Below are 55814 nucleotides of genomic sequence, written 5' to 3' on the forward strand. Positions count from 1 at the left end.
AGAGCAGGACGTTGGCCATGCGGTTCACCTTGTCGTAGAGCTCGGCATAGGTGATGTGCTGGGCGGGATCCTCGGGGCTATCCGGCTCGAAGATGATCGCGGTCTGCTCGGCGCGGGCGGGCAAGTGGCGGTCGATGCAGTTGTAGGCGACGTTCAGCACGCCGTCCTCGAACCACTTGATCGAGACGTTGCCGAAGTCGAAGCTGCTGTCCTTGATCTTCGTCGGACGGGCCATCCAGTCGAGTCGCTGCGCCTGCTCGCCCCAGAAGCCTTCCGGGTCCGAGATCGAGCGCGCGTACATCTCGTCATAGCGCGCGGCATCAATATGGGCCTTGGCCACGAAATCCGCGGACGGGGCGTGAAGGACGGGCGGGTGCGTCATGGTGTCTCCTCCTGTTTTGCCCCGCAGGATGCGGTCCGGGGCGGCGAATGCAAGGGGGCATCGTCGCAAAATCGCTTAAGGGCGCGCGCAGGGTTCCCAGCTGCGCGCTTGCCGGGGAGGGGTGCATACTTGCGCGCGGGCCGTTCCCCACGACGTCCCGCGCGCGCCCTCGGTTGGGGGTCCCCACCCCACCGAGGTGTTCGGTCGGCGCTCAGATCGCCAGGTATTCCGCGCGCAGCTCTTCGTTCCCGAGCACTTCGGCGGCGGTGCCGTCAAAGACGATGGAGCCGGTGTCGAGGATGATCGCCCGGTCCGCCAGCTGCAGCGCGCGCACCGCGTTCTGCTCGACGAGGATGGTGGTCATCCCCTGTTCCTTGATGTGCCGCAGGGTCTTCTCGATCTCGTCGACGATCACCGGTGCGAGCCCCTCGTAGGGCTCGTCGAGCAGCAGCACCTTGATGTCGCGCGCCAGCGCCCGGGCGATGGCCAGCATCTGCTGCTCGCCGCCCGACAGGGTCACCCCCTCCTGCTTGCGGCGCTCGCCGAGGCGCGGGAAGAGCTCGTAGAGACGCTCCAGCGACCAGCCGATGGGCGGGGCGATCTGCGCCAGCTGCAGGTTCTCCTCGACCGTCAGGCCCGGGATGATGCGCCGGTCTTCGGGCACGAGGCCGAGACCCGCCGTCGCTGCCTCGTAGGAGCTCATCCTGTGCAGCGGCTTGTGGTCGAGCCAGATCTCGCCGCGCTGGACCTGCGGCGCGTTCAGCCGGGCGATGGAGCGCAAAGTGGTGGTCTTGCCCGCGCCATTGCGGCCGAGCAGGGCGACGATCTCGCCCTCGTGCACGTTGAAGTTGATGCCCTGCACGATGTAGCTCTCGCCGTAGTAGGAATGCATGTCCCACACCGACAGGAAGGCCGGGGCCGTTTCGGCCATGTTGGCGTTCTTGGAAAAATCCGGTCTGACGTTCATCTGGTTCTCTCCTTACGCCGCTTCGCCGAGGTAGGCTTCGCGCACCTTGGGGTGGCCCTTGATGTTCTCGGGGCTGTCTTCGACCAGTGGCGTGCCCTGCGCGAGCACGGTGATCCGGTCAGCAAGGCTGAAGACCACGTGCATGTCGTGCTCGATGATCGCCATGGTGATGTCGCGCTTCTCCTTGATCTCCTTGAGCAGGTCGATCGTGTTGTTGGTATCGGCGCGGGCCATGCCGGCGGTGGGCTCGTCGAGCAGCAAGAGGCGCGGCTCCTGCACCAGACACATGGCCATCTCGAGCCGCCGCTTGTCGCCGCGCGACATGGAGGCTGAATGCATGTGCCGCTTGTCGAGCATCTTCACGTCTTCCAGCATCGCCTCGGCGCGGCTGCGCAGCTCGGCTTCGCTGTCGACCGAACGGAAGGCATGCAGGCGGTAGGCCCCGTCGCGGCGGGCGAAAAGCGGGATCATCATGTTCTCCATCACCGTCAGGTCGCCGAAGATCTCGGGGGTCTGGAAGACCCGCGAAATGCCCATCTGGTTGATCTCGAAGGGCTTGCGACCAAGCACCGACTGCCCGTCGAACATCACCGAGCCGGTGTCGGGGATCAGCTTGCCAACGAGGCAGTTGAGCAGGGTCGACTTGCCCGCCCCGTTGGGGCCGATGATCGCGTGCACGGTGTTTTCCGCGACGCTGAGGTTGACCTCGGACAGCGCCTTGAGGCCGCCGAAGCGCTTGTTGACGTCTTTCACTTCAAGAATGCCCATCTGCGCCTCCTCATTCCGCGGGTTCATGGCTGGCCTTGCTGGCCGCGCCGTTGTCTTCGGACTTGCCGCGCCGCAGCGCCTTCGCGATGCGCTGACCGCCTTCCACCAGCCCGCCGGGCAGGAAGATCACCACCAGCATGAACATCAGCCCCAGCGTCAGGTGCCAGCCCTTGCCGACGAAGGGGTGGATGACCGTCACGACGAAATTCTCCAGCCCGTCGGGCAGGAAGGCGAACCAGCCGTGCAGCACCCCGTCGTTGATCTTCGAGAAGATGTTCTCGAAGTACTTGATGAAGCCCGCGCCGAGCACCGGACCGATCAGCGTGCCCGCGCCGCCGAGGATGGTCATCAGCACCACCTCGCCCGAGGCCGTCCACTGCATCCGCTCGGGGCCAGCCAGCGGGTCCATCGACGCCAGCAGCCCGCCGGCGAGACCCGCGTACATGCCCGAGATCACGAAGACGGCGAGCGTGTAGGGGCGGGCGTTGAGGCCGGTGTAATAAAGCCGCTGCTGGTTCGACTTGATCGCCCGCAACATCATGCCGAAGGGCGAGCGGAAGATGCGCACCGACACGTAGAAGGCCAGGATCATGATCGCGGCGCAGAGGTAGTAGCCGACCGAGAAGTTGAAGCTCCAGGCGCCGATGTCGACGGTGGTGAAATGGCGCATCTCCAGCCCGAAGAGGTTGGTCACCGGGATGCCGCCATCGGCGGTCGCCGAGGCCCCGAGGATGCGCGGATCGTCGAGGGTGATCTGCAGCCCGGTCTCGCCGTTGGTGATCGGGGTGAGCACCGAATAGGCGAGGTTGTAGCTCATCTGCGCGAAGGCCAGCGTCAGGATCGAGAAGTAGATGCCCGAGCGGCGCAGGCTGACGTAGCCGATCACCACGGCAAAGAGCCCGGCCACGATCATCGACAGCAGGATCGCCGGTATGACGTTCATGCTCAGCAGCTTGAACATCCACACCGCGGCGTAGCTGCCGGCCCCCAGAAAGGCCGCGTGGCCGAAGCTCAGGTAGCCTGTAAGGCCGAACAGCAGGTTGAAGCCAATGGCGAAGATGCCAAAGATCACGAAGCGCTGCATCAGGTCGGGATAGCCCGCGTTGAACTGCGCCAACGAGCTGCCGGTGGGAAAGGGGTTGAGGATGAACGGCGCGCAGAGCGCCAGGATGATCACGACCACGAAGACGGCGGTGTCTTTTTTTCCAAGTCCGAACATGGTCTTAGTCCTCCATCACGCCCTTGCGGCCCATGAGGCCGCGCGGACGGGTCAGCAGAATGATGATGGCGACGAGGTAGATGATGATCTGGTCGATGCCGGGAAGGATCGACTTGATCTCGTTCATCGACGCGAAGCTCTCGAGCACGCCGAGCACGAAGCCCGCCAGCACCGCGCCGGGCAGCGAGCCCATGCCGCCGACGACCACCACCACGAAGCTCAGCACGAGGAAATCCATCCCCATGTGGTAGTTGGGTGAGTTGATCGGCGCGTACATCACACCGGCAAGCCCTGCCACTGCGGCGGCGAGACCGAACATGATGGTGAAGCGGCGGTCAATGTTGATGCCGAGCAGCCCCACGGTCTCGCGGTCGGCCATGCCGGCGCGGACCACCATGCCGAAGGTGGTGAACTGCAAGAAGGCGAAGACCCCGCCGATGATCAGCGCGGCGAAGGCGAAGTAGACGAGGCGCCAGTAGGGGTAGATGATCGCGTTGGGATCGAAGCCCAGCAGCACGCCGAAATCGAAGGAGCCGCGGAACACGTCGGGCGCGGGCGTCGGGATCGGGTTGGCGCCGTAGAAATACTTGATGATCTCCTGCAGCACGATGGCAAGGCCGAAGGTCACAAGGATCTGGTCGGCGTGGGGGCGGCGGTAGAAATGCTTGATCAGCCCGCGCTCCATGATCACGCCAATGGCGATCATCACGGGGATCGAGAAGAGGATGGCCAGCGGCACCGCCCAGTCGATGATCGTGGCGCCCGCGGCCTCGCCGAACCAGTCGTTGACATAGGGCACGTCGACCTTCAGCGGGTTGCCGAGAAAGTCGGTGCGGCTCTCGTCGACCACCTGGTGCGACAGGGTCAGGATGCGGTTGAGGGTGACGGCGCAGAAGGCGCCGATCATGAACAGCGCGCCATGGGCGAAGTTGACCACCCCGAGCGTGCCGAAGATGAGCGTGAGCCCCAGCGCGATAAGCGCATAGGCCGAGCCCTTGTCGAGCCCGTTCAGGATTTGAAGAATAATTGCGTCCATGTCCCGGCCTTCAGGTCAAAGGAAGTGCAGACGTTCCCGGCGCGGGGCCGGGAACGCTTGGATGCGGCCAGGCAAACGCGACCTGGCCGGCGTTGATGAAGGGCTCACGCGCCCGGGTTGCAGGACCCGAGGTTGCCGCCGGCGAACATCGGGTGATCCGGGGCATATTCCACCTGCGCCCGCGGCGTGACCTCGACCACTTCCAGAAGGTCGAACTCGGATTCCGGGTTCTCCTTGCCGCGGACCACCAGCACGTCCTTGAAGCACTGGTGATCGTCGGCGCGGTAGAGCGTCGGGCCATTGCCCAGGCCGTCGAACTCGAAGCCCTCGAGCGCGGCGCCGACCTCGCAGGGGTTGAACGAGCCCGCACGCTGCACGGCGTCGGCATAGAGCAGGGTCTGCACGTAGCAGGTGTGCGCGGCCTGGCTCGGCGGGAAGCCGTACTTGGTGCCGAAGCTCTTCACGAAGGCTTTCGAACCCTCGTCCTGCAGCGACCAGTGCCAGTTGGTCGAGCCGAAGATGCCCTTGACGTTCTCGCCGGCACCGCGCGCCATCAGGCGCGAGTAGAGCGGCACGACGATCTCGAAGTTCTTGCCGTTGACCTGCTTGTCGCGCAGGCCGAACTGCACGGCGTTGGTGAGCGAGTTCACCATGTTCCCACCGTAGTGGTTGAGCACCAGCACGTCGGCGCCCGAGTTCAGCACCGGCGCGATATAGGACGAGAAATCGGTCTGGGCGAGCGGCGTCAGCACGTTGTTGACGGTCTCCCAGCCCATCGCCTCGGTGGCGGCCTGGATCGACTCCTGCTGGGTCCAGCCCCAGGTGTAGTCGGCGGTCAGGTGATAGGCCTTGCGGTCCGTGCCGTACATCTTCTCGAGCACCGGCGCGAGCGCGGCGGCGGACATGTAGGCGTTGAAGAAGTGGCGGAAGCCGTTCGCCTTCTTGTCCTTGCCGGTGGTGTCGTTGGAGTGGGTGAGGCCTGCCATGAAGATCACGCCGGCCTCCTGGCAGAGGCCCTGCACGGCGACGGCCACGCCCGAGGACGAGCCGCCCGAGATCATCACCGCGCCGTCCTTCTCGATCATCGACTTCGCGCTGGCGCGGGCGGCGTCGGACTTGGTCTGGGTGTCGCCGGTGACATATTCGACCTTCTTGCCGAGGATGCCGGCCCCATCCAGCGTCTTCGAGCTGAAGGTGTTCATCATACCGCCGTCGCCGCCACCGTTGAGGTGCTCGACCGCCAGTTCGAAGGCCCGCAGCTCGTCGGCGCCCTCATCGGCGTAAGGGCCGGTCTGCGGCACGTTGAAGCCGAGGGTCACGGTGCCGCCGGTGGGCTCGTTGGTGAAGGCGGATGCGGACGAGCTTGTGAAGATCGTCGGCAGAGCGACGCCGGCTCCCGCAACGGCACCCGTTCTCAGCACGCCGCGGCGTGTCAGAGTCGATTTGGACATTGATTTCCTCCCGTTTCGATATTTGCGCCGCCGGGCTCCTCTTCCCGAGGGCGCAAAGCACGTCTCCGTGCAAAATCAGTATCGGACCACGAAAGAAAATCACGCAACAACTGCTTTTAGGTTAACAATTTTTTTGTCAACAAATGCACAAAGAAATAGGGTAGGGTGTAAATTAATTTATCTTGCGCCGCAGAAAGGCCTTGAAAGGGTTCGAAAACCGCATGCCCCGCGACACGCTCACAGGAAGCCGAATCCGCGAAAGACGCACGATATTGGGCCTCAAGCAGGCCGATCTTGCACGTCAGGCGGGAATATCGGCTTCTTATCTCAACCTAATTGAGCACAACCGCCGCAGAATCGGTGGCAAATTGCTGCTCGATTTGGCGGAAATCCTCAAGGTCGAACCTTCCATGCTCACCGAGGGGGCCGAGGCGGCGCTGATTGCCTCGCTGCGCGAGGCGGCGAGCACAACCCGGGGCAGCACGGCGGAATTGGATCGGGTCGATGAATTCGCAGGCCGATTTCCCGGATGGGCCCGGCTTTTGGCCGAGGCCCGGGTGCGTATCGAAACGCTCGAGCGCAGCGTCGAGACGCTGAGCGACCGGCTGGCGCACGACCCGCAACTCGCCGAGGCGCTGCACGAGATGCTCTCGACCGTGACAGCGATCCGATCGGCGGCCTCGATCCTCAACGAGCCCGAGGCGATCGACCCCGAATGGCAGCGCCGTTTCCACCGCAATATCCACGAGGACAGCGCCCGGCTTGCCGAGAGCAGCCGCAGCCTCGTCAGCTACCTCGACGCTGAGGTCAAGGCGGCCAGCGAAAGCGGCACCCCGCAAGAAGAGGTGACCGCGCTCTTCGAGGCGCAGGGCTATCATTTCCCCGGGCTCGAGGGGGGGCAGGCGCCCGAGGCGGCGGCGGCGGAGCTGGAGGAGGATCTGTCGGACAGCGCCCGGGTGCTGCTGCGCCGCGCGCTGCGCACCTACGCCGAGGACGCGGCGGCGCTGCCGCTGCCGCAGGTGCTCGAGGCAGTCTCGGCCGAGGGCGCAGACCCTCTGGCGCTGCTGCGGCGCTTCGGCTGCGATGCCGCCCGCGCCATGCGACGGCTCGCCGCGCTTCCGGCAGATGCGGCCTGCGGACCGGTCGGGCTGGCGATTTGCGACGCCTCGGGGGCGCTGACCTTCCGCAAGCCCCTGCCGGAATTCCCGATCCCGCGCTTCGGCGCCGATTGCCCGCTCTGGCCGCTCTTTCCCGCGCTCAGCCGACCGATGACGGTGCTCTCGCGCCGGGTGCAGTTTGCCGGGCGGCAGGGCGGCGCGGTGCGCGCCTTTGCCGTGGCGCAGCCCGCCAGCGCGCCTCAGGCCAACCGTGACCCGATCTTCGAGGCGCACATGATGTTCACCCCCGAAGGGGCGGCGCGCGGCGGCGAAGAAACAGAGCTCGTCGGCGTCACCTGCCGCATCTGCGCCCGCGCGGCCTGCCCGGCCCGGCGCGAACCCTCGCTGCTGGGTGACGCAGCGGAGCGCAGTGCCTGAGGGTGGTCTTATTTTGACAGGGCGTGAAACATTGGTGATAAAAAGACATCACGGGGGAGCAAGCCTCGGTGCCGGAAGGGGGAGTGTCCGGCGCCTTGGGGAAAGGGGTGCATGTCCAAACACGTGCTGCTGATCGAGGATGAGCCGAATATCATCGAGGCAATCAGCTTCATCCTGTCGCGCGACGGGCTGGCCGTGGAAACCCATTCCGACGGCACCACCGCCAATGAAAAGCTGCGCGGCGCGCGTCCCGATCTGCTGATCCTCGATGTGATGCTGCCGGGCAAGAGCGGCTACGACATCCTGCGCGAGCTGCGCGCCGACCCCGCCACCGCGGCGCTGCCGGTGCTCATGCTCACCGCGCGCGGCCAGAGCCGCGACCGCGAGATGGCCGAGCGCGAAGGGGTCAGCGCCTTCATGTCGAAACCCTTTGCCAATTCCGAGATGCTCGACACCGTGCGGGCGCTGCTGAACGGCGTGCCGGAAGAGGCCCCCGGACCCCCATGAGCGAGGGCTCGCCCCGTCGCGGCACGCCGCCGGTCTTTCTCGAACGGCAGTCCTACCGCCGCCGCCGGGTGATGGACGGCGCGCGGGTGCTGCCCTTTCTCGGCGCGCTGCTCTGGCTGGTGCCACTGCTCTGGCAGGAGGACCCCGAGCAGGGCGTGCGCAGCTCGGCGGTGATCGTCTACCTCTTCGGGGTCTGGCTGCTGCTGGTGCTTCTGGCGGGCTTCATCGCCTGGGCGCTGGGGCGCCCGGCGCCGGGGGACGGGCTGGGCAGCGGGGGCGAGTGAACATGCTCAACACGCTGGTCGCCGTCTGTATCGCCTACGCGCTCTTTCTCTTCGCCATCGCCTTTGCCGCCGAGCGCATCGCCGCCCATGGCCAGGCGCGCTGGCTGCGCTCGCCGGCGGTCTACACGCTGTCGCTGTCGATCTACTGCACCGCCTGGACGTTCTACGGCGCGGTCGGCTCGGCGGTACGCACCGGCTTTGAATACATGGCGATCTATCTTGGCCCCTCGCTTGTGCTGATTGGCTGGTGGTGGATCCTGCGCAAGCTGGTGCGTATCGGCCGCTCGCAGCGCATCACCTCGGTCGCCGACCTTGTCTCGTCGCGTTACGGCAAGTCCAACCTGCTCGCGGTCTGCGTCACCTTGCTCGCGGTGATAGGCACCACGCCCTATATCGCGCTGCAACTGCAATCGGTGACGCTGAGCTTCCAGGTTTTCGCGGCGGGCGATCTCGCCACCGGCGAAGAGACCGGCCATACCGCGCTCTGGGTCGCCGCCGGGCTGGCGCTGTTCACGGTGATCTTCGGCACGCGCAACCTCGACGCCAACGAGCGCCACAACGGCGTGGTCATGGCGATCGCCGTCGAGGCGGTGGTGAAGCTCTTCGCGCTGCTCGCCGTCGGGGTCTTCGTGGTCTGGGGACTGGGCGGCGGGCTGACCGAGACGCTGGCGCGGATCGACGCCTCCGATCTTGGTCAATGGCGCATCGACGGCGGCCGCTGGGCGGGGGTGATGCTGCTCTCGGCCGCCGCCTTTCTCTGTCTGCCGCGGATCTTCCAGGTCCTGGTCGTGGAAAATGACAACGAGACCCACCTGCGCACCGCGAGCTGGGCCTTCCCGCTCTACCTGGGCCTGATGAGCCTTTTTGTCGTGCCCATCGCGGTGATCGGCCTCGATCTGCTGCCCGAGGGCTCGAACCCCGATCTCTTCGTGCTGACCCTGCCGCTGTCGCAGGGGCAGGGCGGGCTGGCGGTGCTGTCCTTCCTTGGCGGTTTCAGTTCCGCCACCTCGATGGTGATCGTCGCGGCCATCGCGCTCTCGACCATGGTGTCGAACCACGTGGTCATGCCGCTGTGGCTGCGCTTTGCCGAGCCGGGCGCCACCGTCTCGGGCGACGTGCGGACCGTCGTGCTGCTGGCCCGTCGCCTGTCGATCATCGGCGTGGTGATGCTGGGCTATCTCTACTACCGCCTTTCGGGCGGCGGCGAGGCGCTCGCGACCATCGGCTTTGTCTCCTTTGCCGGTGTCGCGCAGGTGCTTCCGGCGATGCTCGGCGGCATCTTCTGGCGCGGCGCCTCCAAGGCCGGGGCCTTCACCGGGCTGGTCCTCGGTTTCCTCGTATGGAACTACACACTCTTCCTGCCCTCCTTTGGGCCGGGGGTGCTGATGCCCGAGGCGTGGTTCGCCAACGGCCCCTTCGGCATCGGCTTCCTGCGGCCGCAGGCTATGTTCGGCCTGTCGGACATGGACCCGCTGCTGCACGCCTTCTTCTGGTCGATGAGCGTCAACACCGGCGGTGTCATCCTCGGCTCGCTTCTGAGCTTTCCGCAACCGCTGGAGCGCTTGCAAGGGGCGCAGTTCGTCAATGTCTTCGAGCATTCCACCGGCCCGCGCAGCTGGACCGGCAACGTTGCCCAGTCCGAGGACCTGATGATCATGGCGCAGCGAATCCTCGGCGCCCGTGACGCGCAGGAGCTCTTCGAGCGCGAGGCCGAGCGGCAGGGCGGGCGCGGCCCGCTGCCGGATGTGACCCCTCAGTTCCTTGAGACGATCGAACGCGAGCTGGCGGGCTCGGTCGGCGCGGCCACGGCCCATGCGATGGTCGGGCAGATCGTCGGGGGCATGTCGGTCTCGGTCGAGGATTTGATGGCCGTGGCCGACGAGACTGCGCAGATGATGGAGTATTCCGCCCGTCTCGAGGCGCAGTCGCAGGAGTTGGCGCGGACCGCGGCGCAGCTGCGCGAGGCCAATGCCAAGCTCACCCGCCTGTCGGTCCAGAAAGATGCCTTCCTCAGCCAGATCAGCCACGAGCTGCGCACGCCGATGACATCGATCCGCGCCTTTTCCGAGATCCTGCGGGACACCTCCGGGCTCGGCGACGCGGAGAAGACCAAGTATGCCTCGATCATCCATGACGAGGCGATCCGCCTGACCCGGCTGCTCGACGACCTGCTCGACTTGTCGGTGCTGGAGAACGGGCAGGTCAACCTGAACCTGCGCGAAGGGCTGCTGTCGGACGTGCTCGACCGCGCCGTGGCCGCGGCGGCGGCGGACGAGGCGGGGCGGCGGCTGGAGATCCGCCGCGATCGCGCCGCCGAGCAGATCGTGCTGCACACCGATCTCGACCGGCTGAGCCAGGTCTTCATCAACCTCATCGCCAATGCCCGCAAGTATTGCGATGCGCCGCGCCCGCGGCTCGAGATCTCGGTGCGGGCGGGCGCACGGCTGGCGCTCGACTTCACCGACAACGGCTCGGGCGTCGCCGCCGAGGCGCAGGACGTGATTTTCGAGAAGTTCAGCCGGGTCAGCGACCAGAAGGCCGGGGGCGCAGGGCTGGGCCTTGCGATCTGCCGGCAGATCGTCACGCGCCTCGGCGGCGACATCACCTATGTGCCGGGGCGCGCGGGTGCTTCCTTCCGGGTGAGCCTGCCCGCCGATCTGGCCATCGCCGCGCAGTGACAGGCGCCTTTCCCGCGCCGGGATAAAGCCGATGGTAACCAAATCCCGTCATAGATCGGGACTGGGGTATCTCGACAGATTGGGCCGACAGGGACGATGCCAGACGCCGCCGGACAGGCTTCAAGACAGGATTCCGCGCAGGGCAGGGGCGGCGGGGCCGACAGCCGGAACGTGCTGAGCCGCAAGGCCGAGGCCGCACGCCGTGCCTTCGAGGCACGCGCCATGTCCCCGGCCAAGGCGCTGCGCCGGGCGCTGTCACGCACCGCCGATGTGCTGTGGGATCTCGCGCTTGTCGCCCATGCGGTCGATCAGGAGCATCTCGACCAGGACGGCGTCGTCGCGCAGCTGCCGCCCGAGGCGCTGCTGCTCTTGCTTGACGGACCGGACGGGGTGGTGGGGTTCGTCACGCTCGACCGCGATCTCGTCACCGGTCTGACCGAGGTGCAGACCATGCTCCAGGTCACCCAGATGCCCGCCGAGCCGCGCGCCTTCACCGCGACCGACGCCGCGATGACTGCGCCGCTGCTTGACGGCACGCTCGAGCGCTTTGCCCGTTTCCTCGAGGATCACCCCCTGCGCCCGCAGATCGAGGGATTTCGCTTCGGCGCCATGCTCGAGGATGCGCGCGCCGCCGGGATGCTGCTCGATGCGCCGGGCTACATGGTGTTCCGCGCCACGCTCGATCTGGCGCTCGGCCGGCGGCGGGGCGAGCTGCGGCTGTTCCTGCCCGAGCGCCCGGGCGCGCGGCGGGCGGGGCCGCCGGGCCAGCCCGGCGCGCATGAGCAAAAGATGGGGCTCCTGCCAGCGCAGATGCGGGCGGTGCTGGGCGCGCTGCGCCTGCCGCTGAACAAGGCGCAGGCGCTGCGGCCGGGCGACTTGCTGCCGCTCAGCCCCGATATGCTCGACGCGGTGACGCTGCACGCCGGCCCCGGCGCGCCAGTGGCGGGCGGGCGGCTCGGGCAGATCATGCGCGCGGTGCGTCTCTCGTGGCCCCGCGTCGCGCCGCAGGACGAGGCCCCTGACCTGCCCGAGATGACAGAGCTGCCCGACATGGCGCCGGCTCCGCCCGACGCCGCGCCCGGGGAATTCGGCCTCGACGAGATCGCCTCGGGCCTGCCCGATCTGCCCGACCTGCCTGACGTGCCGGAGCCCGGCGGTGGCGAGTTCGACTTCGCCTCGACTTTTGGGGAAGACGCCGCCACCGACGAGGCGGGCGCCGCGACGGAGTTCGATTTTGATTTTTCCGCCGCGCCGATCAAGGACGACGACTGAGGCCGCGCGGCGCGGTCCTCAGGGCGCGCTCTTGCCATTTCCCCTCCGATGCAATGATACACTGCGGCATAGTCATGCTGCCCGATCAGCCGCCGGAGTCGCCCCATGTCCACCAAATCCGACCGCAAGACCCGTGTCACCACCAGCCACTGGGGGGCCTTCGAGGTCACCACCGAAGGCGGGCGCATCACCGCCACTGCGCCGTTTGCCGACGACCCCGAACCCTCGGCCATCCCCGATATCCTGCCGCAGGCGGTGCACCATCGCAGCCGAGTCGCGCGCCCCTCGATCCGACGCGGTTGGCTCGAGCGCCGCGACCGCGCGGGCCGCGGCAGCGACGAGTTCGTCGAGCTGCCCTGGGACGAGGCGCTGGACATCGCCGCCGCCGAGATCGACCGCATCCGCAAGGCGCACGGCAACGAGGCGATCTTCGGCGGCTCCTACGGCTGGTCCTCGGCGGGGCGCTTCCACCACGCGCAGAGCCAGGTGCACCGCTTCCTCAACAGCATCGGCGGCTACGTCGCCTCCTTCGGCAGCTATTCCACCGGCTGCGCGCAGGCGATCATGCCGCATGTCTTCGGCGTGACCTTCCTGCGCTATCTCTACAACGAGCAGGACAGCTGGCAGACCATCGCCGAGAACACCGAGACGCTTGTGATGTTCGGCGGCATCAACAAGAAGAACGCGCAGGTCAGCATGGGCGGCATCACCCGCCACGACACGGCCAGCTGGTTCGACCGCTTCCACGCCAAGGGCATGCGCTGCCTCAACATCGGCCCGCAGCGCCGCGATGCACCCGAGGGCTGCGAGTGGCTGCCCGTCCGCCCCGGCTCGGACACCGCGCTGATGCTGGCGCTGGCCTTCGTGCTTGAGCAGGAGGGGCTGACGGACCACGCCTTCCTGTCGCGCTACACCGTCGGATTCGAGCGGTTCCGCCCCTACTTGATGGGCGAGGCCGACGGCATGCCCAAGACCCCGGAATGGGCCAGCCCCATCTGCGGCACCGATCCCGACACCATCCGCGCATTGGCGCGCCGCATGGCCAGCACCCGTACGCTGATCACCGTCGCCTGGTCGCTGCAGCGCGCCGAGCATGGCGAGCAGCCCTACTGGATGTCGGCGGTGCTGGCGGCGATGCTCGGGCAGATCGGCCTGCCGGGGGGCGGTGTCGGCTACGGCTACGGGGCCATCGGCGGCATCGGCAAGTCGATGAAATCGCTGCGCGGGGTGACGCTCGACCAGTTGCAGAACCCGGTTGGCACCTTCATCCCCGTCGCGCGCATCGCCGACATGCTGGCGAACCCCGGCGTGCCCTATGACTTCAACGGACAGCGCGAGCCCTATCCCGATATCCGTCTGGTTTACTGGGCGGGCGGCAACCCCTTCCACCACCACCAGGATCTGAACCGCCTGTCGGAGGCCTGGAAATCTCCCGAGACGGTGATCGTCAACGAGCCGTGGTGGACCGCCACTGCCAAGCGCGCCGACATCGTCTTCCCGGCGACCACCAGCTACGAGCGCGAGGACATCGGCCGCACCGACCTCGACGAGTACCTGTTCAACATGCCCGCGCTGATCGATCCGGTGGGCGAGGCGCGCGACGACTACGACATCTTCGCCGGGCTCGCCGAGCGCATGGGCGAGGGGGCGCGCTTCACCGAGGGGCGCAGCAGCGAGGATTGGCTGCGGCATCTCTACGGCAGCTACCGCGAGAGCGGCGCTGCTGCGGGGATCGAGGTGCCTTCCTACGACGATCTGCGCGCCCGGAACTGGGTCAAGCTGCCCATCGTGCAGGAACCGCCGCTGCCGTCGTTCCTGGCCCGGTTCCGCGCCGATCCCGAGGAAAACGCGCTGAACACCCCGTCGGGCCGGATCGAGATCTTCTCCGAAACCGTCGAGGGCTTCGGCTATGCCGATTGCCCTGGCCACCCTGCCTGGCTCGAGCCGACCGAATGGCTCGGCAAGGCCACGCCGCAGACGCCGCTGCACCTCGTCTCGCCGCAGCCCGGCGACAAGTTGCACAGCCAGCTCGAGAGCGCGCTCGCCGATCAGCCCGATGCCCGCCCCGAGCGGCTGCTCATCCACCCCGAGGACGCCCGCCCGCGCGGCATCGCAACGGGCGATCTGGTATTGGTGCGCAACGCCCGCGGCGCGGCGCGGGCGCGGGCCGTGGTGACCGAGGACATCCGCCTCGGCGTTGTCGCGCTGCCCACCGGCGCGTGGTATGGCGACGCCTCCGAGAACATCGACCCGCATGGCAACCCCAACGTGCTGACCCGCGACAAGGGCACCTCGTCGCTGGGGCAGGGGTGCTCGGCGCATACCGCGCTGGTCGAGGTCGGTCCTCTGAGTTGATCCAGATCGCGATTTGAGAAAGCGCGGCTTCGGGTTACCTTTCCGGCACCGTCCCCTGAACGGGGATGCAGACAGGGAGGACCCGATGCGCGCGACGATCCTGATCACCCTCTTCGCGGCGGGCCTTGCCGCGCCGCTCATGGCGCAGCAGGCCGCCGACGCCGTGGCGCCGGAGGCCGCGACCGAGACCTCGGGCTTCGAAGGCCTGTCAGACGCGGCCCGGGCTGCGCTCGACTCCAAGGCCCAGGGGCAGCCGACCGAGGCGCAGGACTGGATGGTCGCCGCCGCGAACCCGCTGGCGGTCGAGGCGGGAGCCCGGGTGCTGCGCGATGGCGGCAGCGCCGCCGACGCCATGGTCGCGGTGCAGGCGGTGCTGGGCCTCGTGGAGCCGCAGAGCTCCGGCCTCGGGGGCGGCGCCTTTCTCGTCTGGTACGACGCCAAATCCCGAAGCCTCACCACGCTCGACGGGCGCGAGACCGCACCGTTGGCCGCGAAGCCGACCTACTTCCAGGATGAGAACGGCGCGCCGCTCGAGTTCTTCGACGCCGTGGTCGGCGGGCGCTCGGTCGGCACCCCCGGCACGCCGCGGCTGATGGAAGAGGCGCACCGGCGCTGGGGCACGGCAAATTGGTCCGGGCTTTTCGACGAGGCGATCGCGCTGGCCGAAGACGGCTTCTCGGTCTCGCCGCGACTTGCCGGGTTGATCGCCGAGGATGGCGACCGGCTGCGGCGCTTCCCCGACACCGAGAGCTACTTCTATCCCGGCGGCACCGCGCTGCAGGCGGGTGACATGCTGCGCAACCAGCCCTATGCCGACACGCTCAAGGCCATCGCCGCCGAGGGCAGCCGCGCCTTCTACTCGGGCGAGATCGCCGAGGACATCGTTCGCACAGTCCGCGAGGCCGAGGGCAACCCTGGCCTGCTGAGCAGCGCCGATCTCGCCCTCTACGACGTGATCGAGCGGGCGCCGGTCTGCGTCGAGTATCGCGCGCATGACGTTTGCGGCATGGGGCCGCCCTCGTCGGGGGCGCTGACCGTCGGGCAGATCCTCGGCGCGCTCGCGCCCTACGATCTGGCTGCGCTCGGCCCGGAGAGCGCCGAAGCCTGGCGGCTGATCGGCGATGCCTCGCGGCTCGCCTTCGCCGACCGGGGCCGCTACATGGCCGACAGCGATTTTGTCCCCGTGCCAACCGAAGGGCTGGTCGATCCCGCCTACCTCGAAACCCGCGCAGAGTTGCTGGGCGGGCAGACGGCCCTGACAGACGTCGCGCCCGGCGATCCCGAATGGGACCACGCGCAGCTCTTGGCCGATGATCGCTCCATCGAGTTCCCCTCGACATCGCATATCTCCATCGTCGACGCAGAGGGCAATGCCCTGTCGATGACCACCACTATCGAGAACGGCTTCGGCTCGCGGCTCTTCGTGCGGGGCTTCCTGCTCAACAACGAACTCACCGATTTCAGCTTCGAGACCCATGACAACGGCGTACCCATCGCCAACCGGCTCGAGCCCGGAAAGCGGCCGCGGTCTTCCATGGCGCCGACCATCGTGATGAAGGATGGCGCGCCGGTCATGGTCGTCGGCTCGCCGGGCGGCAGCCGGATCATCGGCTACGTCGCGCAGGCGGTGATCGCCCATCTCGACTGGGGCATGGATGTGCAGCAGGCGGTGGCGGCACCCCATCTGCTCAACCGCTTCGGCACCATGGACATCGAGGCGGGCACCGGCGCCGAGGCGCTGGCCGGCCCGCTGGGTGACATGGGCTTCGACACCAGCCTTCGCGACCTGAACTCGGGGCTGCATGCCATCGCGGTGGGCGCGGCGCTCACCGGCGGCGCCGATCCTCGCCGCGAGGGGATCGCTCTTGGCGAGTAACCCCGCGCAGGGGTTGATCCGGCGCAAGGACGCGCAGCGTTCCCCATGGCAATGAAACTTGCGTGACCCGGGGAACTTCGCGCAGACTTCCCGGGTTGACCGTGAAAGGCACAGGCAGACGGAGGACGTCATCATGGCTCAGACTGCAACCAAATCGAACGACACCCCCAAGGTGGCGGAGACGCTGCAAGGGGACGGCGAGGCGCTGAGCGATCAGATCAAGACCCTGCGCGCCGACGTGGCCTCGCTGGCCGAACTCGTGGGGGATATCGGCAAACGCCGCGGCGCGGAATACCGGGCCGCCGGCGAAGCCAAGGCGCAGGAAGTGCGCGACCGCGGCGAAGAGGCGCTGCGCGAGGCCGGCCAGCGCGTCGCCGAGCTCGAAAACAATGCGCGCGGCCAGATCCAGGCGAATCCGTTCCAGGCCATCGGCCTTGCGGCGGCGGTCGGGTTCCTGATCGGTTATGTCGGCAGCCGGAGGTAAGATCGTTTGTTCGCCCTGTTCGAGGCAAGACTGAGAGCCGCCCTGACAAGGGTCGGTCGTACCATCGCCGGGGCGGTCTGCATGGCCGTCGCGGCGATTTTCTTTACCATCGCCGGCTGGATCGCGCTGGCCGAAGCTCAGGGTGAGCTGGTCGCCGCGCTCGTGGTTGGCGGCGTCTACCTCGTGCTGGCGCTCTTGCTCCTCTTCCTGCCCGTCCGCCCGCGGGTGCCCGTCGCCGCGGCCCCGACCGCGGCGCCGGTGACCTCTCTGGTCGAAGCCTTCCTGGCGGGCCGCGCGGCAGGGCAGGCAATGCGCAAGGAGTGATCCGCCTGAGCGCGGACCTCTTTGGCGCCGCCTTTTATTTCATGAAATGTGTCAAAAAATCATTGATTTTGAAGCGCTCGCGCCACAGTCTGGTGCGGGATTATTCTTTTGTAGGCAGCCGGACATTGCCCCGGGGTGGCAAGTGTGGCAGAAGTTTTTGTAAGGATATCTGAACGGAAGAGTTTAGCGGATGACCGATTTCGTCACCCTCCGCCGTATGATGGTTGATACACAGGTTCGTCCCTCGGACGTCACCAAGTTCCCTATCATCGACGCCATGCTCCGTGTCCCGCGCGAAGCATTCGTGCCCGACGAGGCCGTGGACGCGGCCTATGCCGGCCGCAACATCGACCTCGGTGACGGGCGCGTGGTGCTCGACCCGCGGACCTTTGCCAAGATGCTCGACGCGCTGAACGTGGATGGCGACGACCTCGTGCTCGATATTGGCTCGGGGCTCGGCTACAGCGCCGCGGTCATCGCCCGCATCGCCGAGGCCGTGGTTGCGGTCGAGGATGACGCGGAGCGCGCCGAGGAGGCGCAACCGCTGCTGATGGACCATGCGGACAACGTGATCCAGCATGTCGGCCCGCTCGCCGAGGGTGCGCCGCAACATGGGCCCTACGATGCCATCGTGATCGAGGGCGGAATTGAACAGCTTCCCGAGACCATTGCCGGGCAGCTCAAGGACGGCGGGCGGATTGCCTGTATTTTCATGGACGGGGCGCTGGGAACGGTGAAGGTCGGCTGGAAGATCGACGGCACCATCACCTGGCGATTTTCTTTCAACGCCACTGCGCCCGTGCTTGCCGGGTTCAACAAAGAGGTGGCCTTTGCGCTCTGACCCGAAACGGGCAGGCGGGTACAAAATCGGATCGAGAGGGCAGGAAAATGGCGCGTAAATCTCTGACGACATGGATGACGGGCGTGTGCCTTGCGGCCGGGCTCGCGATGCCCGCCGCGGCAGAGACGCTGGCGGATGCCTTGGCCGGGGCCTACAACACCAGTGGGCTGCTCGAGCAGAACCGGGCGGTGCTGCGTGCCGCCGACGAAGACGTGGCCCAGGCGGTCGGCGCGCTTCGTCCGGTGATCTCCTGGACCGGTGACGTGACCCGCAACTACGGCGAGACCCGCAGTGCGGTGACCGGCAATTATACCGGCGCGGCCACCGACACCACGTCGATCGGGCTCATTGCCTCGCTGGTTCTCTACGATGGCGGCAGCAACCGTCTCGCTGTGGACGCCGCCAAGGAAACCGTTCTGGCCACCCGCTCAGGCCTCGTCTCGGTCGAACAGGACGTGCTGCTGCGCGCCGTCAACGCCTTCATGGAAGTCCGCCGGGCCATCGAAACCCTGACCTTGCGGCAGAACAACGTTCGCGTGATCGGCGAGGAACTCCGCGCCGCCGACGACCGCTTCGAGGTCGGCGAAGTCACCCGCACCGACGTCGCTTCGGCCCAGGCGCGGCTCGCCGCGGCCCGCTCGCTGCTTGCCGCGGCCGAGGGCGCACTGGCCCAGGCCCGCGAGGAATACCGCGCGTCGGTGGGCCGCCTGCCGGGCAACCTCGTCTCGCCGAGCAGCCTGCCACGCATTCCGGCAACGGCCGATCAGGCCCGGGCGATCGCCCTGCGCGACCACCCGGATATCATCCAGGTGCAGCACCAGGTGGCCGCAGCCGAAGTCGGCGTCGCCATCGCGCAATCCAACATGAGCCCCACCGTGTCGCTGCAAGGCACCTACGGCTTTGACGAGAGCTTCGACAGCGAGGCCGGCACGCGCGGGGGCACCGTCGGTCTGAACGTGTCGGGCCCGATCTATCAGGGCGGCCAGCTCAGCTCGATCAAGCGTCAGGCCTATGCCAGCCGTGATCAGCGCCGTGCAGCCCTGCTGCAGCTGACCAAGTTGATCCCGCAGTCGGTTACCAATGCCTATGCCAACCTGCGTGTGGCGCAGGCGGCCCGCGCGGCCTCAGACGAGCAGGTCCGCGCCGCCACCGTCGCCTTCCGCGGCACCCGCGAGGAAGCGACGCTCGGTGCCCGCACCACGCTCGACGTGCTCGACGCCGAGCAGGAACTGCTCGACGCGCGCAACACCCAGATCTCCGCCGTGGTCGACGAGACGATCGCCGCCTATACCGTGCTTTACACCATGGGCCAGCTGACGGCGGAAGACCTGGCACTGAACGTGCCGCGCTACGACCCTGCCGAGTACTACAACCTGGTCAAGTCCGCTCCGGTCCAGTCGCGCCAGGGCGCGGATCTGAACCGTATCCTGAAGGCGATGGGGAAGCAGTAAGCTTCTCCTCGTCCTTGTTGTCTGGCGCCCCCCAAGACGCTACACTTGGGGGGACAGGCAAGAGTGGTACATAAATGTCCGATCCCGTGACCAATGTGGAAATCGAGGACGTGCTTTCCTCTATCCGGAGGTTGGTTTCCGAAGATTCCCGTCCCGAGTCCACGTCAGAGGCGCCCCAGGCGCAGCGTTCCGCTCCGGCGGGGCGGCTGGTCTTGACCCCCGCGCTGCGCGTGCAAGAGGCCCCCGCGTCCGAGGTGACGGACAGCGACACCTCCGAGACCGGCGAAGACGCGCCCGCGCGCCATGCTCCGCCGCTCGCAGCGCGTCTTGTTCCGGCCGAGGAAGAGGTCGCCGAGGTCGCCCGCCGTGCGCCCCTGCGCGCCATCGCACCCGAGGCGACGCCAGGTCCGGTGCCCGAGGCAGCGGTCAGCGACGAGGTCGAAGAGGCACCCTTCATCGAGGTGGACGAAGAGTCCGAAAGCGAGTTCGCCGAGGCGTCCATCGCCGATTTCTTCGCGCTCAAGCAGCGCGACAGCACCCCTCCTCAGGCTACGCCGATTGCCGATGCGACCGCGAAGGAGGGCAGTCTCGCGCAGAAGATCGCCGAGCTCGAGGAGATGATTGCGCGCAGCACGCATGAGTTCGAGCCTGAACGTGGTGAAGCGGCCCCAGAGGCGATCTTCCGGCACCAGCCGGGCGATGAGCCCGCGCCGAGCCAGCCCGTGACGGCCGAGGACGAGGACCAGGAACTCGCAAGCCGCCCGATGCCCGAACCCGAGCTGGTGGATGAGCCCTATGTGCTCGAGACCCCGGCTCAGCCCGATATCACGCCCGACGAGGACGCGCTCGAAGATGAGCCCGAAGAGACCGTCGCGGACCTGCAATCCGCGACCTCGGCGCGCTCCGCGGCAGAGGACGGTGCTGCCGAAGAGCCGCAGGCCGAGCCCGAACCCGCGCCACGCCGCCCGGTGAAGATCCTGCGCAACCCGGTCTGGCAGCGCAGTCAGAGCAACCTGCGCAGCGACACCTCCGCACCCGAGCAGCCGCCGGCGCCCGTCGCCGAGTCGCCGAGCGGTGTCGACGAGGACCGCCTGCGCGCGCTGATCGCCGAGGTGGTCCGAGAAGAACTGCAGGGGGCCTTGGGAGACGGCGCGACGCGCACTATCCGCACGCTGGTGCGCCGCGAGCTCCAGCGCCTGCTTGCGAGCGACGATCTCGACTGACCGCGCGACGCGGATCACAAACACCGAACGAAAGCGAAGCCCGGCGCCCAAGGCGTCCGGGCTTCTTGCTGCCTGGCCAGCAGGGGAGGGAACCGGCGGAAACTGGCCGACGGTGCCTCTGGAAACGCCGAAGGCGCGCCCGTTTCGGGGCGCGCCTTCGACTGGCTGGGGGCCGGGCCCCCTATACCGGGATCAAGCGGCTTCGGCTTGTTCCGCGGCTGCGGCTGCGTGACGACGCTCGCTCTCCTCGCGCGACAGCGCGACCGAGGTGCGGACACCTTTCGACACGAATTCCATCAGACCGGAGACAACCCGCTCGTTCGGGTCGATACCGGCGCAGCTCAGAACTTCACGGCCGTCGCGCGAGCGTGCCCAGCGGGCGATCTGCTCGGGACCATTGCCGTATTTCTTGTCATCGGCGATTGCATCGTCGAGCGCAGCCAGAACCACAGCGGCGAAAAGTTTCCGCGCGCGGTTGCCTTGTTCGGCATGGTAGGCTGTGCTGTCCACGAAATCCTTCATCTTTCGACCTTTTTGATTATTGCTCTTGTCTTTTCTGGCGTACGCGGCGTTATGGACCATTCCGTTCGATTCGGATACAGCACAAACGCATAGCGTCGTTGCATCTGGTGCATATCTCGGCTTGTACGGAACGCGAGATATCGTTGTCTTGCACGGGGCGAACCGGCCATATATAGGAGGCCGGAAAACCCCTTCAACCTTACTGTAAAGTTTTCTGACCATGCCCAAGATCAACGGTAACGAGATCCGCCCCGGGAACGTGCTCGAGCATGAAGGTGGCCTGTGGGCCGCGGTGAAGGTCGACCACGTGAAGCCCGGCAAGGGCGGCGCCTTTGCCCAGGTCGAGATGAAGAACCTGCGCAACGGCTCCAAGCTGAACGAGCGTTTCCGCTCGGCGGACAAGGTCGAGCGCGTGCGCCTCGAACAGAAGGACATGCAGTTCCTCTATGAGGACGCCGGTCAGCTGATCTTCATGGACACAGAGACCTATGAGCAGGTGCAGCTCGACGCCGACATCCTCGGCGAGCGTCGCCCCTTCCTGCAGGATGGCATGACCATCGTCGTCGAATTCCACGAGGAAGAAGCGCTGAACGCGACCCTGCCGCAGAAGGTGACCTGCAAGATCGTCGAGACCGAGCCGGTGGTCAAAGGTCAGACCGCGGCAAACAGCTTCAAGCCCGCCGTGCTCGACAATGGTGTGCGTGTCCTGGTTCCGCCCTTCGTCGGGCAGGACGAGGACATCATCGTGAACACCGAGACCATGGAGTATTCGGAACGCGCATAACCCGCGCGCCGACCAGTTTGTCCCCGTGCGATCCGGGGGCGACATAGCATGACCAAAGGGCCTCCGGCGCATAGCCCAGGAGGCCCTTTTTCATGTTCACGTCTTGCGATTCAAAAGACATTCCCGCGCTGGCCGTCATGCTGCGCGGCTTGCACGAGCTGCACGTCGCCCATGTGCCGCACCGGTTCCACGACCGCGCCAGCGAGGCCGAGCTGCAGAGCTTCTTGGCCGAGGCCATGGCGCAGGGCGCCCAGCTGCGCGCCTACCGCGTGGGTCACGTGCCGCGCGGCTACCTGATGTGGCGCTGGCGGCTGTCCGGGGCCACCACGCTCGGTCATGCGCAGCGCCGGGCCGAACTCGAACACATCTGGGTCGAGCCTTCCTGGCGCCGGCGCGGCGTGGCGCGGCGGCTCATTGCAGGCTTCGAGGCCGAGATCGCCGGGCAGGGGGCAGAGGGCTGGACCACCACGGTGCACGCCTTCAACGCCCCCCCGCGCGCGCTGATGCTCGGGGCGGGCGCCAAGGGGGCGGTGGAGGTGCTCGAAAAGCGCTTTCAGGCAGCGATCTAGCTTGGTCGCGGAGTGATCCGTCTGCGCATCATGCCTGCCTGTCGGCCCGCGCCTCTGCGGACCGGCTCAAGAGATGCGGCGCAGCGTCGCCTCTCCGGCGCGCATCTCACCCTCGGCCCGGTCAAAGCGCAGGTAGGCAAGGCCACGCCCGCCCGATTGGGTGTAAAGCGTGCCCGCGGGTTTGCCATCGCTCTCGACCGGCGTGCCCACCGGCGCTGCGCCGGTCACCTCGACGGGCACCAGTCCCTTGCGCAGCTCGGTCTTGTGCTTCATTCGCGCGGTGACCTCCTGGCCGACGTAACAGCCCTTTTTGAAGTCGACACCGTTCAGGCGCTCGAATCCGGTCTCGAGGATAAAGCTGTCGGGGGTCAGTTCGACGCCGCTCTCGGGCACGCAGGCGGCGACGCGCAGCGCGCTCCAGTCGGCGTCCTGGCCGGGTTGGCCGTCGTAGCCGCGCCAGCCCAGCGAAGGATCGCGCGGGTCCGCATAGGCGCCCTCGGGCGCCGGTCCGGTGCCGCGGCTCACGGCGATGTCGGTCGGTTCGAGCTCGACCTTGGCGCGCAGCTTGTACAGCGTGAGCGCGCGGGTCAGGTCGGCGGCGAGCGGCTCGGCCACGTCGATGAGGATCGCCCCGTCGGGGCGTGGCACGAGGAAGAAGTCCGCCCGGTACTTGCCCTGCGGCGTCAGCAGCGCGGCATAGACCAGCCCGTCCTTCAGCTTGCCCAGGTCGTTGGTGACAAGGTTCTGCAGGAAGTCGTTGGCCTCGGGGCCGCTGACGCGCAGGACGCTGCGCGGGGCGTCCGTCGGGATGCCTGTGGTGGCGGTCATGGTTGCTCCGTCGGTTGTCCATTGCGCCGACTATAGGCGCGGCGGGGGACAGGTTACAGGGGGAGCGCCTCAGACGGTCTGTTCATCCTCGAACTGCATGGCGTGCAGACGTGCATAGGCGCCGCCAAGCGCCAAGAGCTCATCATGGGTGCCCTGTTCGACCACGTGGCCGGCATCCATCACCACGATCTTGTCGGCATGGCGGATGGTCGACAGCCGGTGCGCGATGACCAGCGTTGTGCGCCCGGCCGAGAGCTGGTCGAGCGCCGCCTGCACCACCTGCTCCGAGGCCGCGTCGAGCGCCGAGGTGGCCTCGTCCAGCAACAGGATCGGCGTATCGCGCAGCAGGGCGCGGGCGATGGCCACGCGCTGGCGCTGCCCGCCCGAGAGGTTGCTGCCGCGGGCGCCGGCGAGGCTGTCGAGCCCGTCGGGCAGGCGCGGCACGAAGTCCGCGACATGCGCCGCCTCGAGCACCTTGTCGAGCTCGGCCTCGGGCACGTCTTCGCGGCCGAGCAGGATGTTTTCGCGCAGGCTGTCCTCGAAGAGCAGCGCGTCCTGGCTGACCACCGAGAACAGGCCGCGCAGCTCGGCGAGCTTCATGGCATCCGTGCGCACGCCGCCGATTGTGACCTCGCCCGCATCGGGATCGACCAGCCGGGTCAGCACGTTGAACACCGTCGACTTGCCCGCGCCCGAGGCGCCGACAAGCGCCGTGGTCTTGCCCGCCTCGGCGGTGAAGCTGGTGCCGCGCAGCACGGCCGAGCCGGAGTAGTTCAGCTCGACGCCGCTCAAAACGATCTCGGGCACGCCCTTGGGGGCAGGGACCGGGTGCGGCGGATCGCGCAGCTCGGGCTCGAGCTCCAAAAGCTCCTTGATCCGCTCGATCGAGGCGGCGGCGATCTGCCAGGTGCCGCTCACCGCGCCGAGCCGGCGCAGCGGCTCGAAGGCGAGGCCGATGGCAGTGAAGAAAGCCATGAAATCGCCGACGCTCTTCTGCCCCGAGATGATCTCGCCGCCGCCGAAGATCAGCACGCCGCAGATGCCGATGCCGGACATCACGTCGATCAGTCCGGGGATGGCCGATTGGCCGAGGCTCGAGGCGACGGTGGTGCGGACCCGCTCCTTGGTCAGCGACTTGTAGCGCTTGGCCTGGTATTTCTCGAGCCGGTTGAGCTTGATCGGCACGATGCCGTGGAAGATCTCGTTCAGCCGGGTAGACAGGCCGGCCGAGATGTCCCGCGCGTGGCGCGCATATCTGCGCACGTAGCGCTGCAGCATGACCGAGGGCGCGACCATGAGCGGCACGCCGACCAACGCGATCAGCGTCCAGCGCCAGTCCATCGTGATCGCCACGCCGAAGAGCGAGACCAGCGCGATCATATCGCGGCCGGTGCCGGTGATCAGGATGCTCCAGACCTTGCTGACCGAGGCGACGTCGCCCTCGATACGCTGCATCAGATAGCCGGGGCCGTATTTTTGATGAAAGCTGCCGTCCAGCCGCATGAGGTGCGTCAGCAGGTCGTTGCGGATGTCGGCGACGGTCAGCTGCGAAACCCGCGTCAGCACCACTTTTTGGATGATGCTGGCCAGCGCGCGGATCATGAAGATCGAGAAGATCGCAATGCCGACCCAGGTCAGCGCGGCACGGCTGCCGCCAACCAGAACCTGATCGAACATCGGCTTCATCATGTAGCTGAGGAACCCGAACATCGAGCCTTCGAGCATCATGAAGACAAAGGCGATGACGATCTGCCAGCGGTAGCGCCAGAGATAGCGGCGCCCGAGCCAGAAGAGCAGGTTGCCGCTTTTCTTGTCCGCGCTGCTCATGCCATCTCTTCCGGCGGGCGCTTGTTGTCGAAGCCCGCCTGCAGCTGGCGCGAGTCGTACTCCGTGCGCACCCATTCCTCGAAGGCGATCGGCCGGCGGCGGTTGCGCGCGGCATAGGTGTCGAGGATGTAGCCCTGGATCCCGGTCTTGGTGAACTCGAGGTGGGCGTATTTCAGCCCCATCTGCTTGCGCGCCTCTTCGACCGGCACGCCCTCGAACACCATCAGGTAGACGGCAGAGGCGAAGCCGGCGCGGTCGGCGCCCGATTTGCAGTGAAACATCATCGGCTTCTCGGCCTCGCGCATCGTATCGATGAGATGCGTGATCCGCTCGGCCTTGGGCGCCATGCGCGCCCAGAGCTTGGCATGCAGCAGCGTCAGGCCAAGCTGCTCGCAGCTCTCCTTCTCGAAGAGATAATGCGAGTATTTCTCTTCGCCGCGAAGCGTGATGACGGTCTTGATGCCCATCTGCGCGTATTTCTCGAAGCGCGCATGGGTCGGTTGGTTCGACCGCCAGACGCCGGGAGCGATCTGCCAGAAATTGTGCCAGAAGAGGCGCAGGAAGGCATGGTCAAAGACATTGTAATGCAGCTTCGAGAGCATCCGGGCGCGGGGCGTCGAGATGTCCTTGCCGAAGGATCGGCGAAAGCGCCGCTCCGCGGTCTCGATCTTGTCCCAGAACTTGGTCAGCATGCATTATTTCCTGTGCCTGTCGCGCGGCGGTTTACGGTCTCCGGCCCCTGCTGGCAAGCGCCGTGCCCTGCGCGGGGCTTGCCGCGGCCCTGCATCCGGGGCGTGTCCGTGGCGTGTCCGCGGCGCGGCCGAGGGAGATTGACCTCGGCGCAACCGCGGTTAGGTTGGCCCTCGCCCCGGAATTTCAAGGGGTGCTTTCGGAGTTTTCGCATGTCTCTCGCCCATGGTCGCCCCTACTTGGCCATTCCCGGTCCTTCCGTCATGCCCGACGCGGTGCTGCGCGCCATGCACCGCGCCTCGCCCAATATCTACGAAGGGGCGATCGTCGAGATGGTGGCCGGGATGATCCCCGACCTGCGCTACGTCGCGCAGAGCGAGGCGGCCAAGGTGGCGATCTACATCGCCAACGGCCACGGTGCCTGGGAGGCGGCGCTGGCGAATGTGGTGGGCGAGGGCGACAAGGTGCTGGTGCCGGCGACCGGCCGCTTTGCCCATGGCTGGGCCGAGATGGCACAGGGTCTCGGCGTAGAGGTCGAGCTGATCGACTTCGGCACCAAGTCCACCTACGATCCGGAACTGGTGGCCGAGGCGCTGCGGAGCGACAAGGACCGCAAGATCAAGGCCGTGCTGGCCAGCCACGTCGACACGGCGACCTCGATCCGCAACGATCTCGCGAGCCTGCGCGCCGCCATGGACAGCACCGGCCACCCGGCGCTGCTGATGGCCGACTGCGTCGCCTCGCTGGGCGTCGAGGAATTCCGCATGGACGACTGGGGCGTCGACATCATGGTCACCGGCTCGCAGAAGGGGCTGATGGTGCCGCCGGGTCTGGGCTTCGTCTTCTTCAACGACAAGGCCGAGGCGCGCCGCGCCGAGATGCCCCGCGTGTCGCGCTACTGGGATTGGGTTCCGCGCGGCAATCCCGACTTCTTCTACCAGTACTTCGGCGGCACCGCCCCGACGCATCACCTCTATGGTCTGCGCGTGGCGCTCGACATGATCCGCGAAGAGGGCATCGAGCAGGTCTGGCATCGCCATGCCGTGCTGGCCCGCGCCATCTGGGCGGCGGCAGAGGCCTGGGGGCAGGGCGGCCCGCTGACGCTCAACGTCGCCGACCGCGGCCTGCGCAGCCACGCGGTGACCGCGCTGCGGCTCGGCAAGCCCTATGGCGCGCAGCTGCGCAAGTGGTGCGAGACCGAGGCGGGCGTGACGCTGGGCATCGGCCTCGGCATGGCCGAGCCCGAGGACCCCATGGGTACGGGCTTCTTCCGCATGGGCCATATGGGCCACGTCAACGCGCATATGATCCTTGGCCTGCTGGGCGTGATCGAGGCGGGCTTCGTGTCAATCGGGATTCCCTACGGGCAGGGCGCGCTCGGCGCCGCCGCCGCAGAGATCGCCAAGGGCTGACAGGCTCGGCGCGGGCTCGGCTCGTGTCCGGCGCGAAGACTTAGCACGGGCGCGGGGCTCACCGCTGCGGCGGGGTCTCGCGTCGGCCGTTCCGGCGATGCTCGATGATCGTGATCACGTGGTTGATCGCCACTCCGGCGATCACCACCGGGCCAAGCCCGTAGCTGATCCAGAGCAGCAGGAAGACAAGGAACATCACCACGAAGACCAGCACGAGGTTCGCGCTGGAGAAATCGGGCCGCGGCGGTTCGGAGGGATAGGCCATAATGCGATCCTCGGACAGACAGACTAAGACGGCAGACTGAAAAGACGGCGGGCTGAGAGGGGACGTGCAATAGCACAAGGGTAGCGCACCCCGGGCCCGGGTCACGCTTCAGGCTGATCAAAACTGCTTTCGAAAACCTTTCCCGCCGATCTGTCGATACAGGTCGGCGGAAATTTGTGCATCTGACCGAAGAGCTGGCTCAGGCGGCGTTCTCGCGGGCTTCCGCCAACGCCGCGGGCAATGCCTCTTCCAGCGCGTCAAGATCGGACTCGGTGCCCGCGCCGATGCGGATGCAGCGGTTCTGCGGCGCAACGAAGGGCATGCGCACGAAGACCCCCCGCGCGCCGAGCCCCTCCAGCACCGCCTTGGCGAACGCGCCGTCGCCGCCGCAGTCCACCGCGACGAAATTGGTGGCCGAGGGCAGGGCGCGCAGCCCGTTCGCCTGCGCGATGGCGGCGATGCGCGCCCGCGCGGCGGCGACCTTCTCGATGGTCTGTTCCAGCCAGTCCCGGTCCTGCAGCCCCGCGAGGGCCCCGGCCTGCGCCGCGCGGTTCATGCCGAAATGGTTGCGGATCTTGTCGAAGGCGCGAATGAGCGGCGCCGCCGCCAGCGCGTAGCCGACCCGCGCGCCCGCCATGCCGTAGGCCTTGGAGAAGGTGCGGAAGCGGATCACCCGCGGATCTTCGATGTCGATTTCGGGCGCGGTGCCCTCGGGGGCGAACTCCACATAGGCCTCGTCGAGCACCAGCAGCGTGCCCTCGGGCACGGTGCCGAGCTGCGCCGCGATCTCCGCACCCGGCTTCCACGAGCCCATCGGGTTGTCGGGGTTGGCGAAGTAGACGAGCTTGGCATCCACCTCGGCGGCCTTGGCCAGCAGGGCGGGCAGGTCCTCGGCGTCATCCTTGTAGGGCACCTTGTGCAGCACCCCGCCGAAGCCGGCCACGTGGTAGTTGAAGGTCGGATAGGCGCCGTCCGAGGTCACCACCGCATCGCCCTGCGCCACCAGCAGCCGCACGAGGTAGCCGAGAAGCCCGTCGATGCCCTCGCCGACCATGACGTTCTCGGGCGCGACACCATGCTCGGCGGTGATGGCATGACGCAGCTCATAGCTGGTCGAGTCGCCGTATTTCCAGATCTCCGCGGCCTCGCGCTGCATCGCCTCGATCGCGCGGGGCGAGGGGCCGAAAACGTTCTCGTTGGCACCGATGCGGGCGCGGAACGGGGCGCCGCGCTCGCGCTCCTGGGTTTCCGGGCCGACGAAGGGCACGGTCTCGGGAAGCGAGGCGACGAGCGGGGTGTAGCGAGGTCCAGTCATGGCGGAGATATGCCGCAGCGCAATAGCTCTGGCAATAGGCCGGACACTGCCGCCACCCGCCGCGGTCCCGCGCCCCGCGCCACACGGGCGCCCCGGTCACAGCACCGTAGGGCCGGGCGGCGAGGGATTGACCCCGCCGGGGGTTGCGGTCAGGTTCGCGCGCGACAAGCTGACCCTGAAAGAGTGCCCATGGCCCGTACCCCGCCGCCCTTTGCCCCCTTCGAATGGATGATCGCCTGGCGCTACCTGCGTGCCCGGCGCGCCGAGGGCGGTGTCAGCGTGATGACCTGGATCAGCCTCATCGGCATCACGCTCGCGGTCTTCGCGCTGATTGCCACGCTCTCGGTGCGCTCGGGCTTCCGGGCCGAGTTCGTCGACACGATCCTCGGCTCCAACGCCCATGTGACGGTCTACTCTTCGGCCCGCGTCGACGACGAGGGCCGCACCCTGCGCACCTTCGAGGACTATGCGGACCGAGCGAAAGCCGTGGCCGAGGTGCCCGGCGTCGAACGGGCCGCGCCGCTGGTCAAGGGGCAGGTCATGGCCAATGCCAACGGCCGCAATGCCGGGGTCGAGGTCTTCGGCATCTCGGGCGAGGACCTGCAGGGCATCCGCCGTGTCGTCGATCCCGAGACCGGGCGCGGCGATCTCTCGCGCTTCGGGAGCGGCATCGCGCTCGGCTCGGGCGTGGCGCGCGAGCTGGGGGTGGATGTGGGCGATCAGGTGAAACTCATCTCTCCCGACGGGGTGAAGACCGCCTTCGGCATTTCCCCCCGGGTCAAGGCCTACGAGGTGGTCTGGGTGTTCACCGCCGGGCGCTACGACATCGACCGGACCCGCGCCTACATGCCCTTCGAGGAGGCGCAGCTCTACTTCAACCGCGAAGGCGCGGCGGATGAGCTCGAGGTGATGGTGGACGACCCCGAAGCCGTCGACGGCATGGCCACGGCGATCCAGCAGGCCGCCGGGCAGGGCGCGCTGGTCTGGACATGGCAGGACGCCTCGGGCGGCTTCCTGCGCGCGCTCGAGATCGAGGACAACGTGATGTTCGTGATCCTCTCGGTGCTGGTGCTCATCGCGACGATGAACATCGTTTCCGGCCTCATCATGCTGGTCAAGAACAAGGGCCGCGACATCGGCATCCTGCGCACCATGGGGCTCACCGAGGGCTCGGTGCTCCGGGTCTTCTTCATCTGCGGCGCCTTCACCGGGGTGATCGGCACGATCCTCGGGGTGATCCTCGGCTGCCTTTTCGCCATCTACATTGACCCGATCTTCTCCTTCGTGAACTACGTCGCGGGCGGCGGCGTCTGGGATCCGGCGGTGCGCGGCATCTATTCGCTTCCCGCCAAGCTGCAATGGGCCGACGTCTTCGCCGCCATGGCGCTCTCGCTCGGCCTCAGCTTCATCGTGACCATCTTCCCCGCGCGCCGTGCCGCGCGCATGAACCCCGTGGAGGCGCTGCGCTATGAGTGATCCCGTCCTGCGCCTGTCGGGCATCGAGAAGTTCTACAAACGCGGCAAGCCCAACGAGGTGCAGGTGCTGCGCGGCGCCGAGCTGCAGGTCGGCCGCGGCGAGGTGGTGGCGCTGGTCGCCCCCTCGGGCGCGGGCAAGTCGACGCTGCTGCACATCGCCGGTCTGCTCGACACCGCCGACGCGGGCGAGGTGGCGATCGCGGGCGAGGTACTGGGCGGCAAGTCCGACCGCCGCCGCACCATCGTGCGCCGGCAGGAAGTTGGCTTTGTCTACCAGTTCCACCACCTCCTCCCCGAGTTCACCGCGCTCGAGAACATCACCCTGCCGCAGCTCGCCAACGGCGTGCCGCCAAAAGAGGCCGCGGCCCGGGCGCGCCAGCTTCTGGCGTCGGTCGAGCTCGAAGGCCGCGCCGCGCATCGTCCGGCGGCCATGTCCGGCGGCGAGCAGCAGCGCGTCGCCTTCTGCCGCGCCATGGCCAATGCGCCGAAGCTGCTGCTGGCGGACGAGCCGACGGGCAACCTCGATCCTGCGACCTCGGACCGGGTCTTCGGCGCGCTGATGACGCTGGTGCGTGAGACAGGTCTCTCGGCGCTCATCGCCACGCACAATCTCGAGCTGGCGGGCCGCATGGACCGGCAGGTCGAGCTGCGCGAGGGGCGGCTGGTCGCGCTCTGAGCGCGGCCGCCGGGCGCTTCTCAGGAAGACCCCGGCAGGGCCGCGACCGCGCCAGATTTTTGTCACACTCCGGCGCCAGGGTCCGGGCGAAACGCCTCGTGACCCTGGACCTCCCCGGACGCCCCCATGCCCCTCGAATTCCTCATCGCGCTCACGGCGCTCCTGCCATTCGCCGTCGCCGCGTTTCCCTTCGACAAGGGCGGCGACGACGAGGACGCCTCTGACGACGTTGTTGAGGATGAGACCGAAATCGGCGGCGAGGACATGATTCTCCCCATCGAGGAGGACGACGCGGATCCCGCGACCGAAGAGGGAACGGGCGACGGCACCCCTGAGGACATCACGGGCGAGGCGGAGACCGAAGCGCCCGGCGACACCGCCGAGGAGGACACCTCCGGCATAGACACCCACACGACCATCGGCAGCGACGGCGACGACACGCTCTCGGGCAGCGAGACCGGCGACACGCTTTTTGGCGGCGCTGGAGGCGATGTGATCTACGGGTTTGCGGGCTCCGACAGCATCGACGCGGGCAGCGGCGCGGATTACGCCGAGGGCGGCAGCGGCGGCGACACGATCGCCGGTGGCGCAGGTGCCGACACGGTGATGGGCGGCTCGGGCGATGACCTGCTCTGGGGCTCGGACGCGGAGGGCGACGACGGCGAGGCCGACCTGCTCATCGGCGGCAGCGGCGACGACACGCTGACGCTCGGCGCCGGCGACCTCGGTCTTGGTGGGGCAGGGGCAGACCGCTTCGTGCTCGCCGACGGCGCGGTCATCGAGGATTTCGACGAGGCCGAAGACATGGTCGTCTTCACCTACGAGGGCGACATCGCCCCCGAGATCGTCTCGCAGGTCGCCGGCCCGTCTGGACTGGTGGTCACGCTGGACAATGGTGCCTCGGTCACGTTGGTCGGCCGCAGCGCGCCCATCACCTCGCACAGCGTCGCCTTCCTCGGCGCGGCGGCCTGAGGCGCGGCCTGACGCAGGGCCTCAGCGCTGCGCGAGGAAGACGCCCGCCGCCATCATCGCCAGCCCCAGCCCGCGCCGCGCGCTGATCGGTGTGGCGATCACGCCGAAAAGCCCGAAGTGGTCGATCGCCGCGGCGCTGATGAGCTGCCCCAGCAGCACGAAGAACACCGCTCGCCCGACCCCGAAGGTCGGGGCGACATAGGTGACGCTGAGCACGTAGAAGGCGACGAAGAGCCCGGCAAGGAACAGGGACTTCGGGGCATCCGCCGCCCGCGCGAGCGGGCGGACATCGAGCGAGACAAGCACGATCAGGCTGGCACATAACGCAACGCAGAAGAGGATCACCGCCGCGGCCGCTGGCGAGCCCATCCAGACACCGAGCCGCGAATTGAGCGCGGCGAGCACCGGGATGCCGATCCCGGCGGCGAGCATGATCAGGGCTTGAGTGGGCATTCGCGGTCTCCGTCTTCGCTGTCGGCGCGACATTGGCGCGACCCGCGGCGAATGTCACCGTCGAAACCGGGCACCGGAATGTCCTCGGGTCTGATCCGGGCTTGATCCGCCCGCGGTGCCGGGCGACACAGGGGAAAGGGGTCGGGGACAACCGCGCTGCAAGGCCGGGCCTGGCCCCGGACGACATGTTGAGGGAGCACGCGCAATGAACACGGTGATGAAGGGCGGGATCTGGGCGATCTCCGCGGCGGGGCTGCTGGGCCTTGGGGCCTGCATGGAGGCCTCCATGCCCGAAGCGGCGGACGGCCAGGCGCTGTTCATGGACTATTGCGCGTCCTGCCATGGCACCACGGCGGTCGGCAACGGGCCGCTTGCGGCGGATCTCGGGATCACCCCCGCCGATCTCACCCATATTGCCGCGCGCCGGGGCGGCGAGTTCCCCCGCGCCGAGGTGCTCTCGATGATCGATGGCTACGCGCGCTCCGATATGGAGGGCCCGGGCATGCCGGAATTCGGCGAATTGCTGAAGGGCGAGGAAGTGCCGCTGGACACCGGCGACGGCATCCTGACGCCGACGCCGCGCAAGATGGTGGCGTTGATGGAATATCTCGAATCGATCCAGGTCACCAACTGAGGCCGCGCCCCTTGCAAGGCGTCTGGCGCGGCGCCTAGGCCGCGCCCACCGCCTTGCGCGCCATGTCCCAGTAGAGCGCGGCGACCTCCTGCTCGGAGAGCCGCCCGCCTTCGCGGTACCAGGTGTTCACCCCGGTCAGCATGCCGATCAGCGCAAAGGCGGCGATCCGCGTGTCGGGCACCGAAAGCTGACCCGCCGCCTGTCCGTCGCGCAGGATTTGCTCGAGCACTTCTTCGTAGCGTCTGCGCAGCGCCTCGATCTGCGCGAAGTTCTCCGGCTCGAGGTTGCGCAGCTCCATGTAGGAGATGAAGATCGATTCCGCGCGCCGCAGGGTGAAGCGGATGTGAAAACGCACGAAGGCCTCGAGCCGGGCCAGCGGATCGGCGGTATGCGGCTCTGCTTCCCAGGCCTCGAGCAGCTCGTCCATATGGCCCTTGAGCAGCGAGAAGAGCAGGGCCTGCTTGTCCGGGATGTAATTGTAGAGCGCCCCCGCCTGCACGCCGACCTCCGACGCGATCCGGCGCATCGAGACGGCGGCATAGCCGTGCTTGGCAAAGAGCCGCAGCGCCGCCTCGCGGATCCGCGGCCCGGTGATGTCGGAATGCGATCCTGCGGTACGGGCCATGTCCCCTGTTTATCTGAACGTGCGTTCAGATCAAGCGCGGCGCGCGCCGCCCTTGCCCTGCCGCGGCGCTTGCGGCAAGACGGGCACAGTCAACCGCGACACCGGCCCGGAAAGCGACCCGAACATCCCATGCGCCTCGTGCTCCTGACCTTCCTTGCCCTGACGGGCGCCTGCACCGACTTCCCCGAGTTCGACGGCTCGCAGAGCCCCGGCGTCGCGCGCGCGCCCTGGCCCCGGCTGGTGCCGCTCTCGGGGCTGCTCGAGGGCCAGCCGCCGGCACGGACCCAGCCCGAGATGGCCGCGGACCTGGACACCCGTGCCGAGGCGCTGCGCCGCCGCGCCGCCGCGCTGCAGCAGGGCGATGTGGTGGACGAGGGCACCCGCAGGCGCATGGACGGCGGCGTCACCTTCCCCGAGGTTCCGGGCGCGTAAAGCCGGGCGGCCGCGGCGCTGGCTTGCGGGCGCTGCCGCGCCCTTCCGCGACGTTGCACCCGCGCCGCGATACGGCTAAGGCAACGGCGACCAAATCACCTGAAGACACCGAAGAAGAAGGATCCCGCAAATGTCTGAACCTCTGCGCCTGGGGATTGCGGGCCTTGGCACCGTCGGTGCCGGCGTCGTCAAGATCGTGCAACAAAAGGCGGCGCTGCTCGGCGCCCGCTCTGGCCGCGAAATCGTCATCTCGGCGGTCTCGGCGCGCAACCGGGACAAGGACCGCGGCGTCTCGCTGGCCGATTATGCCTGGGAGGACGACCCCGTCGCCCTTGCCAAGCGCGACGACATCGACGTGCTGGTCGAGCTGATGGGCGGCTCCGACGGCCCCGCCAAGGCCGCCACCGAGGCCGCGCTGAAACTCGGCAAGGACGTGGTCACCGCCAACAAGGCGCTGCTGGCCCACCACGGGCAGGCGTTGGCCGAACTGGCCGACAGCACCGGCGCGGTGCTGCGCTTCGAGGCCGCCGTTGCGGGCGGCATCCCGGTGATCAAGGCGCTGACCGAGGGTCTTTCGGCCAATCGCATCACCCGGGTCATGGGCGTGATGAACGGCACCTGCAACTACATCCTCACGCGGATGGAGAACGCGGGCCTGTCTTACCAGGAAGCCTTCTCCGAGGCAGACGGGCTGGGCTATCTCGAGGCCGATCCCGAGCTCGACGTGGGCGGCATCGACGCTGGCCACAAGCTCTCGCTTCTGTCGTCCATCGCCTATGGCACCCAGGTCGCCTTCGATGCGGTCGAGCTCGAGGGCATCGGCCGGGTCTCGATCGAGGACATCCGCCAGGCCGCCGACATGGGCTACCGCATCAAGCTGCTGGGCGTGTCGCGGATGACCGAGCGCGGGCTCGAACAATCCATGGCGCCGAGCCTCGTGCCCGCCTCTTCGCCGCTGGGTCAGCTCGATGGCGGCACCAACATGGTGGTGATCGAGGGCGACGAGGTTGGCCAGATCGTGCTGCGCGGCGCCGGCGCCGGCGAGGGGCCGACAGCTTCGGCGGTGATGGGCGATGTGATGGACGTGGCACGCGGCACGCGGCTGTCGACCTTCGGCGCCCCGGCCTCGAGCCTGCTGCGGGCGGTCCCGGCCAAGGCGACCACCCCCGCACCCTATTACCTGCGCATGGCGCTGGCCGACCGGCCCGGCGCGCTCGCCAAGGTCGCCGCGGCGCTCGGCGAGGCGGGTGTGTCGATCAACCGCCTGCGCCAGTACGGCCAGTCCGCCACCGCCGACACCGCCCCGGTGCTGATCGTCACCCACAAGACCACCCGCGAAGCGCTCGATTCGGCGCTGGCTGCCATGGCCGCCACCGGTGTGGTGCATGGCACCCCGGTGGCGCTGCGCATCGAGGCGGTCTGAGGCGCGCGCCGCGCCTGCTTTGCCCCCTTCCGGCATCTCTCCGTCCCCGCGCCGTGCTGTGCGGGGACGGTTAGCGCCAGCGGCCTTGCCCTCGTCGGACCGCGCGCGCTACACCCTTTCCAAGCGTCAAATTTTTCAAGGAAGTCTCCATGTCCGCTCCCGTCGATTTCAATGACCGTATGCTTTCGCTGGGCCTCGCCCGGGTCGCCGAACAGGCCGCCATCGCCTCTGCCAGCCTGATCGGCCGCGGCGACGAGAAAGCCGCGGACCAGGCTGCGGTCAACGCCATGCGCGAACAGCTCAACCTGCTGGATATCGCGGGCGTCGTGGTGATCGGCGAGGGCGAGCGCGACGAGGCACCGATGCTCTACATCGGCGAGGAAGTGGGCACCGGCAACGGCCCGGGCGTCGACATTGCGCTCGACCCGCTCGAGGGCACCACGCTGACCGCCAAGGACATGCCGAACGCGCTGACCGTGATCGCCATGGGTCCGCGCGGCTCGATGCTGCACGCGCCCGACGTCTACATGGACAAGCTGGCGATCGGTCCGGGCTTCGCCGAGGGCGTGGTGACGCTCGACATGACCCCCTCCGAGCGCGTCGCGGCGCTGGCCGAGGCCAAGGGTTGCGCGATGACCGACATCACCGTCTGCATCCTCGAGCGTCCGCGCCACGAGGAGCTGATCGCCGAGGTCCGCGCCACCGGCGCCGGCATCCGGCTGATCACCGACGGCGACGTCGCCGGCGTGATGCATTGCGCCGAGCCCGACATCACCGGCATCGACATGTACATGGGCTCGGGCGGCGCGCCCGAGGGTGTGCTCGCGGCGGCGGCACTGAAGTGCATGGGCGGCCAGATGTACGGCCGTCTGCTGTTCCGCAACGACGACGAGCGCGGCCGCGCCGCCAAGGCCGGCATCACCGATCTCGACAAGATCTACGCCCGCGACGAGCTGGTCACCGCCGACGTGATCTTCGCGGCCACCGGGGTGACCAACGGCTCGATTCTCTCGGGCATCAAGCGCTCGCCGGGCTGGATCGAGACCGAGACCATCCTGATGCGTTCGAAGACCGGCTCGGTGCGCCGCGTGCAGTACCGCAACCCCTTCGAGGGCTGATCGCCGGGCGGCTGACGCTGGATTTGCGGCTTTGGAAAGTGAAGGAGGGGCTCGCATCGCGCGGGCCCCTTCCGCGTTTCCCGGCCCCCGCGTCCTGTCTTTGCAGATAGGCAGATTGTGCGCTCTGCGCACGCGCGGCGCCGGGCAGGGGAGGCCCGTTCCGTTCCGCGCCGTTTCACGCTAGGAGGGGGCGGTTCGAGGCAAAGAAGAAACGCGAGGGGCGCATGAGCTATCTGGGTGTGGAGCAGTCGCTGACCGGGCGGCGCTGGGTCGGTCCGGCGGTCGAGGTCGAGCGGCAGGCCGAGGCGCTGGCGCAGGCCACCCACCTGCCGCGGCCGCTCTGCGCGGTGCTGGCGCGGCTCGGCGTGCCTGGCGAGGAAGTGCCGGGGTTCCTCGATCCCAAGCTGCGCGACCTGATGCCCGACCCACGGGTGATGCGCGACATGGAAAAAGCGTCTGGCCGCATCCTGCAGGCGGTGCGCGGCCGCGAGCGCATCGCCATCTTCGCCGATTACGACGTCGACGGCGGAAGCTCGGCGGCGCTGCTGATCGACTGGCTGCGCCAGCTCGGCCTCGAGGCGACGCTCTACGTGCCCGACCGCATCGACGAGGGTTACGGCCCCAACGTGCCCGCCATGCAGCAGCTCGCTGCGGCGCACGACCTGATCATCTGCGTCGACTGCGGCACGCTCTCGCACGACCCCATCGCCGCGGCCTCGGGCGCGGATGTGGTGGTGCTCGATCACCACCTCGGCGGCGAGACGCTGCCCGACTGCGTCGCCGTCGTGAACCCCAACCGGCAGGACGAGGACGGCGCGCTGGCGCATCTCTGCGCGGCTGCCGTGGTCTTCATGGTGCTGGTCGACTGCGGGCGGCAGATCCGCGAGGCCGGGGCCAAGGGCCCGGACCTCATGTCGCTGCTCGATCTCGTGGCGCTGGCCACCGTTGCCGACGTGGCGCCCCTGCGCGGGGTGAACCGTGCTTTCGTCCGCTCGGGGCTGCAGGTCATGGCGCGGCGCGCGCGGCCCGGCCTGGTGGCGCTGTCGGACGTGGCGCGGCTCGATACCGCGCCGAGCTCCTACCACCTGGGCTACGTGCTGGGGCCGCGGATCAACGCCGGCGGGCGGATCGGCCAGGCCGACCTGGGCGCGCGGCTGCTCGCCACCCGCGACCGGCACGAGGCAGAGGCGCTGGCCGAGCGGCTCGACAAGCTGAACTCCGAGCGGCGCGAGGTCGAGGAGGCCGTGCGCGCCTCGGCGATCGCCCAGGCCGAGGACCGCGGCCTCGACGCGCCGCTGGTCTGGGCGGCGGGCGAGGGCTGGCATCCGGGCGTGGTGGGCATCGTCGCCTCGCGCCTCAAGGAGATGACCAACCGCCCCTCCGTCGTCATCGGCTTCGAGGGCGGCGAGGGCAAGGGTTCGGGCCGCTCGGTCTCGGGTGTCGATCTGGGCGCGAGCATCCAGAAGCTCGCCGCCGAGGGGCTGCTGATCAAGGGCGGCGGGCACAAGATGGCCGCGGGTCTCACCGTGGCCGAGGACAAGCTGGAACCGGCGATGGCGCGTCTTGCCGAGCTTCTCGCAAAGCAGGGCGCGGGGCAGGGCGGCGCGGCCGACCTGCGGCTCGACGGGCTGATGATGCCAGGGGTGGCCAGCACCGACCTCTGCGATCGGCTGGAACAGGCGGGGCCGTTCGGTGCGGGGGCGCCGGGTCCGCGCTTTGCCATGCCCGACGCGCAGATCCTCTTTGCCAAGGAGGTCGGGACCGGGCACCTCAAGATCACCGCCGGCGACGGGCTCGGGGCGAAGATCGACGCCATCTGCTTTGGTGCCTTCGACACGCCGATGGGCCAGGCACTGAGCCAGCACAAGGGCGGACGATTCCACCTCGCCGGGCGCTTCGAGATCAACGAGTGGAACGGGCGGCGCTCGGTGCAGATGCGCCTGGAGGATGCTGCGCCTGCCGCTGGGTAATCGGATTCGCCCCGGCATTTATTATTATATATCAGTGGTTTGAGAAAAAGTCACGGATGGGTGAAAAAACCGCAAAATTCCGCTTGCAAGGGGTCGGAGCTTTGACTAGAACGCCCCTCACCAGCCGGCACGGCCCGTTCGTCTATCGGTTAGGACGCCAGGTTTTCAACCTGGAAAGAGGGGTTCGATTCCCCTACGGGCTGCCACTGGTTTTGTTTCTGTCCCCGCGGGGACAGGCAAAACCGGGGTCAGAGACCGGGTCAGCTGGGGTTCATGAGGTTCGCAACAACCTCTCCATCGGGTCGAAAGTTTCGGTGGTCGCGTTGCAATGGCCCGTTCGTCTATCGGTTAGGACGCCAGGTTTTCAACCTGGAAAGAGGGGTTCGATTCCCCTACGGGCTGCCATTTCTCTCAATACAGCATGAACAAGGCCAGCGATTGGCACCGCCAAGGGCACGCGCGTTTCGCGGGCCATTTTCGCGTTTCCGGCTTGGCCTTGGTAACCGTGCAAACCGCTGTCCCCGCAGGGACAGCGAATTGTTCCGGCTGCGCTCAGGACTTGACCTTGTGCCGCCGCCGCACGCTGCCGGGACGGCCGGGCAGGGCGAGCTTTGCGTCGTTGCGGGCCTGCTGCGACACCACCTTGCCCTTGGATATCACGCAAAGCCGATCGGGCCGCAGCCGCAGCGCCTCGACGGGATCCCCCGCATCCAGAACCACCAACGAGGCCATGTTGCCCTCGGCCAGACCGTAGTCCTCCAGATGCAGGATCTTGGCGTTCTCCTCGGTCACCATGGTGAAGCAGCGGGCCATCTCCTGCGGCGAGGTCATCTGCGCCACGTGCAGCCCCATGAAGGCGACGTCGAGCATGTCGCCGGTGCCGAGCGAGTACCACGGGTCGCGCACGCAGTCCTGCCCCCAGCCGACGCGAATGCCCATGGCCTGCATCTCCTTGACCCGGGTGAGGCCCCGGCGCTTGGGGTAGGTATCATGCCGCCCCTGCAAGGTGATGTTGATCAGCGGGTTGGGAATGGCGGAGATTTCCGCTTCCGCGATCAGCGGTAGCAGCTTTGACACGTAATAGTTGTCCATGGAGTGCATCGAGGTGAGGTGGCTGCCGGCGACGCGCCCCTGCAGCCCGAGCCGCTGGGTCTCGAAAGCCAGCGCCTCGATGTGACGCGACAGGGGGTCGTCGGTCTCGTCGCAATGGATGTCGACCAGCAGGCCGCGCTCGGCGGCGATCTCGCAAAGCTCCTTCAGCGATGCGGCGCCGTCCGCCATGGTCCGCTCGAAATGGGGGATGCCGCCGACCACGCCGACGCCCATGTCGAGCGCGCGGATCAGGTTCTCGCGCCCCGTGGGACTGCGCAGGAAGCCGTCCTGAGGGAATGCGACGAACTGCAGGTCAAGGTAGGGTTTTACCCGCTCCTGCACCTCGAGCATGGCGGTGACGGTGTTGAGGTGATCGGGCGTGGTGTCCACATGGCTGCGGATCGCCAGCAGGCCCAGAGAGACGGCCCAGTCGCAATATTCCAGCGCGCAGCTGACCATTTCGTCGACCGTCGCCTCTTCGCGCAGCTCGCCCCAGAGGTTGATGCCCTCGAGCAGGGTGCCCGAGGCATTGATCCGCGGGGTGCCGTAGCTGAGCGTCGCATCCATGTGGAAATGCGGATCGACGAAGGGCGGCGAGACGAGGTCGCCCGCCGCGTCGATGGTCTCGCCCGCCATGGAGCCGGTCAGGTCGCCGATGGCGGTGATCCGGCCCTTGGTGATGCCGATGTCGGCAATGGTGCCGTCCGGCAGGGTGCCGCCGGTGACGAGGATGTCGAAAGTGGCCATTCAGCGCTCTCCGCGGTTGAAGGGGGTCATCAGTGCCGCGGGCACCTCGGCCCGGCGCGACATGAGGATGAGGGCGAGGATCGACAGCACGTAGGGGATCATCAGGAAGACCTGATACGGCACGAGCTGTCCCATGGGCGTCTGCTGAAGACGGATTTGCAGCGCGTCGAAGCCGGCGAAGAGCAGCGCGCCGAGGAGCGCCTTGCCCGGCTTCCACGCGCCGAAGACCACCAGCGCGATGCAGATCCAGCCGCGGCCGTTGACCATCTCGAAGAAGAAGGACGAGAAGGCCGACATGGTCAGGAAGGCGCCGCCGACGGCCATCAGGCCCGAGCCGACGACGACCGCGCCCATGCGGATCGCAGTGACAGAGAGGCCCTGTGCTTCGACCGCCTGCGGGCTCTCGCCTGCCGCGCGTACCGCGAGGCCGAGCGGCGTGCGGTAGAGCACCAACGCCACGACGGCCACGCAACCGAAGGCCGCCCACGTGAGCGCGGTCTGCGAAAAGAGCGCCTGCCCGAGCCAGGGGATGTCCGAGAGCCCCGGGATGTGCAGCGGCTGGAAGGGCGTGATGCGCGGCGGGCTGGTGACCTCGGGCAGGGCAAGGCGGTAGGCGTAATAGGCCGAGGATGTGGCCAGCATGGTGATGCCGAGCCCGACGACGTGCTGCGACAGGCCGAAGGGCACCGTCAGCAGCGCGTGGAGCGCACCAAAGGCCATGCCCGCCAGCAGCGCCACCAGCACCCCGGGCCAGAGCCCGAGCCCCGCGTAGACCGCCATCCAGCCGGCGAAGGCGCCGAAGACCATGATGCCCTCGATGCCGAGGTTCAGAACGCCGGCGCGCTCGCAGATCAGCTCTCCGAGCGTGGCGAAGATCAGCGGGGAGGCGATGCGCAGCACCGCGGCCCAGAAGCTGGCGGAGAGGAGGATATCGGCGATCTCGGTCATCCGCGCACCACCCGGAACTTTGTCAGAAGGATCGCCAGCACCATGAACAGCAGCGCGGCGGCCAAGAGGATGTCGGCGATATAGGTCGGGACCTCTGCGGCGCGCGACATGCTGTCGGCGCCGACGAAGATCCCCGCCACGAAGAGTGCCGAGACGATGACCCCAAGCGGGTGCAAGAGCGCCAGCATGGCGACGACGATGCCGGTGTAGCCGAAGCCGGGCGACAGATCGGCGGTGAGGTTGCCCTTCAGCCCTGCCACCTCGGAAAAGCCCGCCAGCGCCGCGAGCCCGCCGGAGATCAGCGCGGTCTTGACCAGCACCCTGCCGACCGGAATGCCGGCAAAGCGCGCCGCCTCGGGGTTGAGGCCGGTGGCGCGGATCTCGTAGCCGAGGGTGGTGCGGGTCTGCAGGACCCAGACGGCCGCCGCCGAGATCAGCGCCAGACCAAACCCCCAGTGCAGCCGCAGCCCCTCGACGATCCGCGGCAGGCGGGCATCGCGCGGCAGGGCCGGGGACTTCGGCCAGCCCATGCCCATCGGGTCCTTCAGCGGGCCCTCGAGCAGGTAGGAGATGAACAGCGCCATGATGAAGTTGAGCAGCAAGGTGGTGACCACCTCGTCGACACCGAGCCGGGTCTTCAGCAGCACCGGCCCGAGCAGCACCAGCGCGCCCGCGAGCACCGCGCCGAGTGCCATCAGCGGCAGGGCGAGCGGGCCGGGCAGGCCGAATTGCGTGCCGATGATCACGGTGAGAAGCGCGCCGGCGTAAAGCTGCGCCTCGGCGCCGATGTTCCAGAGCTTGGCACGGAAGGCAACCGAGACGGCGAGGCCGGTGAAAATGAGCGGCGTGGCGCGATTGAGCGTCTCAAGAAGCGCGAACTTCGAGCCGGCGGCGCCGCGGGCGATGAGGCCAAGCGTGGCGAGCGGGTCGGCCCCGGCGATGAGGGCCAGCCCCATGGCGACGAGCACCGTGGCGCCGAGCGCCAATGCGGGCAGGCCAAATCTGCGGGCCGGCGAGGGGGCGGGTATCGGATCAAGGCGCATGGGGGGCTCTGGCGGGCTGTGACTCTGCCCCGCGTGCGGCGCAGGTGGAGGGCGCGGGATGTGCGTACTTGCTAGGAGAAGAAGGACGGAGGGAGCCTGTGAGGTCAGGGCGCAGTTCAGGCGGCATCGTCGAACCCCTGTCCAGCCATCCATTGGCCCAGTTCGGCGGGGGTCTTGCTGCCGCGCGGGAACTCCGGAGAGAGGCGACCTTCGCAGATCACCCGGACCACGTCGGAGAGGGTCAGCACCTCGTCGAGATCCTCTGAGATCAGCAGCACGGCGGCGCCGGCGTCGCGGGCGGCGATGAGACGCTCCTGCACGTAGGTGACCGCGCCGATGTCGAGGCCCCGCACGGGCTGGTTGGCGAGGATGATCATGGGCTGGGCTTCGAGCACCCGGCCAAGAATGAGCTTTTGCATGTTGCCGCCCGAGAGCAGGCGGATGCGGGTTTCGGGGCCGGGGCAGCGGACGTCGTAGGTCTTGATGATCCCTTCGGCGGCGCGGCGGGCGGCGGACCAGTCCATCCAGCCGCGGCGCGCCACGGGAGACTCAGCGTAGCGCTCGAGCACGGCGTTCTCGGTGAGGGTGAAATCGGCGATGGTGCCGGTCCTGTGACGGTCCTCGGGGATGCGGCCGATGCGGGCGTCGAGCGCGCCTCGGGGGGTCCAGTCCGTGATCTGCTTGCCCGCCAGTTCCATGATCCCCGCGCTGGGCGCCTCGAGGCCCGAGAGCAGATCGGCGAGCGCGCCCTGGCCATTGCCGGAGACCCCGGCGAGGCCGAGGATCTGCCCGGCCTTCAGCTCGAGGTCGACGCCGCGCAGCCCGGTGCGGTTGCCGCGGGCGGGGGTGGAGACCTGTTTGAGCTGCAGAAGCGTCGCGCCGGGGCGGGCTTCGGCGGGGGCGGGCGGGGTGATTTCGGCGCCGACCATCATCTCGGCGAGCTGGTGGCGGTCGGTCTCGGCGGTCGCCACCTCGCCGACGAGCTTGCCATGGCGCAGGACCAGCACGCGTGACGAGACTGCCATGACCTCGTGCAGCTTGTGCGAGATGAAGATCACCGAAAGCCCCCGCGCCACCGCCTTGCGCAGCGTTTCGAAGAGCGCGTCGCTTTCCTGCGGGGTGAGCACGGCGGTGGGCTCGTCGAGGATGAGGATGCGGGCGTCGCGGTAGAGGGCCTTGAGGATCTCGACCCGCTGCCGCTCGCCCACCGAGAGGGTCGCGACGCGCGCGTCGGGGTGCACCGCAAGGCCGAAATCGCGGGAGAGCTGCTGCACCCGCCGCCGGGCCGCCGCGCGGCCGAGGCCGGGCGACCAGAGCGAACGGGTGCCGAGCAGGATGTTCTCGAGCATGGTCATATTGCCGGCGAGGGTGAAATGCTGGTGCACCATGCCCACGCCCGCCGCCAGCGCCGCGCCGGGCAGGCCGGGGGGCAGGGGCTGGCCGAAGACTTCGACGCTGCCCGCGTCGGCGGTGTAATGGCCGAAGAGGATGTTCATCAGGGTGGTCTTGCCGGCGCCGTTCTCGCCGAGCAGCGCCACGACCTCGCCGCGCGCCAGCGTAAAACTGATGGCGTCATTGGCGGTCAGCGCGCCGAAGCGCTTGGTGATGCCGGAAAGGCGCAGGACGATGTCCTGCGCCTCCTTGGTCCTGGTCATTGCCGGGTCCTCAGCCGCGCCCTCACGAGGACTTGGGCTCTTCGTCGTTGATCTCGACGGTAAAGGAGCCGTCCTTGATCGCCGCTTCCTTCTCGGCCACCAGATCAAGCGCCTCCTGCGGGACCTTGCCCTCGAAGGTGCCGAGCGGGGCGAGCGCGCAGCCGCCCTCCTTCATGAACGAATAGATGCCGTAGTTCTCGGCAGAGAAACTGCCGCTCGCCACCTTCTCCAGCGCCGCCGCCAGCGTCGGGCCGAAGTCCCAGAGCGCCGAGGCGACCACGGTGTCGGGGTAGTCGGCCTGCGTGTCGATGACGTTGCCGATCGCCAGCACGCCCTTTTCCTGCGCCGCGTCCGACACGCCGAAGCGCTCGGCGTAGAGCATGTCGGCGCCGTTTTCGATCATCGCGAAGGCGGTTTCCTTGGCCTTGGGCGGGTCGAACCAGGAGCCGATGAAGCTGACCTGGAAGGTCGCCTCGGGTTTGACCTCGCGCACGCCGGCCATGAAGGCGTGCATGAGGCGGTTCACCTCGGGGATCGGGAAGCCGCCGACCATGCCGATGTTGCCGGTCTCGCTCATCGCGCCGGCGATGATGCCCGACAGGTACGAGGCATCCTGGATGTAATTGTCGAAAACGCCGAGGTTGGGGTAGGCCTCGTCGGGCAGGAAGGATGAACCCAGCAGGAAGGCCGTGTCCGGGTAGTCGAGCACGACCTCGCGGGCCTCCTGCTCGACGCCGAAGATCTCGCCGACAATGAGCTGCGCGCCGCTCTCGGCATATTCACGCATGACGCGGGGGTAGTCGGTGTTGGCGGTGTTCTCGGAGTAGGTGTAGCTGATCAGCCCCGCCGCCTTGGCCGCTTCGGCGGCGACGTGGATGCGGCTCACCCATTGCTGCTCGACCGGCACGGTGTAGATGCCGGCGACGCTGATCGGCTCCTGCGCCATCAGCTTGCCCGCGAGCCCGGTGCTGGCGAGCGCGGCGAGCCCGCCCGTGGTTTTCAGCAGTCCGCGCCGGGTCAGCCTCCCGGCCATTGTGTCGATTGCCATCCGTCTGTCCTTTTCCATCCCTGTGGGTGTTTTGTGAATTTTTTACCAAGCGGTAAGGAATGCGCCGATTCGTGGCAATTGCCCGCGCCGCTGGAGGGGGGATTTTTGCCCAAGCGGCAGGCAGAGGCGGGGCAGATGCCTAGGCAGCGGGCATTCTTCCGGGGGTGGCGACCGGGCGTAAGGGGGGCGCTGCGCCACTTCGCTGCGCGGGCTCTCCGGGATTTCTGCGCCCCGAACAAAGGGGACGGGACGAAAGCGGGGAATGTCGCGCGGATCGGAGGCGTTGGCGCGAACAGGCTTGTCAGGCGGACCGGGGCTGCGCACCCTTGGGCGAGAGTGGGCGCGCGGCGCCGGGAAAGGAGTTCGCATGAGTCTTTTCGCCGATTTGCTCAGCACGATCTTTGACCGCCGCGCCGGGGCGGTGCCGCGGCTCCGGCGTGATCCGCGGGCGCTGCCGGAACTGGTGACGGAGCTCCTGGAGGCGCGCAGCGAGACCGTCGCCGCGACGCTGGCGCGGCACGTGCTGCAGCGCTACGACGGCATGTCCGGCGAGGAGAAGCTCGCCGCCTTCCACGGGCTCGCCGCGCTCAATGTCGATGCCGAGTCGGTGCGGGGCGCACTCGCGGCCTATGAGGCCGAACCCTCGGGGCGCAGCTACCGCGCCTTCATGGCCGCCGCCGAGCCGCCGCGGGCCGAGCTTCTGCGTCGGCTCAACATGGTGCCCGGGGCGACCGAGCGGCTGGTGCGCATGCGCGCCGATCTGCTGCGGCAGGGCCATGGCGAGCCCGAGCTCGAGGCACTGGATGAGGATTTCCGGCATCTGTTCAAGAGCTGGTTCAACCGGGGGTTTCTGGTGCTGCGGCCAATCAGCTGGGAGAGCCCGGCGCATGTGCTCGAAAAGATCATCGCCTACGAGGCGGTGCATGCGATCCAGAGCTGGGCCGACCTGCGCCGCCGGCTCGCGCCGCCCGACCGGCGCTGCTTTGCCTTCTTCCATCCCGCGATGCCCGACGAGCCGCTGATCTTTGTCGAAGTGGCGCTGACCCGCGGCGTGCCGGGCTCGATCCAGGCCTTGCTCGAGGAGGGGCGCGTGCCGCTGGAGGAAGCCGGTGCCGATACCGCGGTGTTCTACTCGATCTCCAACTGCCAGCCGGGGCTGGCGGGGATTTCCTTTGGCAATTCGCTGATCAAGCAGGTGGCCTCGGATCTCGCCAGCACCCTGCCGGGGCTGAAGACCTTCGTGACGCTGTCGCCGATCCCCGGGCTGGTGCGCTGGCTGGAAGAGCAGGGGGTGGCCTACGATCCGCAGGATACCAAGCGCATGACCCAGCTCGCGGCGCATTACCTGCTGACCGCCAAGCGCGGCGACGGTCGGCCCCGCGATCCGGTGGCGCGCTTCCATCTCGGCAATGGCGCCATGGTGCAGGCGGTGCACGCGGGGGCCGACTTATCGGAAAACGGCGTGCGGCAGTCGGGTGGGGCGATGGTCAACTATCTCTACGATCTGTCGAAGGTCGAGCAGTACCACGACCGCTTTGCCGAGAGCGGCGAGGTGATCGCCTCGGGGCCGGTGAAATCGCTGTCGGCGGGGCGGGAGAAAGCGCAAGCGTGAACGGGCTTGCGCTGTGGGCCTAAATCGGGAATATTTCTCTTTATAGAGAGAATCCCGGAGACTCCCCTATGGATGCCCTGTCGGAAAAAACCCTGCCCGCGCCCTCGGGCGATCTGACCGCGCGGCTGGCGCGGCGCCTTGCGGCGCTGCGCGCCGAGGCCGGGCTGACGCTCGACCAGCTGGCCGAGCGCAGCGGCATCTCGCGGGCCGCCCTGTCGCGCTTCGAGAAGGGTGAGACCAGCCCCACCGCCGAGGTGCTGGGCAAGCTGTGCCTGGCCTACGGGCTCAGCATGTCGCGGCTGATGGCCATGGTGGAGGAGGGGTTCACCGCGCATGTCCCCGCCCCCGAGCAGCCGGAATGGAGCGACGAAGCCACCGGCTTCACCCGCCGGGTGATCTCGCCCGCCGCCACGGGGCTTGCCGCCGAGATGCTGCGCTGCGGGCTGCAGCCGGGGGCGGAGATCGCCTATGACGCCGCGCCGGTGCCGGGGCTCGAGCATCACCTGCACGTGCTGTCCGGCAAGCTGCGGGTCGAGGTCGAGGGGGTGGCCCATGATCTGGTAGCGGGCGACACGCTGCGCTACCGGCTGGAGGGGCCGACGCGCTTCACCGCGCTCAGCAAGAAGAAACCGGCGCTATACGTGCTGGTGCTGGTGACGCCATGATCCGCGAGATTCCCGCATCCGAGATTCGCGCCCATTTGCGGGAACTGGCGGATATCCTCGCCGCCTGCGTGGCGGACGGGGCGAGCGTCGGCTTCGTGATGCCCTTTGGTATGGATGAGGCGCTGCGCTTCTGGGAGGGACTCATTCCCGAAATCGAGAGCGGCGGGCGGGTCCTCTTTGGCGCCTTCGACGGAGAGCGCATGGTCGGCACGGTCTCGCTGGCGCTGGCGGGGATGCCGAACCAGACGCACCGGGCGGAGATCTCGAAGATGCTGGTGCATCCCGAGTACCGCCGCCGGGGGCTGGCGCGGGGGCTGGTTGCGGCGCTGCTTGACCGGGCCGAGGGGCTGGGGCGCGATCTGATCACGCTCGACACGCGCACCGGGGACGCGGCGCAGCAGCTTTATGCGTCCTGCGGGTTTCTGCCGGCAGGGGAGATTCCGGAGTACGCGCTGGCGCCCGAGGGCACGGCGCGGCGCGATGCAACGCTCTTCATGTACCGGCTGGGGGTGCGGGCGGCCTAGCGCCTCCGGCTCAGCAGTTCGGCACGTTCACCGCGAGGCCGCCGAGCGAGGTTTCCTTGTATTCGTGCCCCATGTCGCGACCGGTCTGGCGCATGGTTTCGATGCAGGCGTCGAGCGACACGAGATGCGTGCCGTCGCCGCGCATTGAAAGCGAGGCCGCCGAGACCGCCTTGATCGCGCCGAGGCCGTTGCGCTCGATGCAGGGGACCTGCACGAGGCCCTTCACCGGATCGCAGGTCATGCCGAGGTGATGCTCGAGCGCGATCTCGGCGGCGTTCTCGATCTGCGCGGGGGTGCCGCCCATGACGGCGCAGAGCCCGGCGGCGGCCATCGCCGAGGCGCTGCCGACCTCGGCCTGACAGCCTGCCTCAGCGCCGGAGATTGACGCGTTGTACTTCACAAGCCCGCCGATGGCCGCGGCAGTGAGCAGGAACTCGGGGATGCGGGCGGAGGTCGCGCCGGGCACGAAGTCGAGCCAGTAGCGCATGACCGCGGGCACCACCCCGGCGGCACCGTTGGTCGGCGCGGTGACCACCTGTCCGCCGGCGGCGTTTTCCTCGTTCACCGCCATCGCGTAGCAGCTCATCCAGTCGTTGATCACATGCGGCGCGGTGAGGTTGCGGCCGCGTTCGGCCTGCAGCTGCTCGTGGATGTTGCCGGCGCGGCGCTTGACGTTGAGCCCGCCCGGAAGGATGCCGCCGCCCTCGAGGCCGCGGTCGAGGCAATTCATCATCACCTCGGAGATGCGCAGAAGCCCGGCGTCAAGCTCGGCGGCGGGGCGGCGTGAAAGCTCGTTGCGGCGCTTCATCTCGGCGATGCCGAGGCCCGAGGTCTCGGCCATTGCCAGCATCTCGGCGGCGCTCTTGAAAGGGAAGGGCACGGCGGGGCCGTGGTCCTTGTCATTCCCCGAGGCGAGCTCGTCCTCGGTCAGCACGAAACCGCCGCCGACGGAGTAATAGGTTTCCTGCAGGATGACGTCGCCTTGCGCGTCGGTGGCCATGAGGATCATGCCGTTGGCATGGCCGGGCAGGGCGCGGTCGTAGTCGAAGCGCAGGTCGGTCTTCGGCGAGAACTTCAGCGGCGCGAGGCCCTCGGGGTGGACCATGCCGGTCTTGTCGATCTCGGCCAGCGCCGCTTCGGCGGCCTCGGCGTCGTAGCTTTCAGGCTCGAAGCCGGCGAGCCCGAGGATGGTGGCGCGGTCGGTGGCATGGCCGACGCCGGTGAAGGCCAGCGAGCCGTGCAGCGATCCGCGCAGACCGGTGGCGGCGAAAGGCGCGGCGCGCAGCCGGTCGAGAAACCGCGCGGCGGCCACCATCGGCCCCATGGTGTGCGAGGACGACGGGCCGATGCCGACCTTGAACATCTCGAACACGGAAAGAAACATGAAGGGCCTCGACTCTGCGCTGGGGTTGCGCCGGACCCTAGACTCTCTCGTCGCCGGATCACATGGAGAATTGCGGCATTTCAGCGAAGGAAAACGCTGCGGCGGTCCGGGAGTTTTGCCTATCGCCGCCGCGCGCGATCATCCTATAAGCGCCGCGACATCCGAAAAAGGGGAATCGCAGCGATGACCGCAGAGCTCTCGCCGACCGATATTGCAAAATTCGTGGCCTCCCGCCGCGCCGCCGATTTCGTCGAGGACGGCATGCGCGTCGGTCTCGGCACCGGATCGACCGCCGCCTGGCTGGTGAAATACCTTGGCCGCCGGGTGCGCGACGAGGGTCTGAAGATCCGCGCCGTGCCGACCTCGACCCGCACCGCCGAGTTGGCGCGGCAGGTCGGCATCGAGGTGATCAGCCTCGACGAAGCGGGCTGGCTGGATCTCACCATCGACGGCGCCGACGAGTTCGACCCCAATCTCAACCTGATCAAGGGCGGCGGCGGCGCGCACCTGCAGGAGAAGATCGTGGCCAGCGCCTCGGACCAGATGATCGTCATAGCCGATGCGGCCAAGGACGTGGCGACGCTCGGGGCCTTCCCGCTGCCGCTGGAAGTGATCCGCTTCGGCGGTGCTTCGACCCGCACGCTGGTCGAGCGGGTGCTTGCGGAGATGGACGTCGAGGGCCGCGAGACGACGCTGCGCATGGCCGGGGACGCGCCCTTCCTCACCGACGAGGGCAACCACGTGCTCGACCTGCACCTCAAGCGGATCGGTGACGCGCGGGCGCTGTCGCTGGCGCTGAACCAGATCCCCGGCGTGGTGGAGAACGGGCTCTTCCTCGGCATCTGCAACAAGGTGGTGATCGGTTTCGAAGACGGACGGGCCGAGCTGCGCGACGGCGCGAGCGGTGACGTCAGCGTGACCGAGGTCGACCTGGGCGAGGCGGCGGGGCTCTAAGGGCGCTGCCGCTCGCACGGATGAGAGGCCGCCCGTTTGGGCGGCCTTTTTTTCGCGTGGCGCGGCAAGATCGAACCGCCCGGAATCATCGCACGGACTCAAGGCCAAGAGCCGCCGCCTCTGGCCTTCCGCGGCGGCCTGTGGTCTATCTCTCGGCCAACTGACCAAGAGGCGAGCCATGAGCGATTTTGACTACGATCTTTTTGTCATCGGCGGTGGCTCCGGTGGCGTTCGGGCGGCGCGCGTGGCCGCCGGCGAGGCAGGGGCCAAGGTGGCCCTGGCCGAGGAAGACCGCTATGGCGGCACCTGCGTCATCCGCGGCTGCGTGCCCAAGAAGCTGATGGTCTTCGCGTCGGAATACGGCACCGTCGCCGAGGACGCCAAGGGCTACGGCTGGAACATCGAGGCGGGCAGCTTCGACTGGGGCAACTTCCAGCAGCGGCTGAACGCAGAGCTCGACCGGCTCGAGGGCATCTATCGCAACCTGCTGAAGAACTCCGGCGTCACCTCCTATGACGCTCGGGCCAAGGTGAAGGACGCGCATACGGTCGAGCTGTCGAGCGGCGAGACGTTCACCGCGAAACATATCCTCATCGCCACCGGCGGCCGTCCGGTGCGCCCCGAGATCCCCAATGCGGAGCTGGGGCTGGTGTCGGATGACATCTTCCATCTCGAGACCCTGCCGAAGTCGATCCTGATCGTCGGCGGCGGCTATATCGCCTGCGAGTTTGCCTGCATTCTCAACGGGCTGGGCGTCGAGGTGACGCAATATTACCGTGGCGCGCAGATTCTGCGTGGCTTTGACGAGCAGGCGCGCGGGCTGATCGCCGAAAGCATGATCGAGAACGGCGTGCAGCTGCATTGCGGCACCGACATCGTCGAGATGCGCCGGGCCACCGACGAGGACCTCGAGGGCAAGTCCGAGGCAGGCGTCTCGATGGGGGCCTCGATGCAGGAGATGCTGGCCGACCACAGCGGCGGCACTCCGGGCGAGGGGCCGATCCTGGTCAAGGGCACCAACGGCGACACGAAGATCTACGATCAGGTCTTCTTTGCCACCGGCCGCGCGCCCAACACCGATGACATGGGTCTCGAGGAGGTCGGGGTGACGCTCGGCCGCAAGGGCGAGATCGTGGTGGATGACTACAGCGCAACCGCGGTGCCCTCGATCTACGCCATCGGCGACGTCACCGACCGGGTGAACCTGACGCCCGTGGCGATCCGCGAGGGCATGGCCTTTGTCGAGACCGTCTTCAAGGACAACCCCACCAAGGTCGATCACGAGCTGATCCCCTCGGCGGTCTTCACCCAGCCCGAGTTCGGCACCGTCGGCCTCTCGGAGGAAGACGCCGCCGAGCAGGAGCCGATCGAGGTCTATGCGACCTCCTTCCGTCCGATGCAGACGGCCTTTGCCGGGCGTCCCGACCGGGTGATGATGAAGCTCGTCGTCTCCAAGGAGACGCGCAAGGTGCTGGGCTGTCACATCGTCGCACCGAATGCGGGCGAGATGATCCAACTGGCGGGGATCGCGGTGAAGATGGGCGCCACCAAGGAAGATTTCGATCGCACCGTGGCGGTGCACCCCACCATGGCCGAAGAGATGGTCACCATGCGGAACCCTGTGCGCAGCGCTTGAATCCGCGCACTTAATGCACAGGTAGGGGAGACACGGACAAGTGAGTGAGAGGGAAGGAACCTAATGGCAGGACACGGCGGCGGCCCCTGGGGCGGCGGTGGCAATCAAGGCGGAGGCCGGCCCCCGAGCGGTGGCGGCGGCGGAAACGGGGGCAAGCGCCCCGAGGATCCGCAGATCCCCGAGATTGACGAGCTGATGAAGAAGGGCCAGGAGCGGCTGCGCGTGCTGATGGGCGGGCGCGGCGGCGGTGGTGGCACCGGTGGCACCAGCGGCGGCTCGGGTGGGCCGAAGCTGAACCGTGGCACCGTGGCCATCGCAGCGCTGGCGGCGATTGGCGTCTGGGCGTGGATGAGTTTCTACACCGTGCGTCCCGAGGAACAGTCGGTGGAACTTTTCCTCGGCAAGTACTCCTCGACCGGCAACCCCGGTTTGAACTTCGCGCCCTGGCCTTTCGTGACGCATGAGGTGGTCAACGTGACCTCCGAGCGTACCGAGACCATCGGCAATGGCCGCGACCCGGCGGACAGCCTGATGCTGACCACCGACGCGAACATCGTCGACATCGAGTTCCAGGTGGTCTGGAACATCAACGACCCGGCGAAACTGCTGTTCAACATCCGCGACCCGCAACTGACCGTTCAGGCGGTGTCGGAAGCGGTGATGCGCGAGATCATCGCGGCCAGCAACCTCGCGCCGATCCTCAACCGCGACCGCGGCATCATTGCCGATACCGCGCGCGAGCAGATCCAGGCGACGCTCGACGAGTACGAGAGCGGCATCAACATCGTGCGGATCAACCTCGACCAGGCCGACCCGCCGCGCGAGGTGATCGACGCCTTCCGCGAAGTGCAAGCCGCGGAGCAGGAACGTGACCGGCTCGAGCGCCAGGCAGACGCCTATGCCAACCGCGTCGTCGCCGAGGCCCGCGGTGAAGCCGCGCAGATCCGCGAGCAGGCCGAAGGCTACCGCGCCCGCGTGGTCAACGAGGCGCTGGGTGAAGCCAGCCGCTTCTCGGCCGTGCGCGAGGAATACGCCAAGGCGCCCGAGGTTACCCGCCGCCGTCTCTATATCGAGACGATGGAGAAGGTGCTGCGAGGCGTCGACAAGACCATCCTCGACGAGGGTCTGACCGGCGAGGGCGGCGTCGTGCCTTACCTGCCGCTGAACCAGCTCAACAGCTCGCGAACCACCACCGAGGGAGGCAACTGACATGCGCAAGTCGACCTATGTGCTGCCCGTCATCGTCGTCCTTGCGGTGATCGCCCTGTCGTCGATCTTCGTCGTGGACGAGCGCGAGAAGGCGCTGGTGATGCAGTTCGGCCAGATCAAATCGGTCAAGGAAGAGCCGGGACTGGCGTTCAAGATCCCGCTGATCCAGGAAGTGGTGAAATACGACGACCGCATCCTGTCGCTCGACACCGAGACCATCGAAGTCACGCCGTCGGATGACCGCCGCCTCGTGGTGGATGCCTTCGCGCGCTACCGCATCTCCGACGTGGTCCGCTTCCGGCAGGCCGTCGGCGTGGGCGGTCTGCGCACCGCCGAGGACCGTCTTTCCGGCATCCTCAACGCCCAGATCCGCGAAGTCCTGGGTGCCGATCAGGTGACCTCGGACGTGATCCTCTCGACGGATCGCCGCGGGCTTACCAACCGCATCCGCGACCAGGCACGCCAGCAGGCGCTGTCGCTGGGTCTCGACGTGGTGGACGTGCGTCTCAAGCAGACCAACCTGCCGTCGCAGAACCTCGATGCGACCTTCGCCCGGATGCGCGCCGAGCGCGAACGCGAAGCCGCCGACGAGATCGCCCGTGGCAACGAGGCCGCGCAGCGCGTGCGCGCGCTGGCCGACCGGACCGTGGTGGAAACCCAGTCGGAAGCCAACCGGGACGGCGACATCATCCGCGGTGAGGCCGACGCCGAGCGCAACGGCATCTTTGCCGAGGCCTATGGCGCGGACCCGGAGTTCTTTGCCTTCTACCGGTCGCTGCAGGCCTATGAGACATCGCTCGGTTCGGGCAATTCCTCGATGGTCATGACCCCGAAGGGTGAGTTCTTCGAGTACTTCAAGTCGCAAGGTGAGATCGACCTGCCGGCGGCGTCCGCCGCGCCCGCGGACGGCGCGGATGCCAGCCCCACCGGTTCGGGCAATGCAGAGACCAACGCCGAGGGTCCGGGCGCCACGGGTCCGGGCACCACGGGACCGAGCACTACGGGTTCGGGCGCCACGGGTGCCAGCGGAACCGCGACCGAGTGACGGTGACGGACATACTGACGGGGATCGCTCTGGTCCTCGTGATCGAGGGGCTGGTGTACGCACTGGCCCCTTCGCTTGTCGAGCGCATGCTCGAGGCTCTGCGGCAGATGCCGCTGGAGACACGCCGGACGCTCGGGCTGGTGACAATTATTACAGGCGTGCTCCTGCTTTGGATCGCGCGGCGTTTCGGCGGGTGACGCCCACGCATTGAGCTGTGGGCTACGCAGGGTTCGCGCCGGATTGCATTTCTGCACGGATGGTTTTTCACTCCCATGTCACATGGGCTTGAAAGCTTGAAACCTTTTCTTTGGTGGTCGGAAAAAGCTCCTATGTTACGCTTGTTCATGAGGAGGCAGAGTTGCCGCGCGGGGGCCGTGCAGCAGCCGCCGAACAGAAGGAGTTCCCTGTGAAACCACAAAACCTTGCAGTGACGGAGGGATCGAGCCCGGTGCGCCTGTTCTGGCTGGCCACCGTCTCGATGTTCATGATCGTCTCGCAAACGCTCATGGCCGAGGCGCAGAGTGCCCCGTCCAGCTTTGCACCGCTCGCCGAGCGGGTCAGCCCGGCGGTGGTGAACATCACCACCTCGACCATGGTCGCCGGACGCACCGGCCCGCAGGGCATCGTGCCCGAAGGCTCGCCTTTCGAGGATTTCTTCCGCGAGTTCCAGAACCCGAACGGCGGCCCCGATGGCGACCGCCCGCGCCGCTCGTCGGCGCTCGGCTCGGGCTTCGTGGTCTCGGAGGACGGCTACATCGTCACCAACAACCACGTCATCGAGGGCGCTGACGAGATCACCATCGAGTTCTTCTCCGGCAAGGAGCTGGACGCGACGCTGGTCGGCACCGACCCCAACACCGACATCGCCCTGCTGAAGGTCGAGGCAGACGAGCCGCTGCCCTTCGTGAAGTTCGGCAATTCGGACGACGCCAAGGTCGGCGACTGGGTCATGGCCATGGGCAACCCGCTGGGGCAGGGCTTCTCGGTCTCGGCCGGCATCGTCTCGGCCCGCAACCGTGCGCTTTCGGGCAGCTATGACGACTACATCCAGACCGACGCCGCCATCAACCGGGGCAACTCGGGCGGCCCGCTGTTCAACATGAACGGCGACGTGATCGGGGTGAACACCGCGATCCTCTCGCCCAACGGCGGCTCGATCGGCATCGGCTTCTCGATGGCGTCCAACGTGGTGACCAAGGTGGTCGACCAGCTCAAGCAGTTCGGCGAGACCCGTCGCGGCTGGCTGGGCGTGCGCATCCAGGACGTGACCCCGGACATGGCCGAGGCGCTTGGCCTTGCCAACGCCGAGGGTGCCATGGTCTCGGACGTGCCCGAGGGCCCTGCGATGGACGCCGGGATGAAGTCGGGTGACGTGATCGTTTCCTTCGACGGCAAGCCGGTCACCGACACCCGCCAGCTCGTGCGCATCGTCGGCAATACCGAGGTCGGCAAGTCGGTTCGCGTGGTGGTCAACCGCAACGGCAACACCGAGACGCTGCTGGTCACCCTCGGCCTGCGCGAGGACACCGCCGAAGCGGTCCCCGCCTCGCAAGAGCAAGCCACCCCCGAGTCCCCGGCAACGAAGGACCTCATGGGCCTGACGCTTTC

Annotated in this window: 52 protein-coding genes and 2 tRNA genes (1 of these 54 running past the window's edge); 34 read left to right on the top strand and 20 right to left on the bottom strand. The window is 67.8% G+C overall.

From position 1 onward, the window contains the following. The 6 genes from G0Q01_RS16505 to G0Q01_RS16530 all read right to left on the bottom strand — a co-directional run. Window positions 1-382: acetyl-coenzyme A synthetase N-terminal domain-containing protein (locus tag G0Q01_RS16505; protein ID WP_304610724.1), on the bottom strand; the 382-nt coding region annotated here is incomplete at its 3' end. Window positions 383-593: 211 nt separating this feature from the next. Then, the gene (locus tag G0Q01_RS16510) at window positions 594-1349 is read right to left on the bottom strand and encodes an ABC transporter ATP-binding protein (protein ID WP_164195741.1); all 756 of its coding nucleotides are present in this window, start codon (window positions 1347-1349) and stop codon (window positions 594-596) included. Between the two features lie 12 nt (window positions 1350-1361). Beyond that, complete coding sequence (locus G0Q01_RS16515; protein WP_164195740.1) at window positions 1362-2117, bottom strand: ABC transporter ATP-binding protein; 756 nt, start codon at window positions 2115-2117, stop codon at window positions 1362-1364. 10 nt (window positions 2118-2127) lie between these two features. After that, complete coding sequence (locus G0Q01_RS16520) at window positions 2128-3336, bottom strand: branched-chain amino acid ABC transporter permease (protein ID WP_164195737.1); 1209 nt, start codon at window positions 3334-3336, stop codon at window positions 2128-2130. Window positions 3337-3340: 4 nt separating this feature from the next. Further along, complete coding sequence (locus tag G0Q01_RS16525) at window positions 3341-4372, bottom strand: branched-chain amino acid ABC transporter permease (RefSeq protein WP_164195734.1); 1032 nt, start codon at window positions 4370-4372, stop codon at window positions 3341-3343. A 104-nt stretch (window positions 4373-4476) separates the two neighbouring features. Further along, the gene (locus G0Q01_RS16530) at window positions 4477-5823 is read right to left on the bottom strand and encodes a substrate-binding protein (protein ID WP_108966415.1); all 1347 of its coding nucleotides are present in this window, start codon (window positions 5821-5823) and stop codon (window positions 4477-4479) included. Between the two features lie 221 nt (window positions 5824-6044). Between G0Q01_RS16530 and G0Q01_RS16535 the strand changes: the two genes are divergently transcribed. From G0Q01_RS16535 to G0Q01_RS16590, 12 genes are all read left to right on the top strand, one after another. After that, window positions 6045-7358: a helix-turn-helix domain-containing protein gene (locus tag G0Q01_RS16535; RefSeq protein WP_164195732.1), complete on the top strand. Its 1314-nt coding sequence runs from the start codon at window positions 6045-6047 to the stop codon at window positions 7356-7358. Window positions 7359-7469: 111 nt separating this feature from the next. Further along, window positions 7470-7865, top strand: a complete 396-nt coding sequence (locus tag G0Q01_RS16540) for a response regulator transcription factor (RefSeq protein WP_164195730.1) — start codon at window positions 7470-7472, stop codon at window positions 7863-7865. Further along, window positions 7862-8149, top strand: a complete 288-nt coding sequence (locus G0Q01_RS16545) for a hypothetical protein (RefSeq protein WP_108966411.1) — start codon at window positions 7862-7864, stop codon at window positions 8147-8149. The genes G0Q01_RS16540 and G0Q01_RS16545 overlap by 4 nt, the downstream gene beginning before the upstream one ends. Beyond that, window positions 8146-10827 carry an ATP-binding protein gene (locus G0Q01_RS16550; protein ID WP_164195728.1) on the top strand — a complete coding sequence of 894 codons (2682 nt, stop codon included), beginning with the start codon at window positions 8146-8148 and terminating at the stop codon, window positions 10825-10827. Before G0Q01_RS16545 ends, G0Q01_RS16550 begins: the two co-directional genes overlap by 4 nt. A gap of 96 nt (window positions 10828-10923) precedes the next feature. Then, the gene (locus G0Q01_RS16555) at window positions 10924-12099 is read left to right on the top strand and encodes a flagellar motor switch protein FliM (RefSeq protein ID WP_235940207.1); all 1176 of its coding nucleotides are present in this window, start codon (window positions 10924-10926) and stop codon (window positions 12097-12099) included. A 105-nt stretch (window positions 12100-12204) separates the two neighbouring features. Beyond that, window positions 12205-14454, top strand: coding sequence for a molybdopterin-dependent oxidoreductase (locus G0Q01_RS16560; protein WP_164195726.1), 2250 nt, complete (start codon window positions 12205-12207; stop codon window positions 14452-14454). A gap of 85 nt (window positions 14455-14539) precedes the next feature. Continuing rightward, on the top strand, window positions 14540-16330 hold the full coding sequence (gene ggt, locus G0Q01_RS16565) for a gamma-glutamyltransferase (protein ID WP_164195724.1): 1791 nt from the start codon (window positions 14540-14542) through the stop codon (window positions 16328-16330). A 133-nt stretch (window positions 16331-16463) separates the two neighbouring features. Further along, complete coding sequence (locus G0Q01_RS16570) at window positions 16464-16814, top strand: YqjD family protein (protein ID WP_108966403.1); 351 nt, start codon at window positions 16464-16466, stop codon at window positions 16812-16814. 6 nt (window positions 16815-16820) lie between these two features. Continuing rightward, a complete protein-coding gene (locus G0Q01_RS16575) occupies window positions 16821-17138 on the top strand; it encodes a hypothetical protein (RefSeq protein WP_159099587.1) in 318 nt (105 codons plus the stop codon). Between the two features lie 190 nt (window positions 17139-17328). Next, the gene (locus tag G0Q01_RS16580) at window positions 17329-17979 is read left to right on the top strand and encodes a protein-L-isoaspartate O-methyltransferase (RefSeq protein ID WP_164195719.1); all 651 of its coding nucleotides are present in this window, start codon (window positions 17329-17331) and stop codon (window positions 17977-17979) included. Window positions 17980-18026: 47 nt separating this feature from the next. Next, entirely contained in the window at window positions 18027-19430 is a 1404-nt protein-coding gene (locus tag G0Q01_RS16585; protein ID WP_108966396.1) for a TolC family outer membrane protein, read from the top strand. Between the two features lie 74 nt (window positions 19431-19504). Beyond that, window positions 19505-20653, top strand: coding sequence for a hypothetical protein (locus tag G0Q01_RS16590; protein WP_164195717.1), 1149 nt, complete (start codon window positions 19505-19507; stop codon window positions 20651-20653). Between the two features lie 192 nt (window positions 20654-20845). On the opposite strand, the gene G0Q01_RS16595 is transcribed toward G0Q01_RS16590, so the two are convergent. Continuing rightward, window positions 20846-21175 (bottom strand): DUF6280 family protein, encoded by a 330-nt coding sequence (locus G0Q01_RS16595; RefSeq protein ID WP_066101377.1) that lies wholly within the window; start codon window positions 21173-21175, stop codon window positions 20846-20848. 220 nt (window positions 21176-21395) lie between these two features. Here G0Q01_RS16595 and efp point away from each other — a divergent pair, with 220 nt between their 5' ends. Next, the gene (gene efp / locus G0Q01_RS16600; protein WP_095884089.1) at window positions 21396-21959 is read left to right on the top strand and encodes an elongation factor P; all 564 of its coding nucleotides are present in this window, start codon (window positions 21396-21398) and stop codon (window positions 21957-21959) included. A 92-nt stretch (window positions 21960-22051) separates the two neighbouring features. Next, window positions 22052-22528, top strand: a complete 477-nt coding sequence (locus G0Q01_RS16605) for a GNAT family N-acetyltransferase (protein WP_164195714.1) — start codon at window positions 22052-22054, stop codon at window positions 22526-22528. A gap of 66 nt (window positions 22529-22594) precedes the next feature. On the opposite strand, the gene G0Q01_RS16610 is transcribed toward G0Q01_RS16605, so the two are convergent. The 3 genes from G0Q01_RS16610 to G0Q01_RS16620 all read right to left on the bottom strand — a co-directional run bounded on the left by G0Q01_RS16610 (window position 22595) and on the right by G0Q01_RS16620 (window position 25875). After that, on the bottom strand, window positions 22595-23356 hold the full coding sequence (locus G0Q01_RS16610; protein WP_164195712.1) for a folate-binding protein YgfZ: 762 nt from the start codon (window positions 23354-23356) through the stop codon (window positions 22595-22597). A 69-nt stretch (window positions 23357-23425) separates the two neighbouring features. After that, complete coding sequence (locus tag G0Q01_RS16615) at window positions 23426-25183, bottom strand: ABC transporter ATP-binding protein (protein WP_164195710.1); 1758 nt, start codon at window positions 25181-25183, stop codon at window positions 23426-23428. Beyond that, entirely contained in the window at window positions 25180-25875 is a 696-nt protein-coding gene (locus G0Q01_RS16620; RefSeq protein ID WP_164195708.1) for a tyrosine-protein phosphatase, read from the bottom strand. Before G0Q01_RS16620 ends, G0Q01_RS16615 begins: the two co-directional genes overlap by 4 nt. A gap of 210 nt (window positions 25876-26085) precedes the next feature. Here G0Q01_RS16620 and G0Q01_RS16625 point away from each other — a divergent pair, with 210 nt between their 5' ends. After that, complete coding sequence (locus G0Q01_RS16625; protein WP_164213666.1) at window positions 26086-27285, top strand: alanine--glyoxylate aminotransferase family protein; 1200 nt, start codon at window positions 26086-26088, stop codon at window positions 27283-27285. Window positions 27286-27343: 58 nt separating this feature from the next. Here the strand turns inward: G0Q01_RS16625 and G0Q01_RS16630 are convergent, their stop codons facing one another. Together G0Q01_RS16630 and G0Q01_RS16635 are read right to left on the bottom strand one after the other, a co-directional pair. Beyond that, entirely contained in the window at window positions 27344-27550 is a 207-nt protein-coding gene (locus G0Q01_RS16630) for a histidinol phosphate aminotransferase (RefSeq protein ID WP_108966383.1), read from the bottom strand. A gap of 199 nt (window positions 27551-27749) precedes the next feature. Then, window positions 27750-28865: a pyridoxal phosphate-dependent aminotransferase gene (locus tag G0Q01_RS16635; RefSeq protein WP_164213667.1), complete on the bottom strand. Its 1116-nt coding sequence runs from the start codon at window positions 28863-28865 to the stop codon at window positions 27750-27752. 189 nt (window positions 28866-29054) lie between these two features. Here G0Q01_RS16635 and G0Q01_RS16640 point away from each other — a divergent pair, with 189 nt between their 5' ends. The 3 genes from G0Q01_RS16640 (at window position 29055) to G0Q01_RS16650 (ending at window position 31989) form a co-directional block, all read left to right on the top strand. Beyond that, on the top strand, window positions 29055-30341 hold the full coding sequence (locus G0Q01_RS16640) for a lipoprotein-releasing ABC transporter permease subunit (RefSeq protein ID WP_164213668.1): 1287 nt from the start codon (window positions 29055-29057) through the stop codon (window positions 30339-30341). After that, the gene (locus tag G0Q01_RS16645) at window positions 30334-31017 is read left to right on the top strand and encodes an ABC transporter ATP-binding protein (protein WP_164195699.1); all 684 of its coding nucleotides are present in this window, start codon (window positions 30334-30336) and stop codon (window positions 31015-31017) included. Before G0Q01_RS16640 ends, G0Q01_RS16645 begins: the two co-directional genes overlap by 8 nt. A gap of 126 nt (window positions 31018-31143) precedes the next feature. Beyond that, window positions 31144-31989, top strand: a complete 846-nt coding sequence (locus G0Q01_RS16650; RefSeq protein ID WP_164195696.1) for a calcium-binding protein — start codon at window positions 31144-31146, stop codon at window positions 31987-31989. Between the two features lie 21 nt (window positions 31990-32010). Here the strand turns inward: G0Q01_RS16650 and G0Q01_RS16655 are convergent, their stop codons facing one another. Beyond that, complete coding sequence (locus tag G0Q01_RS16655; protein ID WP_108966374.1) at window positions 32011-32442, bottom strand: DMT family transporter; 432 nt, start codon at window positions 32440-32442, stop codon at window positions 32011-32013. A 205-nt stretch (window positions 32443-32647) separates the two neighbouring features. Here G0Q01_RS16655 and G0Q01_RS16660 point away from each other — a divergent pair, with 205 nt between their 5' ends. Then, entirely contained in the window at window positions 32648-33076 is a 429-nt protein-coding gene (locus tag G0Q01_RS16660; protein ID WP_164195694.1) for a c-type cytochrome, read from the top strand. 34 nt (window positions 33077-33110) lie between these two features. On the opposite strand, the gene G0Q01_RS16665 is transcribed toward G0Q01_RS16660, so the two are convergent. Further along, window positions 33111-33701: a TetR/AcrR family transcriptional regulator gene (locus tag G0Q01_RS16665; RefSeq protein WP_164195692.1), complete on the bottom strand. Its 591-nt coding sequence runs from the start codon at window positions 33699-33701 to the stop codon at window positions 33111-33113. 129 nt (window positions 33702-33830) lie between these two features. On the opposite strand from G0Q01_RS16665, the gene G0Q01_RS16670 reads away from it, so the two are divergent. The 6 genes from G0Q01_RS16670 (at window position 33831) to G0Q01_RS16695 (ending at window position 39049) form a co-directional block, all read left to right on the top strand. Beyond that, on the top strand, window positions 33831-34133 hold the full coding sequence (locus G0Q01_RS16670) for a hypothetical protein (protein ID WP_164195690.1): 303 nt from the start codon (window positions 33831-33833) through the stop codon (window positions 34131-34133). A gap of 130 nt (window positions 34134-34263) precedes the next feature. After that, window positions 34264-35556: a homoserine dehydrogenase gene (locus G0Q01_RS16675; protein ID WP_108966366.1), complete on the top strand. Its 1293-nt coding sequence runs from the start codon at window positions 34264-34266 to the stop codon at window positions 35554-35556. Window positions 35557-35705: 149 nt separating this feature from the next. Further along, window positions 35706-36674, top strand: a complete 969-nt coding sequence (gene glpX / locus G0Q01_RS16680) for a class II fructose-bisphosphatase (protein ID WP_164195688.1) — start codon at window positions 35706-35708, stop codon at window positions 36672-36674. 224 nt (window positions 36675-36898) lie between these two features. After that, on the top strand, window positions 36899-38644 hold the full coding sequence (gene recJ / locus G0Q01_RS16685) for a single-stranded-DNA-specific exonuclease RecJ (protein WP_164195686.1): 1746 nt from the start codon (window positions 36899-36901) through the stop codon (window positions 38642-38644). Between the two features lie 131 nt (window positions 38645-38775). Next, window positions 38776-38850, top strand: a tRNA-Glu gene (locus tag G0Q01_RS16690). A 124-nt stretch (window positions 38851-38974) separates the two neighbouring features. After that, window positions 38975-39049, top strand: a tRNA-Glu gene (locus G0Q01_RS16695). A 147-nt stretch (window positions 39050-39196) separates the two neighbouring features. Here G0Q01_RS16695 and G0Q01_RS16700 read toward each other — a convergent pair. The 5 genes from G0Q01_RS16700 to G0Q01_RS16720 form a co-directional block, all read right to left on the bottom strand. Further along, entirely contained in the window at window positions 39197-40483 is a 1287-nt protein-coding gene (locus G0Q01_RS16700) for an amidohydrolase family protein (protein WP_164213669.1), read from the bottom strand. Then, complete coding sequence (locus G0Q01_RS16705) at window positions 40484-41431, bottom strand: ABC transporter permease (protein ID WP_164195682.1); 948 nt, start codon at window positions 41429-41431, stop codon at window positions 40484-40486. Continuing rightward, window positions 41428-42474, bottom strand: a complete 1047-nt coding sequence (locus tag G0Q01_RS16710) for an ABC transporter permease (RefSeq protein ID WP_164195680.1) — start codon at window positions 42472-42474, stop codon at window positions 41428-41430. Before G0Q01_RS16710 ends, G0Q01_RS16705 begins: the two co-directional genes overlap by 4 nt. A 116-nt stretch (window positions 42475-42590) precedes the next feature. Next, window positions 42591-44129, bottom strand: a complete 1539-nt coding sequence (locus tag G0Q01_RS16715) for an ABC transporter ATP-binding protein (protein WP_164195677.1) — start codon at window positions 44127-44129, stop codon at window positions 42591-42593. Between the two features lie 22 nt (window positions 44130-44151). Further along, on the bottom strand, window positions 44152-45177 hold the full coding sequence (locus G0Q01_RS16720; RefSeq protein ID WP_370457252.1) for a BMP family protein: 1026 nt from the start codon (window positions 45175-45177) through the stop codon (window positions 44152-44154). Between the two features lie 367 nt (window positions 45178-45544). On the opposite strand from G0Q01_RS16720, the gene G0Q01_RS16725 reads away from it, so the two are divergent. The 3 genes from G0Q01_RS16725 (at window position 45545) to G0Q01_RS16735 (ending at window position 47978) form a co-directional block, all read left to right on the top strand. After that, on the top strand, window positions 45545-46789 hold the full coding sequence (locus G0Q01_RS16725) for a malonyl-CoA decarboxylase (RefSeq protein WP_164195675.1): 1245 nt from the start codon (window positions 45545-45547) through the stop codon (window positions 46787-46789). Between the two features lie 68 nt (window positions 46790-46857). Beyond that, the gene (locus tag G0Q01_RS16730) at window positions 46858-47454 is read left to right on the top strand and encodes a helix-turn-helix domain-containing protein (RefSeq protein ID WP_164195673.1); all 597 of its coding nucleotides are present in this window, start codon (window positions 46858-46860) and stop codon (window positions 47452-47454) included. After that, entirely contained in the window at window positions 47451-47978 is a 528-nt protein-coding gene (locus G0Q01_RS16735; protein ID WP_164213670.1) for a GNAT family N-acetyltransferase, read from the top strand. The genes G0Q01_RS16730 and G0Q01_RS16735 overlap by 4 nt, the downstream gene beginning before the upstream one ends. 10 nt (window positions 47979-47988) lie before the next feature. Here the strand turns inward: G0Q01_RS16735 and G0Q01_RS16740 are convergent, their stop codons facing one another. After that, window positions 47989-49362: an L-serine ammonia-lyase gene (locus G0Q01_RS16740; RefSeq protein WP_164195668.1), complete on the bottom strand. Its 1374-nt coding sequence runs from the start codon at window positions 49360-49362 to the stop codon at window positions 47989-47991. 183 nt (window positions 49363-49545) lie between these two features. On the opposite strand from G0Q01_RS16740, the gene rpiA reads away from it, so the two are divergent. The 6 genes from rpiA to G0Q01_RS16770 form a co-directional block, all read left to right on the top strand. After that, the gene (gene rpiA, locus G0Q01_RS16745; RefSeq protein ID WP_164195666.1) at window positions 49546-50316 is read left to right on the top strand and encodes a ribose-5-phosphate isomerase RpiA; all 771 of its coding nucleotides are present in this window, start codon (window positions 49546-49548) and stop codon (window positions 50314-50316) included. Window positions 50317-50494: 178 nt separating this feature from the next. After that, window positions 50495-51952: an FAD-dependent oxidoreductase gene (locus G0Q01_RS16750; protein ID WP_164195664.1), complete on the top strand. Its 1458-nt coding sequence runs from the start codon at window positions 50495-50497 to the stop codon at window positions 51950-51952. A gap of 63 nt (window positions 51953-52015) precedes the next feature. Beyond that, a complete protein-coding gene (gene hflK, locus G0Q01_RS16755; RefSeq protein ID WP_164195662.1) occupies window positions 52016-53161 on the top strand; it encodes an FtsH protease activity modulator HflK in 1146 nt (381 codons plus the stop codon). A gap of 1 nt (window position 53162) precedes the next feature. Further along, a complete protein-coding gene (gene hflC, locus G0Q01_RS16760; RefSeq protein ID WP_164195660.1) occupies window positions 53163-54206 on the top strand; it encodes a protease modulator HflC in 1044 nt (347 codons plus the stop codon). Beyond that, window positions 54203-54403, top strand: coding sequence for a DUF2065 domain-containing protein (locus G0Q01_RS16765; RefSeq protein ID WP_164195658.1), 201 nt, complete (start codon window positions 54203-54205; stop codon window positions 54401-54403). The genes hflC and G0Q01_RS16765 overlap by 4 nt, the downstream gene beginning before the upstream one ends. A 281-nt stretch (window positions 54404-54684) precedes the next feature. Further along, a protein-coding gene (locus tag G0Q01_RS16770; protein ID WP_108967717.1) for a DegQ family serine endoprotease crosses the window boundary here: on the top strand, window positions 54685-55814 show its 5' portion. The gene runs 274 nt beyond the window's last position; the window shows 1130 of its 1404 coding nt (coding positions 1-1130); the start codon lies at window positions 54685-54687; the stop codon falls past the right edge of the window.

The sequence above is a fragment of the Salipiger sp. PrR007 genome (genome assembly GCF_010499845.1).
Taxonomy (GTDB): Bacteria; Pseudomonadota; Alphaproteobacteria; order Rhodobacterales; family Rhodobacteraceae; genus Salipiger; species Salipiger pacificus_A.

Excerpts from the sequence above, each read along its gene's own strand:
- G0Q01_RS16645 (WP_164195699.1), top strand. The coding sequence starts at position 30,334 with ATGAGTGATCCCGTCCTGCGCCTGTCGGGCATCGAGAAGTTCTACAAA.
- glpX (WP_164195688.1), top strand. The coding sequence starts at position 35,706 with ATGTCCGCTCCCGTCGATTTCAATGACCGTATGCTTTCGCTGGGCCTC.
- G0Q01_RS16715 (WP_164195677.1), bottom strand. The coding sequence starts at position 44,129 with ATGACCAGGACCAAGGAGGCGCAGGACATCGTCCTGCGCCTTTCCGGC.
- G0Q01_RS16620 (WP_164195708.1), bottom strand. The coding sequence starts at position 25,875 with ATGCTGACCAAGTTCTGGGACAAGATCGAGACCGCGGAGCGGCGCTTT.
- G0Q01_RS16650 (WP_164195696.1), top strand. The coding sequence starts at position 31,144 with ATGCCCCTCGAATTCCTCATCGCGCTCACGGCGCTCCTGCCATTCGCC.
- hflK (WP_164195662.1), top strand. The coding sequence starts at position 52,016 with ATGGCAGGACACGGCGGCGGCCCCTGGGGCGGCGGTGGCAATCAAGGC.
- G0Q01_RS16560 (WP_164195726.1), top strand. The coding sequence starts at position 12,205 with ATGTCCACCAAATCCGACCGCAAGACCCGTGTCACCACCAGCCACTGG.
- G0Q01_RS16595 (WP_066101377.1), bottom strand. The coding sequence starts at position 21,175 with ATGAAGGATTTCGTGGACAGCACAGCCTACCATGCCGAACAAGGCAAC.
- G0Q01_RS16640 (WP_164213668.1), top strand. The coding sequence starts at position 29,055 with ATGGCCCGTACCCCGCCGCCCTTTGCCCCCTTCGAATGGATGATCGCC.
- G0Q01_RS16750 (WP_164195664.1), top strand. The coding sequence starts at position 50,495 with ATGAGCGATTTTGACTACGATCTTTTTGTCATCGGCGGTGGCTCCGGT.
- ggt (WP_164195724.1), top strand. The coding sequence starts at position 14,540 with ATGCGCGCGACGATCCTGATCACCCTCTTCGCGGCGGGCCTTGCCGCG.
- G0Q01_RS16735 (WP_164213670.1), top strand. The coding sequence starts at position 47,451 with ATGATCCGCGAGATTCCCGCATCCGAGATTCGCGCCCATTTGCGGGAA.
- G0Q01_RS16510 (WP_164195741.1), bottom strand. The coding sequence starts at position 1,349 with ATGAACGTCAGACCGGATTTTTCCAAGAACGCCAACATGGCCGAAACG.
- G0Q01_RS16585 (WP_108966396.1), top strand. The coding sequence starts at position 18,027 with ATGGCGCGTAAATCTCTGACGACATGGATGACGGGCGTGTGCCTTGCG.
- G0Q01_RS16700 (WP_164213669.1), bottom strand. The coding sequence starts at position 40,483 with ATGGCCACTTTCGACATCCTCGTCACCGGCGGCACCCTGCCGGACGGC.
- G0Q01_RS16610 (WP_164195712.1), bottom strand. The coding sequence starts at position 23,356 with ATGACCGCCACCACAGGCATCCCGACGGACGCCCCGCGCAGCGTCCTG.
- G0Q01_RS16725 (WP_164195675.1), top strand. The coding sequence starts at position 45,545 with ATGAGTCTTTTCGCCGATTTGCTCAGCACGATCTTTGACCGCCGCGCC.
- rpiA (WP_164195666.1), top strand. The coding sequence starts at position 49,546 with ATGACCGCAGAGCTCTCGCCGACCGATATTGCAAAATTCGTGGCCTCC.
- G0Q01_RS16740 (WP_164195668.1), bottom strand. The coding sequence starts at position 49,362 with ATGTTTCTTTCCGTGTTCGAGATGTTCAAGGTCGGCATCGGCCCGTCG.
- recJ (WP_164195686.1), top strand. The coding sequence starts at position 36,899 with ATGAGCTATCTGGGTGTGGAGCAGTCGCTGACCGGGCGGCGCTGGGTC.
- G0Q01_RS16570 (WP_108966403.1), top strand. The coding sequence starts at position 16,464 with ATGGCTCAGACTGCAACCAAATCGAACGACACCCCCAAGGTGGCGGAG.
- G0Q01_RS16660 (WP_164195694.1), top strand. The coding sequence starts at position 32,648 with ATGAACACGGTGATGAAGGGCGGGATCTGGGCGATCTCCGCGGCGGGG.
- G0Q01_RS16590 (WP_164195717.1), top strand. The coding sequence starts at position 19,505 with ATGTCCGATCCCGTGACCAATGTGGAAATCGAGGACGTGCTTTCCTCT.
- G0Q01_RS16705 (WP_164195682.1), bottom strand. The coding sequence starts at position 41,431 with ATGACCGAGATCGCCGATATCCTCCTCTCCGCCAGCTTCTGGGCCGCG.
- G0Q01_RS16730 (WP_164195673.1), top strand. The coding sequence starts at position 46,858 with ATGGATGCCCTGTCGGAAAAAACCCTGCCCGCGCCCTCGGGCGATCTG.
- G0Q01_RS16530 (WP_108966415.1), bottom strand. The coding sequence starts at position 5,823 with ATGTCCAAATCGACTCTGACACGCCGCGGCGTGCTGAGAACGGGTGCC.
- G0Q01_RS16525 (WP_164195734.1), bottom strand. The coding sequence starts at position 4,372 with ATGGACGCAATTATTCTTCAAATCCTGAACGGGCTCGACAAGGGCTCG.
- efp (WP_095884089.1), top strand. The coding sequence starts at position 21,396 with ATGCCCAAGATCAACGGTAACGAGATCCGCCCCGGGAACGTGCTCGAG.
- G0Q01_RS16665 (WP_164195692.1), bottom strand. The coding sequence starts at position 33,701 with ATGGCCCGTACCGCAGGATCGCATTCCGACATCACCGGGCCGCGGATC.
- G0Q01_RS16630 (WP_108966383.1), bottom strand. The coding sequence starts at position 27,550 with ATGGCCTATCCCTCCGAACCGCCGCGGCCCGATTTCTCCAGCGCGAAC.
- G0Q01_RS16635 (WP_164213667.1), bottom strand. The coding sequence starts at position 28,865 with ATGACTGGACCTCGCTACACCCCGCTCGTCGCCTCGCTTCCCGAGACC.
- G0Q01_RS16615 (WP_164195710.1), bottom strand. The coding sequence starts at position 25,183 with ATGAGCAGCGCGGACAAGAAAAGCGGCAACCTGCTCTTCTGGCTCGGG.
- G0Q01_RS16675 (WP_108966366.1), top strand. The coding sequence starts at position 34,264 with ATGTCTGAACCTCTGCGCCTGGGGATTGCGGGCCTTGGCACCGTCGGT.
- G0Q01_RS16520 (WP_164195737.1), bottom strand. The coding sequence starts at position 3,336 with ATGTTCGGACTTGGAAAAAAAGACACCGCCGTCTTCGTGGTCGTGATC.
- G0Q01_RS16625 (WP_164213666.1), top strand. The coding sequence starts at position 26,086 with ATGTCTCTCGCCCATGGTCGCCCCTACTTGGCCATTCCCGGTCCTTCC.
- G0Q01_RS16545 (WP_108966411.1), top strand. The coding sequence starts at position 7,862 with ATGAGCGAGGGCTCGCCCCGTCGCGGCACGCCGCCGGTCTTTCTCGAA.
- G0Q01_RS16535 (WP_164195732.1), top strand. The coding sequence starts at position 6,045 with ATGCCCCGCGACACGCTCACAGGAAGCCGAATCCGCGAAAGACGCACG.
- G0Q01_RS16670 (WP_164195690.1), top strand. The coding sequence starts at position 33,831 with ATGCGCCTCGTGCTCCTGACCTTCCTTGCCCTGACGGGCGCCTGCACC.
- G0Q01_RS16515 (WP_164195740.1), bottom strand. The coding sequence starts at position 2,117 with ATGGGCATTCTTGAAGTGAAAGACGTCAACAAGCGCTTCGGCGGCCTC.
- G0Q01_RS16655 (WP_108966374.1), bottom strand. The coding sequence starts at position 32,442 with ATGCCCACTCAAGCCCTGATCATGCTCGCCGCCGGGATCGGCATCCCG.
- G0Q01_RS16540 (WP_164195730.1), top strand. The coding sequence starts at position 7,470 with ATGTCCAAACACGTGCTGCTGATCGAGGATGAGCCGAATATCATCGAG.
- G0Q01_RS16580 (WP_164195719.1), top strand. The coding sequence starts at position 17,329 with ATGACCGATTTCGTCACCCTCCGCCGTATGATGGTTGATACACAGGTT.
- G0Q01_RS16555 (WP_235940207.1), top strand. The coding sequence starts at position 10,924 with ATGCCAGACGCCGCCGGACAGGCTTCAAGACAGGATTCCGCGCAGGGC.
- G0Q01_RS16710 (WP_164195680.1), bottom strand. The coding sequence starts at position 42,474 with ATGCGCCTTGATCCGATACCCGCCCCCTCGCCGGCCCGCAGATTTGGC.
- hflC (WP_164195660.1), top strand. The coding sequence starts at position 53,163 with ATGCGCAAGTCGACCTATGTGCTGCCCGTCATCGTCGTCCTTGCGGTG.
- G0Q01_RS16720 (WP_370457252.1), bottom strand. The coding sequence starts at position 45,177 with ATGGCAATCGACACAATGGCCGGGAGGCTGACCCGGCGCGGACTGCTG.
- G0Q01_RS16605 (WP_164195714.1), top strand. The coding sequence starts at position 22,052 with ATGTTCACGTCTTGCGATTCAAAAGACATTCCCGCGCTGGCCGTCATG.